This window comes from Kitasatospora cinereorecta, assembly GCF_024172095.1.
Classification (GTDB): Bacteria; Actinomycetota; Actinomycetes; order Streptomycetales; family Streptomycetaceae; genus Kitasatospora; species Kitasatospora cinereorecta.
In genome coordinates this window covers 1-54,962 of record NZ_JAMZDX010000006.1, presented here as the reverse complement: position 1 = coordinate 54,962, position 54,962 = coordinate 1, and the positions used below count along the sequence as shown (strand labels likewise).

General features: G+C 71.5%; 53 protein-coding genes, 2 tRNA genes and 4 pseudogenes (1 of these 59 running past the window's edge). 32 read left to right on the top strand and 27 right to left on the bottom strand.

Annotation, left to right across the window (positions count from 1 at the left end; genetic code table 11):
* From FHR36_RS29520 to FHR36_RS29510, 3 genes are all read left to right on the top strand, one after another.
* Positions 1–2,915, top strand: partial view of a DEAD/DEAH box helicase gene (locus tag FHR36_RS29520; RefSeq protein WP_253802105.1) — the 3' portion only. It extends 274 nt beyond the left edge of the window; only the last 2,915 of its 3,189 coding nucleotides appear in the window; its start codon lies beyond the left edge, outside the window; its stop codon occupies positions 2,913–2,915.
* Positions 2,916–2,920: 5 nt separating this feature from the next.
* Positions 2,921–3,133: a hypothetical protein gene (locus tag FHR36_RS29515; protein ID WP_253802103.1), complete on the top strand. Its 213-nt coding sequence runs from the start codon at positions 2,921–2,923 to the stop codon at positions 3,131–3,133.
* Positions 3,134–3,217: 84 nt separating this feature from the next.
* Complete coding sequence (locus tag FHR36_RS29510; RefSeq protein WP_253802101.1) at positions 3,218–3,772, top strand: carboxymuconolactone decarboxylase family protein; 555 nt, start codon at positions 3,218–3,220, stop codon at positions 3,770–3,772.
* 21 nt (positions 3,773–3,793) lie between these two features.
* On the opposite strand, the gene FHR36_RS29505 is transcribed toward FHR36_RS29510, so the two are convergent.
* Both FHR36_RS29505 and FHR36_RS29500 read right to left on the bottom strand, forming a co-directional pair.
* A complete protein-coding gene (locus tag FHR36_RS29505; RefSeq protein WP_253802099.1) occupies positions 3,794–4,402 on the bottom strand; it encodes an HAD-IA family hydrolase in 609 nt (202 codons plus the stop codon).
* A 76-nt stretch (positions 4,403–4,478) separates the two neighbouring features.
* Positions 4,479–5,126 (bottom strand): class I SAM-dependent DNA methyltransferase, encoded by a 648-nt coding sequence (locus FHR36_RS29500; protein ID WP_253802097.1) that lies wholly within the window; start codon positions 5,124–5,126, stop codon positions 4,479–4,481.
* A gap of 125 nt (positions 5,127–5,251) precedes the next feature.
* Between FHR36_RS29500 and FHR36_RS29495 the strand changes: the two genes are divergently transcribed.
* Positions 5,252–5,848 (top strand): dihydrofolate reductase family protein, encoded by a 597-nt coding sequence (locus FHR36_RS29495; RefSeq protein ID WP_253802095.1) that lies wholly within the window; start codon positions 5,252–5,254, stop codon positions 5,846–5,848.
* Positions 5,849–5,861: 13 nt separating this feature from the next.
* On the opposite strand, the gene FHR36_RS29490 is transcribed toward FHR36_RS29495, so the two are convergent.
* Both FHR36_RS29490 and FHR36_RS29485 read right to left on the bottom strand, forming a co-directional pair.
* Entirely contained in the window at positions 5,862–6,341 is a 480-nt protein-coding gene (locus FHR36_RS29490; RefSeq protein ID WP_253802093.1) for a GNAT family N-acetyltransferase, read from the bottom strand.
* Positions 6,335–7,063 (bottom strand): TetR/AcrR family transcriptional regulator, encoded by a 729-nt coding sequence (locus FHR36_RS29485; RefSeq protein ID WP_253802092.1) that lies wholly within the window; start codon positions 7,061–7,063, stop codon positions 6,335–6,337. Before FHR36_RS29485 ends, FHR36_RS29490 begins: the two co-directional genes overlap by 7 nt.
* Before the next feature lie 172 nt (positions 7,064–7,235).
* On the opposite strand from FHR36_RS29485, the gene FHR36_RS29480 reads away from it, so the two are divergent.
* The gene (locus FHR36_RS29480) at positions 7,236–7,964 is read left to right on the top strand and encodes a DUF4386 domain-containing protein (RefSeq protein ID WP_253802091.1); all 729 of its coding nucleotides are present in this window, start codon (positions 7,236–7,238) and stop codon (positions 7,962–7,964) included.
* 7 nt (positions 7,965–7,971) lie between these two features.
* Here the strand turns inward: FHR36_RS29480 and FHR36_RS29475 are convergent, their stop codons facing one another.
* Positions 7,972–9,267, bottom strand: a complete 1,296-nt coding sequence (locus FHR36_RS29475) for an RNA polymerase sigma factor (RefSeq protein ID WP_253803189.1) — start codon at positions 9,265–9,267, stop codon at positions 7,972–7,974.
* Positions 9,255–9,602: a YciI family protein gene (locus FHR36_RS29470; protein ID WP_253803188.1), complete on the bottom strand. Its 348-nt coding sequence runs from the start codon at positions 9,600–9,602 to the stop codon at positions 9,255–9,257. Before FHR36_RS29470 ends, FHR36_RS29475 begins: the two co-directional genes overlap by 13 nt.
* 191 nt (positions 9,603–9,793) lie before the next feature.
* On the opposite strand from FHR36_RS29470, the gene FHR36_RS29465 reads away from it, so the two are divergent.
* The 3 genes from FHR36_RS29465 to FHR36_RS29455 all read left to right on the top strand — a co-directional run bounded on the left by FHR36_RS29465 (position 9,794) and on the right by FHR36_RS29455 (position 11,296).
* The gene (locus FHR36_RS29465) at positions 9,794–10,204 is read left to right on the top strand and encodes a helix-turn-helix domain-containing protein (protein ID WP_253802090.1); all 411 of its coding nucleotides are present in this window, start codon (positions 9,794–9,796) and stop codon (positions 10,202–10,204) included.
* 66 nt (positions 10,205–10,270) lie between these two features.
* The gene (locus tag FHR36_RS29460) at positions 10,271–10,825 is read left to right on the top strand and encodes a hypothetical protein (protein WP_253802089.1); all 555 of its coding nucleotides are present in this window, start codon (positions 10,271–10,273) and stop codon (positions 10,823–10,825) included.
* A 135-nt stretch (positions 10,826–10,960) separates the two neighbouring features.
* Positions 10,961–11,296 carry a DUF2516 family protein gene (locus FHR36_RS29455; RefSeq protein ID WP_253803186.1) on the top strand — a complete coding sequence of 112 codons (336 nt, stop codon included), beginning with the start codon at positions 10,961–10,963 and terminating at the stop codon, positions 11,294–11,296.
* 85 nt (positions 11,297–11,381) lie between these two features.
* On the opposite strand, the gene FHR36_RS29450 is transcribed toward FHR36_RS29455, so the two are convergent.
* Entirely contained in the window at positions 11,382–13,121 is a 1,740-nt protein-coding gene (locus tag FHR36_RS29450; protein WP_253802088.1) for a SpoIIE family protein phosphatase, read from the bottom strand.
* Positions 13,122–13,335: 214 nt separating this feature from the next.
* Here FHR36_RS29450 and FHR36_RS29445 point away from each other — a divergent pair, with 214 nt between their 5' ends.
* Complete coding sequence (locus FHR36_RS29445; RefSeq protein ID WP_253802087.1) at positions 13,336–13,881, top strand: O-acetyl-ADP-ribose deacetylase; 546 nt, start codon at positions 13,336–13,338, stop codon at positions 13,879–13,881.
* 158 nt (positions 13,882–14,039) lie between these two features.
* On the opposite strand, the gene FHR36_RS29440 is transcribed toward FHR36_RS29445, so the two are convergent.
* Positions 14,040–14,867 (bottom strand): class I SAM-dependent methyltransferase, encoded by an 828-nt coding sequence (locus tag FHR36_RS29440; protein ID WP_253802086.1) that lies wholly within the window; start codon positions 14,865–14,867, stop codon positions 14,040–14,042.
* 202 nt (positions 14,868–15,069) lie between these two features.
* Here FHR36_RS29440 and mshA point away from each other — a divergent pair, with 202 nt between their 5' ends.
* The 3 genes from mshA to FHR36_RS29425 all read left to right on the top strand — a co-directional run bounded on the left by mshA (position 15,070) and on the right by FHR36_RS29425 (position 17,631).
* Complete coding sequence (gene mshA / locus FHR36_RS29435; RefSeq protein WP_253802085.1) at positions 15,070–16,425, top strand: D-inositol-3-phosphate glycosyltransferase; 1,356 nt, start codon at positions 15,070–15,072, stop codon at positions 16,423–16,425.
* Positions 16,426–16,494: 69 nt separating this feature from the next.
* Positions 16,495–17,055, top strand: coding sequence for a type III secretion system chaperone family protein (locus tag FHR36_RS29430; protein WP_253802084.1), 561 nt, complete (start codon positions 16,495–16,497; stop codon positions 17,053–17,055).
* A 105-nt stretch (positions 17,056–17,160) separates the two neighbouring features.
* On the top strand, positions 17,161–17,631 hold the full coding sequence (locus tag FHR36_RS29425) for an SLATT domain-containing protein (protein ID WP_253802082.1): 471 nt from the start codon (positions 17,161–17,163) through the stop codon (positions 17,629–17,631).
* Between the two features lie 30 nt (positions 17,632–17,661).
* Here the strand turns inward: FHR36_RS29425 and FHR36_RS29420 are convergent, their stop codons facing one another.
* Positions 17,662–18,954: an MDR family MFS transporter gene (locus FHR36_RS29420; protein WP_253802080.1), complete on the bottom strand. Its 1,293-nt coding sequence runs from the start codon at positions 18,952–18,954 to the stop codon at positions 17,662–17,664.
* Positions 18,955–19,099: 145 nt separating this feature from the next.
* Between FHR36_RS29420 and FHR36_RS29415 the strand changes: the two genes are divergently transcribed.
* Complete coding sequence (locus tag FHR36_RS29415) at positions 19,100–19,858, top strand: phosphoglyceromutase (protein ID WP_253802078.1); 759 nt, start codon at positions 19,100–19,102, stop codon at positions 19,856–19,858.
* Positions 19,859–19,939: 81 nt separating this feature from the next.
* On the opposite strand, the gene FHR36_RS29410 is transcribed toward FHR36_RS29415, so the two are convergent.
* From FHR36_RS29410 to FHR36_RS29390, 5 genes are all read right to left on the bottom strand, one after another.
* Positions 19,940–21,178: a tyrosine-type recombinase/integrase gene (locus tag FHR36_RS29410; RefSeq protein WP_253802076.1), complete on the bottom strand. Its 1,239-nt coding sequence runs from the start codon at positions 21,176–21,178 to the stop codon at positions 19,940–19,942.
* A 2-nt stretch (positions 21,179–21,180) separates the two neighbouring features.
* On the bottom strand, positions 21,181–21,432 hold the full coding sequence (locus FHR36_RS29405; RefSeq protein WP_253802074.1) for a helix-turn-helix domain-containing protein: 252 nt from the start codon (positions 21,430–21,432) through the stop codon (positions 21,181–21,183).
* Between the two features lie 986 nt (positions 21,433–22,418).
* Complete coding sequence (locus FHR36_RS40080; RefSeq protein ID WP_253802072.1) at positions 22,419–23,744, bottom strand: DUF3987 domain-containing protein; 1,326 nt, start codon at positions 23,742–23,744, stop codon at positions 22,419–22,421.
* Positions 23,745–24,358: 614 nt separating this feature from the next.
* The gene (locus FHR36_RS29395) at positions 24,359–24,622 is read right to left on the bottom strand and encodes a helix-turn-helix domain-containing protein (RefSeq protein ID WP_253802070.1); all 264 of its coding nucleotides are present in this window, start codon (positions 24,620–24,622) and stop codon (positions 24,359–24,361) included.
* Complete coding sequence (locus FHR36_RS29390; protein WP_253802068.1) at positions 24,619–25,524, bottom strand: hypothetical protein; 906 nt, start codon at positions 25,522–25,524, stop codon at positions 24,619–24,621. The genes FHR36_RS29395 and FHR36_RS29390 overlap by 4 nt, the downstream gene beginning before the upstream one ends.
* A gap of 170 nt (positions 25,525–25,694) precedes the next feature.
* On the opposite strand from FHR36_RS29390, the gene FHR36_RS29385 reads away from it, so the two are divergent.
* Positions 25,695–26,075, top strand: a complete 381-nt coding sequence (locus FHR36_RS29385) for a GntR family transcriptional regulator (protein WP_253802066.1) — start codon at positions 25,695–25,697, stop codon at positions 26,073–26,075.
* A gap of 147 nt (positions 26,076–26,222) precedes the next feature.
* Entirely contained in the window at positions 26,223–27,461 is a 1,239-nt protein-coding gene (locus FHR36_RS29380) for an NsdA family TPR-like regulatory protein (RefSeq protein ID WP_253802063.1), read from the top strand.
* A gap of 225 nt (positions 27,462–27,686) precedes the next feature.
* Here FHR36_RS29380 and FHR36_RS29375 read toward each other — a convergent pair whose 3' ends face one another.
* Positions 27,687–27,866, bottom strand: a complete 180-nt coding sequence (locus FHR36_RS29375; protein WP_253802061.1) for a hypothetical protein — start codon at positions 27,864–27,866, stop codon at positions 27,687–27,689.
* Positions 27,867–28,052: 186 nt separating this feature from the next.
* The gene (gene phoU / locus FHR36_RS29370; protein ID WP_253802059.1) at positions 28,053–28,736 is read right to left on the bottom strand and encodes a phosphate signaling complex protein PhoU; all 684 of its coding nucleotides are present in this window, start codon (positions 28,734–28,736) and stop codon (positions 28,053–28,055) included.
* A 278-nt stretch (positions 28,737–29,014) separates the two neighbouring features.
* Here phoU and FHR36_RS29365 point away from each other — a divergent pair, with 278 nt between their 5' ends.
* The gene (locus FHR36_RS29365) at positions 29,015–30,289 is read left to right on the top strand and encodes a two-component system sensor histidine kinase PhoR (protein ID WP_253802058.1); all 1,275 of its coding nucleotides are present in this window, start codon (positions 29,015–29,017) and stop codon (positions 30,287–30,289) included.
* Positions 30,286–30,978, top strand: a complete 693-nt coding sequence (locus FHR36_RS29360) for a two-component system response regulator PhoP (RefSeq protein WP_253802056.1) — start codon at positions 30,286–30,288, stop codon at positions 30,976–30,978. The genes FHR36_RS29365 and FHR36_RS29360 overlap by 4 nt, the downstream gene beginning before the upstream one ends.
* Before the next feature lie 98 nt (positions 30,979–31,076).
* Here the strand turns inward: FHR36_RS29360 and FHR36_RS29355 are convergent, their stop codons facing one another.
* Positions 31,077–31,751 (bottom strand): DUF461 domain-containing protein, encoded by a 675-nt coding sequence (locus tag FHR36_RS29355; RefSeq protein ID WP_253802054.1) that lies wholly within the window; start codon positions 31,749–31,751, stop codon positions 31,077–31,079.
* Between the two features lie 355 nt (positions 31,752–32,106).
* Here FHR36_RS29355 and FHR36_RS29350 point away from each other — a divergent pair, with 355 nt between their 5' ends.
* The 7 genes from FHR36_RS29350 to FHR36_RS29320 all read left to right on the top strand — a co-directional run bounded on the left by FHR36_RS29350 (position 32,107) and on the right by FHR36_RS29320 (position 38,817).
* Positions 32,107–32,589: a CarD family transcriptional regulator gene (locus FHR36_RS29350; protein ID WP_014136563.1), complete on the top strand. Its 483-nt coding sequence runs from the start codon at positions 32,107–32,109 to the stop codon at positions 32,587–32,589.
* A 204-nt stretch (positions 32,590–32,793) separates the two neighbouring features.
* Positions 32,794–33,552 carry a 2-C-methyl-D-erythritol 4-phosphate cytidylyltransferase gene (gene ispD, locus FHR36_RS29345; protein ID WP_253803185.1) on the top strand — a complete coding sequence of 253 codons (759 nt, stop codon included), beginning with the start codon at positions 32,794–32,796 and terminating at the stop codon, positions 33,550–33,552.
* Complete coding sequence (gene ispF / locus FHR36_RS29340) at positions 33,542–34,066, top strand: 2-C-methyl-D-erythritol 2,4-cyclodiphosphate synthase (protein ID WP_253802053.1); 525 nt, start codon at positions 33,542–33,544, stop codon at positions 34,064–34,066. Before ispD ends, ispF begins: the two co-directional genes overlap by 11 nt.
* Positions 34,067–34,104: 38 nt before the next feature.
* Entirely contained in the window at positions 34,105–34,500 is a 396-nt protein-coding gene (locus tag FHR36_RS29335) for a PPOX class F420-dependent oxidoreductase (RefSeq protein ID WP_253802050.1), read from the top strand.
* A 105-nt stretch (positions 34,501–34,605) separates the two neighbouring features.
* Positions 34,606–35,997: a cysteine--tRNA ligase gene (gene cysS, locus FHR36_RS29330; protein WP_253802048.1), complete on the top strand. Its 1,392-nt coding sequence runs from the start codon at positions 34,606–34,608 to the stop codon at positions 35,995–35,997.
* An 84-nt stretch (positions 35,998–36,081) separates the two neighbouring features.
* Positions 36,082–37,077 carry a 23S rRNA (guanosine(2251)-2'-O)-methyltransferase RlmB gene (rlmB, locus tag FHR36_RS29325; RefSeq protein WP_253802046.1) on the top strand — a complete coding sequence of 332 codons (996 nt, stop codon included), beginning with the start codon at positions 36,082–36,084 and terminating at the stop codon, positions 37,075–37,077.
* A 246-nt stretch (positions 37,078–37,323) separates the two neighbouring features.
* Positions 37,324–38,817: a DoxX family membrane protein gene (locus FHR36_RS29320; protein WP_253802044.1), complete on the top strand. Its 1,494-nt coding sequence runs from the start codon at positions 37,324–37,326 to the stop codon at positions 38,815–38,817.
* A 94-nt stretch (positions 38,818–38,911) separates the two neighbouring features.
* Here the strand turns inward: FHR36_RS29320 and FHR36_RS29315 are convergent, their stop codons facing one another.
* The 3 genes from FHR36_RS29315 to FHR36_RS29305 form a co-directional block, all read right to left on the bottom strand.
* The gene (locus FHR36_RS29315; RefSeq protein WP_253802042.1) at positions 38,912–39,670 is read right to left on the bottom strand and encodes a nucleotidyltransferase family protein; all 759 of its coding nucleotides are present in this window, start codon (positions 39,668–39,670) and stop codon (positions 38,912–38,914) included.
* 122 nt (positions 39,671–39,792) lie between these two features.
* Positions 39,793–40,230, bottom strand: a complete 438-nt coding sequence (locus tag FHR36_RS29310) for a hypothetical protein (protein WP_253802040.1) — start codon at positions 40,228–40,230, stop codon at positions 39,793–39,795.
* Positions 40,231–40,403: 173 nt separating this feature from the next.
* Complete coding sequence (locus FHR36_RS29305) at positions 40,404–41,495, bottom strand: ABC transporter ATP-binding protein (RefSeq protein WP_253802038.1); 1,092 nt, start codon at positions 41,493–41,495, stop codon at positions 40,404–40,406.
* A 314-nt stretch (positions 41,496–41,809) separates the two neighbouring features.
* Here FHR36_RS29305 and FHR36_RS29300 point away from each other — a divergent pair.
* Positions 41,810–41,883: transfer RNA gene (locus FHR36_RS29300), tRNA-Thr, on the top strand.
* A gap of 88 nt (positions 41,884–41,971) precedes the next feature.
* Here FHR36_RS29300 and FHR36_RS29295 read toward each other — a convergent pair.
* The 3 genes and pseudogenes from FHR36_RS29295 to FHR36_RS29285 form a co-directional block, all read right to left on the bottom strand.
* Positions 41,972–42,358: pseudogene (locus FHR36_RS29295) on the bottom strand (tyrosine-type recombinase/integrase); the annotation flags it as partial.
* A gap of 266 nt (positions 42,359–42,624) precedes the next feature.
* Positions 42,625–42,717, bottom strand: a pseudogene (locus tag FHR36_RS40075) (tyrosine-type recombinase/integrase); the annotation flags it as partial.
* A gap of 450 nt (positions 42,718–43,167) precedes the next feature.
* Positions 43,168–44,886, bottom strand: a complete 1,719-nt coding sequence (locus tag FHR36_RS29285) for a hypothetical protein (protein ID WP_253802036.1) — start codon at positions 44,884–44,886, stop codon at positions 43,168–43,170.
* Between the two features lie 674 nt (positions 44,887–45,560).
* Here FHR36_RS29285 and FHR36_RS29280 point away from each other — a divergent pair.
* The 4 genes and pseudogenes from FHR36_RS29280 (at position 45,561) to FHR36_RS29270 (ending at position 48,494) form a co-directional block, all read left to right on the top strand.
* Positions 45,561–46,357 (top strand): IS5 family transposase gene (locus tag FHR36_RS29280; protein ID WP_253803183.1). Its coding sequence is split into 2 segments (ribosomal slippage): positions 45,561–45,897 and positions 45,897–46,357, totalling 798 coding nucleotides; the frame shifts between segments, so codons are not numbered across the junction.
* Between the two features lie 153 nt (positions 46,358–46,510).
* Positions 46,511–46,578 (top strand) — tRNA-Tyr (locus FHR36_RS29275).
* Between the two features lie 273 nt (positions 46,579–46,851).
* Positions 46,852–46,953 (top strand): annotated as a pseudogene (locus FHR36_RS40525) (helix-turn-helix domain-containing protein); the annotation flags it as partial.
* Positions 46,954–47,247: 294 nt separating this feature from the next.
* Positions 47,248–48,494: pseudogene (locus tag FHR36_RS29270) on the top strand (IS3 family transposase).
* A 147-nt stretch (positions 48,495–48,641) separates the two neighbouring features.
* On the opposite strand, the gene FHR36_RS29265 reads toward FHR36_RS29270, so the two are convergent.
* Genes FHR36_RS29265 through FHR36_RS29255 form a run of 3 tightly spaced genes read right to left on the bottom strand, consistent with a single transcriptional unit; the run spans position 48,642 to position 51,970 of the window.
* Positions 48,642–49,565, bottom strand: coding sequence for a hypothetical protein (locus FHR36_RS29265; protein ID WP_253802033.1), 924 nt, complete (start codon positions 49,563–49,565; stop codon positions 48,642–48,644).
* Positions 49,566–49,617: 52 nt separating this feature from the next.
* Entirely contained in the window at positions 49,618–50,757 is a 1,140-nt protein-coding gene (locus tag FHR36_RS29260) for a DUF3696 domain-containing protein (protein ID WP_253802031.1), read from the bottom strand.
* A complete protein-coding gene (locus FHR36_RS29255) occupies positions 50,750–51,970 on the bottom strand; it encodes a DUF262 domain-containing protein (RefSeq protein ID WP_253802029.1) in 1,221 nt (406 codons plus the stop codon). Before FHR36_RS29255 ends, FHR36_RS29260 begins: the two co-directional genes overlap by 8 nt.
* A gap of 673 nt (positions 51,971–52,643) precedes the next feature.
* Between FHR36_RS29255 and FHR36_RS39575 the strand changes: the two genes are divergently transcribed.
* The 3 genes from FHR36_RS39575 to FHR36_RS29240 all read left to right on the top strand — a co-directional run bounded on the left by FHR36_RS39575 (position 52,644) and on the right by FHR36_RS29240 (position 54,426).
* Positions 52,644–53,327, top strand: coding sequence for a hypothetical protein (locus tag FHR36_RS39575; RefSeq protein WP_301330876.1), 684 nt, complete (start codon positions 52,644–52,646; stop codon positions 53,325–53,327).
* 251 nt (positions 53,328–53,578) lie between these two features.
* Entirely contained in the window at positions 53,579–53,815 is a 237-nt protein-coding gene (locus FHR36_RS29245; protein ID WP_253802027.1) for a hypothetical protein, read from the top strand.
* A gap of 56 nt (positions 53,816–53,871) precedes the next feature.
* Positions 53,872–54,426, top strand: coding sequence for a methylated-DNA--[protein]-cysteine S-methyltransferase (locus FHR36_RS29240; protein WP_253802024.1), 555 nt, complete (start codon positions 53,872–53,874; stop codon positions 54,424–54,426).
* 35 nt (positions 54,427–54,461) lie between these two features.
* On the opposite strand, the gene FHR36_RS29235 is transcribed toward FHR36_RS29240, so the two are convergent.
* Positions 54,462–54,962, bottom strand: a 501-nt coding sequence (locus FHR36_RS29235) for an ATP-grasp domain-containing protein (protein WP_253802022.1), incomplete at its 5' end; no start/stop codon positions are given.

Genomic DNA, 54,962 nt, shown 5'->3' with positions numbered 1-54,962 from the left:
TCCCGATCGGCGCCACCGCCCGGGGCCGCACCCTCGACCCCTGGCGGGTCCCCGGCCTGCTCTTCGAGCCCGCCGAGGCCGCCCAGCTCCTCGGCGCCCTCCACGACCCGCACTGGCCCGGCGCCACCGCCGAACTCCCCGACGGCACCAGCACCGAGATCGCGTACGGCGCCTCGCTGCGCTGGCTGACCGCCGTCCACGACCTCGCCTGGCGGCTGGTCGGGCGCGGCCGCCTGCTGCCCGCCCTCGAGCAGGAGGGCGACACCTGGTACGCCCGCTGGCAACCCGCCCTCGACGGCCCCGCCCGCACCGAGGCCGCCGCCCTGGCCGCCGGCTGCCCGCCGGTCTGTCGCGCCGAGTACGGCCCCGCCGAACCCACCGGCGCCCGGCTGCTGGACCGCGTCCTGACCACGCTCGTCGACCGCGAGGCGCGCACCGCCCTCGCCGCCCCGGCCGACCTGGACGCTCCCGCGCGGCCGACCGAGCCCGCCGGCACGTCCGCATCACCACCGCCCTCCTCGACCGCCCGACGAGCCGCCGCGTCGTCCGGCGCCGACTGGTCCGCCGCGCTGTCCGGCGCCGACGGGCGGCTGGCCGAGCCGCCGCCGGAAGGGGTGGCCGAGCGGCTGGCGGGGTGGCGGGCGAGCCGGCCGGAGCCGGGACCGGTACGGCTGGACTTCCGGCTGTCCGAGCCGCTCGGGGCCGCCGCCGACGACCCCGAGGGCACGGCGCCCGCCGAGGTGTGGCGGCTCGACCTGCTGGTCCGCGCGGCCGACCGGCCCTCGCTGGTGGTGCCCGCCGCAGAGCTGTGGACCGGCGGCCCCGGCCGCGACGCGCTCGCCCACGCCGTCACCGGCCCGCCCACCGACCCCGCCGACCGCACGGATCCCACCGAGGCCTTCCTCGCCGAGCTCGACCGCGCCACCCGGCTGCGCCCGGAACTCCGCGTCGCCCTGCACCGCACCCGCCCCAGCGGCCTCGACCTGGACCGCGCCGGCGCCCTCGCCTTCCTCCGCGAGGCCGCGCCCGCGCTCGCCGCCGCCGGCTTCGGCGTCCTGCTGCCCGCCTGGTGGCAGCGCCGCCCCCGGCTCGGCCTCGCGCTGACCGCCCGTACCGTCCCCGCGCCCGGTGCGGTGAAGCGCACCGCCCAGGTGGACCGGGACGCCGTGCTGGCGTTCGACTGGCAGGTCTCGCTCGGCGAGCTGACCCTCACCCGGCAGGAGCTGGACGACCTCGCGGGCGCCCAGCAGGGCCTGGTCCGGCTGCGCGGCCGGTGGGTCGAGGTGGACGCCGAGCAGATCGCCGCCGCCGTCCGCTTCCTCGCCCGCCGGGGCAGCGCCGACCTCGGGCCGGCCGACCTGCTCCGCCTCGCCCTCGACGACTCGGTCTCGGTGGACGGCTTCCTGGTCACCGCCGTCCACGCCGACGGCCCGCTCGGCGACCTGCTCGCCGGCCGTACCGGGACCGCCCCCGACCGCCCCGAGCCGCCCAGGGACTTCACCGGCACTCTCCGCCCGTACCAGCAGCGCGGACTCGCCTGGCTGGACGCGCTCGGCCGGCTCGGCCTCGGCGCCGTCCTCGCCGACGACATGGGACTCGGCAAGACCGTCCAGACCCTCGCCCTGCTCGCCCTGGAGAAGTCGCGCGGCGCGAGCGGGCCGGTGCTGCTGGTCTGTCCGATGTCCCTGGTCGGCAACTGGCAGCGCGAGGCGGAGCGCTTCGCGCCGGGACTGCGGGTCCAGGTCCACCACGGCGCCGACCGGACCGCGCCCGACCCCGCCGCCGACCTGGTGATCACCACCTACGGCCTGGTCCAGCGGGATGTGGCCCAGCTGCGCCGGATCCGCTGGCGCCGGATCGTCGCCGACGAGGCCCAGCACATCAAGAACCATGGCGCCCGCCAGTCCCGGGCGGTCCGCTCGCTGCGCTCGGGCCCGCGGATCGCGCTCACCGGCACCCCGGTGGAGAACCGGCTGGCCGAGCTGCACGCCGTCCTCGACTTCGCCAACCCCGGCCTGTTCGGCAGCCCCGAGTCGTTCAAGGAGCGCTTCGCCGTCCCGATCGAGCAGTCCGGCAACACCGAGGTCGCCGCCCGGCTGCGCCGGCTCACCGCGCCGTTCGTGCTCCGCCGCGCCAAGACCGACCCGGCCGTCATCGACGACCTGCCCGCCAAGCAGGAGTTCACCGTCCGCTGCAACCTCACCGCCGAACAGGCCGGGCTCTACCAGGCGGTGGTCGCCGACCTGCTGCAGCGGCTGGGGGGCATCCGGGGCGTCGAGCGCCGAGGCGCCGTGCTGGCCGCCATCGGCCGGCTCAAGCAGGTGTGCAACCACCCCGCCCAACTCCTGCACGACGGCTCGCCGTTGGGGCAGCGCTCGGGCAAGGTGGAGCGGCTGGAGGCGCTGCTGCGCGAGGCGCTCGACGAGGGGGACCGGACGCTGGTCTTCACCCAGTACGCGGAGTTCGGCGAGCTGCTCCACCCCTACCTGCGCGGCCGGCTCGGCGAGGAGGTGCTGTACCTGCACGGCGGCGTGCCCAAGGCCCGCCGGGACGAGCTGGTGGCCCGCTTCCAGGCCGCCGACGGCCCCCGGGTCTTCCTGCTCTCGCTCAAGGCGGGCGGCACCGGACTCAACCTCAGCGCCGCCAACCAGGTGATCCACCTGGACCGTTGGTGGAACCCCGCGGTTGAGGACCAGGCCACCGATCGGGCGCACCGGATCGGCCAGCGCCGCGAGGTGCAGGTCCGCCGACTGGTCTGCGTCGGCACCGTGGAGGAGCGGATCGCCGAACTCCTGGACGCCAAGCGGGCGGTGGCCGACGCCGTGATCGCGCCCGGCGAGCAGTGGCTCACCGAACTGCCCACCGAGCGGCTGCGCGAGCTGCTCACCCTGTCCGCCGACGCGATGGGGGAGTGACCGCCGTGACCGCACCCATGACCACTCCTGCGGACCGTCCGCTCCAGGACTGCCTCGACGACTTCTGGCAGGGGCGCCTCCCGCTGCTCGCGGACCGCCCCGAGGAGCCGCCGGCCCCCGCCCCCGACGAGCTCGGCCCCTCCGGCGTTACCGTCGCCGGCCGCGAGCTGACCGCCGTCCTGGCCCCCGCGTACCGGCGCTTCACCGGCGCCGACTGACCGCTGTCACACTTCGCCGGGCTGCGTCGTCCCCTTCCCGGACGGCGCCCGGACGGCGGGCGCCACCGGACCGGAGGAACGGTCATGCCGCGCATCTCGCTCACCCCGCCGCAGACCCTGCTCAACCGCATCGGTGCCTGGTACTCCCGCCGCACCTACGGCAAGGTCCTCGACCCCGGCCTCGCCGTCGGCCACAACTCCCGGGTGCTGATCGCCTACGTCAAGCTGGAACGCGGCGCGGCCCGCTGGAACCGGCTCGACCCGGCCCTCAAGCACCTCGCCGTGATGGCCAGTGCGGCCAGGATCAACTGCTCCTGGTGCATGGACTTCGGCCAGTGGACCGCCGGACCGCTCGGCCTCCCGCTCGACAAGGTCGCCCAGGTCCCGCAGTGGCGCGACCACCCGGACGCCTTCACCGAACTCGAACGCCGGGTGATGGCGTACGCCGAGGCGATGAGCGAGACCGAACCGGCCGTCGACGACGAGTCGTTCGCCGCCCTGGTCGACCGGCTCGGCGAGCCGGCCGTGGTCGAACTCACCGCGGTGGTGGCGCTGGAGAACTTCCGCTCCCGGATGAACAGCGCCTTCGGGCTGACCAGCCAGGGCTTCTCGGACGCCTGCGCGGTCCCGGCCCGTTGACCGCCCGTGCGCGGAGCTGCGTCAGCCGGTCAGCAGGGCGCGCAGCCCGGCCGGGTCGCGGTAGTGGTGGCCGGTCATGCCGACGGCCCGGGCGGCCACCACGTTGGCGGGGGTGTCGTCGACGAACAGACACCGCTGCGGCGGGACGCCCGCCCGCTCGGCCGCGATCCGGTAGACCCGCTCGTCCGGCTTGGCGACGCCGATCCGGGCGGTGTTCACGACGGCGTCCACGGCGGTGTCCAGGCCGAGCGCGGCGAGGTCCCGCTCCAGCCGGGTGGTCGCGTTCGACACCAGCACCACCGGCATCCGCCGCCGTACGGCGGTCAGCAGGGCCAGCACCTCGTGGTCCACCTCGTTCGCCTGCCGCCCCCACGCGGCCACCAGCTCCGCGGCGCGCCCGGCCGACCCGCACGGCTCGGCCAGATCGCCGGCCACCGCGGACCGCCACTGCTCGTCGGTCACCGCCCCGGTCACCGCCGGGAGCAGCCGCTCGGCGCGGAACGCGGCGGCGGCCAGCGAGCCCTCCGGCAGCCCGTACTGCCGGTCGAGGCCGGTCATCCCGTCCGGGTCCCACAGTCGCAGCACCCCGTCCAGGTCGCACAGCACCGCCTCGAAGGTCTCCCCGCCCATGCCCTCTCCCGTCCTCCGTCGTGGTGGCGCCATCCTGCCACCGGCTGCCTGACCTGCGGCTTCGCGCTGGGAGTGGCTACCGCTGCGGCTTGTGGGCGAGCAGGAAGGCCTGCGGGCCCTGGCGCGGGCGCTCCTGCTCGTCGGGTTCGCGGACCAGCCGGGCGTCGACCACCAGCCCGGCCTCGCCGAGCAGGTCGGCGACCCGGTCGGGGGACATCCAGTACACGTCCAGCGAGAGGTCGTGGCCGTACGCGTGGTCCAGGTGCCGGAGCCGGTCGCCGGCCTTGAACGCGAGCAGCAGCCGGCCGCCGGGGGCCAGCACCCGGTGGACCTCGGTGAAGACCGCCGGCAGCACCTCCGGCGGCGTGTGGACCGTCGAGTACCAGGCGACCGCCCCGCCGAGGCCGCCGTCCGGCAGGTCGAGGGCGGTCATCGAGCCGACCTCGAAGCGCAGGTCGGGGTAGGTCGTGCGGGCGACCGCGACCATCCCGGGGGAGAGGTCCACCCCGAACGCGGCCACGCCCAGAGTGCGCAGGTGCTCGGTCACCCGCCCGGGACCGCAGCCCAGATCGGCGACAGGCCCGCTGACCACCTCGGCGAACGCCGCCAGCATCGCCCGGTCCAGCGGCTTGGCCGCCAGCTCGTCGCGCAGCAGCCGGGCGTAGTCGGCGGCGACCGCGTCGTAGGCCGTTCGGGTGGCGTGCAGATACCTCGCTTCGCTCATGGGGCAGGACCCTAGGCCATCTCCCGCCCGTCGGGTGACGGATTGTCAGCCGCTGGTGCGACGATCCCCTCGATGGCGTGAGCACCGGCCCGCGCCCTGCGTGGACGTGCGGAAGAGGACCAGCAATGCGGATCGTGATCAGCGAGTTCATCAGCCTGGACGGCGTCGTGCAGGCTCCCGGTGGGGCCGAGGAGGACACCGCCGGCGGGTTCGCCCACGGCGGCTGGTCGCACCCGTTCTTCGACCCCGAGACCGTGGGCGGTGCCTTCGACGACGCGCTGCGCACGGCGGACGCGCTGCTCTTCGGACGCCGCACCTGGCAGACCATGGCCGCCGCCTGGCCCGGCCGCGCGGGTGACCCGTTCGCCGACCGGATGAACGCCATCCCCAAGTACGTGGTCACCGGGACGCTCGGCGACACCGACCTGACCTGGGAGAACACCACCCGGATCGCGGGCGCCGAGGCGGTCGCGCGACTCCGCGAGCTGCACGGGCAGGAGGGCGGCGACCTGCTGGTCATGGGCAGCCCGTCGCTGGCCCGGACGCTGATCGCCGAGGGCCTGGTCGACGAGCTGCGGCTGATGGTCATGCCGGTGCTGCTGGGCGGCGGCAAGAGCATCTTCCCGACGGACGGCGTGAAGCGTCCGCTGGAGCTGGCCGGCACGGTCGTCAGCAAGACCGGCGTGCACGTCGCCACCTACCGCCCGGCGGCGGCCCGGTAGCCGCCCGCTCGGCCTACAGCGCCCGCCGGTAGCGCAGGGCGGGGCGCCCGTTCACGCTGACGCCGCCGACGACGGTGAATCCGTTGCGTCCGAGCACGGTCCTGGACGCTGGGTTGTCCACCGAGGCGACGGCGGTGAGTTCGGCGAGCCCGTACGCCTCGGCGGCGAGCCGGCACACCGCGGCCACCGCCGCCGTCGCGGTCCCGCGGCCCGCCGCGTGCTCGCCGATCCGGTAGCCGAGCTCGGCGGAGCCGTCCTCGGCGTCGATCAGGTTGACCCGGCCGACCAGCTCCCCGGCGGCGTCGAGCACCACGTGGAAGTGGCAGATCCCGGCGTCCTGTTCGGCGAGCAGCATCCGGTACCTGGTGTCGAACTCCGCGAACCAGGCGTCCCCGCGGTCGGGGACGAAGCCAGCGAAGTACGCCCGGTTCGCCCGCTCGAACGCCAGCACGGCGGTTGCGTGCTCGGCCGTGAGCCGCTCCAGCCTCACCATGTCCGCTCCTCCTGGGGTCGGTCCACCGAGGTCCATCCCCGCTGGTGCAGCCGCTCGACCCCGTCCAGCAGCAGATCGAGGGCGAACTCGAACTCGAACGCGTCGTCACACCCCGCGCCGACCACCGAATCGCCGTCGTGCGGCCGGCCGGCGGCGATCTCGGCGATGTGCGGGTAGTGGGCCGCCAGGGCCGCCAGCGCAGCCGCCTGTTCGGAGGTGTCGGAGGTGTCGGCGGCGGTGGCCGGCGGGGCCGGGAACAGCTCCTGCGTGAAGCCCCAGATCCGGCTGCCCAGTGCGTGCATCGCGTGGTGGGTCAGGTCGGCCGAGAGGCCGCCGGCCCGGAACATGCCGATGACGGAGTCCAGGTAGGCGAGGACGCCGGGCGTCGGGCTGGTGCGCGTCTCGATGACCCGGGAGGCCCAGGGGTGGCCCAGCAGGGCCCGGCGCGCCGACAGCACCCGCCGGCGGACCGCGCTCTTCCAGTCCGGGCCGTCGGCCGGCGGGTCGATCTCCCCGACGAGGACGTCGACCATGCCGTCGAGCAGCTGCTCCTTGTTGGCCACGTGCTTGTAGAGCGCCATCGGCACCACGCCCAGGTCCTGGGCGAGTCCGCGCATGCTGAGCGCCTCGATGCCGACCCGGTCGGCGAGGTCCACGGCGGCGCGCAGCACCCGCTCCCGGTTGAGCGGCGTCCGGCGGGCGGCGCCCGTCTCCTGGGCCATGCGTGTCCGATCCCTCCTGCGCCGACCGTTCGCGGACCGGCCCTTCCTTGACAGGTGTACGCGGTACACCATAGCGTCCCGACCTGAAGGTGTACGCCGTACACCTCTTGCTTCGGCGCGCCGCACAGATCATCGGCGTGCCCCTGTGACGACCCAAGGAGTCCCGGTCCCGATGGCCACACCGAGAAGGCTCGCCGTCGCGGCGGGCGTCTGCTACCTCGTCACCCATGTCACCTCGATCGCCGCCCTCGCCCTCTACGGGCCGGTCCTGACCGACCCCGGCTGGATCACCGGCGCCGGACCGGACACCCCGATCCTGCTGGGGGCGCTCCTCGAAGTGCTCCTCGCCATCGCCATCATCGGCACCGCGTGCACGCTCTTCCCGGTGGTCTCGCGCCACGGCCGGGCCTCCGCCGCGGGCTACCTCGGCCTGCGCACCCTGGAAGCGGCCGTCATCACCGTCGGCGTGGTCAGCCTGCTGGCGGTGACCACGCTGCGCCGGCAGCCGCCCGCCGGGGCCGACGACGGCGCGCTCCGTACGGTCGGCCGGGCCCTGGTCGCCGTCCACGACTGGACCTTCCTGCTCGGCCCCGACTTCGTCCTCGGCGCCAACACCTTCGTGCTCGCCTGGATCCTCTACCGCTCGCGCCTGGTGCCGCGCTTCATCGCGGTGCTGGGCATGGTGGGCGGTCCGCTGGTCTTCGCCTCGGCGGTCGCCGTGCTGTTCGGCTGCTACGGGCAGCTCTCCGTCTGGGGAGCGCTCAGCGCGGTGCCGGTGTTCGCCTGGGAGCTGGCGCTGGCCTTCCGGCTGATCGTCCGCGGCTTCAGCACCCCGGCCGACCCAGGCGTCGCGCCCGCCCCGGACGACGCGGACGCGGCGGCGGCGGTGCCCGCGGGCTGACCTCCCCTCAGGCGCCGCCCGTCTCGTCCGTCTCGTCCGTCTCGCGCAGGCGGCGCCGCAGGTAGGCCCGTTCGGGCTCGGAGGCGGCCAGGGCGAGCGCCGCGCGGTAGCCAGCGGCCGCCTCGCCGTCCCGGCCGAGCCGCCGCAGCAGGTCGGCGCGGGCGGCGGGGAGCAGGTGGTAGCCGGCCAGCGCGCCGGAGGACTCCAGCTCCGCGATCAGCTCCAGTCCGACGGCCGGTCCCTCGGCCATCGCCCGGGCCACCGCGAGGTTGAGTTCGACCACGGGGGACGGGGTCAGCTCGCGCAGCCGCCCGTACAGCCGGGCGATCCGGGGCCAGTCGGTGTCGGCGGCGGTCGGGGCGGTGGCGTGGCAGGCCGCGATGGCGGCCTGGAGCCGGTAGAAGCCGGGCCGGTCGGGCGGTCCGGGCGGCCAGAGGACGGCCAGGCCCTCCGCGACGGTGGCGGCGTTCCACCGGCGGCGGTCCTGCTCCTCCAGCGGGACGAGGGCCCCGTCGGCGTCCACCCGGCCCTCCCGGCGGGCGTCGTGGAACAGCATCAGGGCGAGCAGGCCGCGGGCCTCCGGTTCGTCCGGCATCAGTTCGACCAGCAGCCGGGCCAGCCGGATCGCCTCCGCGCACAGGCCGGTGCGGATCAGGTCGGCGCCCTCGCTGGCGCTGTAGCCCTCGTTGAACAGCAGGTAGAGGACCGCCAGCACGCCCGCCGTCCGTTCGGGCAGCAGCGGCGCCGGCGGCACCCGGTACGGGATGTGCGCCTCGCGGATCTTCGCCTTGGCGCGGACCAGCCGCTTGGCCATCGCCTGGTCGCCGACCAGGAAGGCGCGGGCGATCTCGGCGGTGGTGAGCCCGGCGAGGGTGCGCAGGGTGAGCGCGACCCGGGCGTCCAGCGGCAGCGCGGGGTGGCAGCAGGTGAAGATCAGCCGCAGCCGGTCGTCCTCGATGCCGCTCTCGTCGGGCGGCCCATACCGGTCCGGCGGGTCGCCGTAATCGCCGTAGTCGCCGTACGAGGTCGCCGCGATCTCCCGGAGCTTTTCGGCCTCCGTCCGGGCGCGGCGCAGCCGGTCCATGGCGCGATGGCGGGCGGTGGTGGTCAGCCAGGCCCCGGGCCGGTCGGGGACGCCGTCGCGCGGCCACCGGTCGAGTGCCCGCGCGAAGGCGTCCTGGGCGCACTCCTCCGCGAGGTCCCAGTCGCCGGTCACCCGGATCAGGGTGGCGACGATCCGGCCCCACTCGGCGCGGAAGACCGCCGCGACGGCGTCCTCGGCGCGTTCGTCTAGCGCTCCCAGATCGGCCTCACCTCGATCGTCCCGTGCCGTGCCCCGGGAATCCGGGACGCGACCTCGATCGCCTCGTCCAGGTCCTTGCAGTCGACCAGGTAGTAGCCGCCGACCTGCTCCTTGGTCTCGGCGAACGGGCCGTCGGCCACCAGCACCTCGTCCTGGCGGACCCGGACGGTGGTGGCGTCGGAGGTCGGGCGCAGCCGCTCGCCGCCGAGCAGCACGCCCCGGCGTCCCATCTCCTCGCCGAACGCGGTGTAGTCGGCCAGCATGGCCGCGCCCTCCTCGGGGCCGAGCGCGCCGGTGGTGTTCTCGTCCGTGCAGATGATCAGCAGATAGCGCATCGCATCCTCCTCGGTTCGGTCGGACACAAGTACGACGAACGGGAAGGTCGCCGATGGACACCGGCGCCTTTCCATCCTCCGCCGCCCGTCCGCCGGGTGCGCGTCCGTTGTAGCGGTCGCGGCCCGACACGGTGATTGCAGCTGTTAGCACCCTGCTTGCAATTGCAAGCACGGTGGGGCAGGCTGGGGACATGGCCTCACTGAACGTCGGCTCACTGGGCGAGTACATCCGCGAGCAGCGCCGCAACGCGCAGTACTCGTTGCGCCAGCTCGCGGACGCGGCCGGCGTCTCCAACCCGTACCTGAGCCAGATCGAGCGCGGGCTGCGCAAGCCGAGCGCGGAGATCCTCCAGCAGATCGCCAAGGCGCTGCGGATCTCCGCCGAGACGCTGTACGTGCAGGCCGGGATCCTCGAAGAGCGGCAGGAGGAGGGGCCCGGGTTGCGGGCCGCCATCCTGGCGGACCCGCTGATCGGCGAGCGGCAGAAGCAGGCGCTGCTCGCGGTGTACGAGGCCTTTCTCAAGGAGAACCGGGAGAACCCGGAGAGCCGCGACGGCCGGGCGGACGACGCGCCCCCGGCGCCGGACGCCGCCCACGGCTGACCCACGCACCCACACCCGACGGACCCGCGCTGCCGGCCCGTCGACCCCGACCGGGAGGACCTGGACATGGCGATCGCCGACGACATCAAGAAGACCCTGAGCGACCCGACCCCGCTGTACGCGCTGGCCGGCGCAAGCGACCTGGCGTACGAGAAGCTGCGCGAGGTGCCGGGCCGGGTGGAGGCGCTGACCGCCGACCGCCGGGGCACCCAGGAGCGGGCCGCCGCCGCGCTGCAGGAGGCGGGCAGCCGACTGGTGGCGGCGCAGGCGAAGGTGACCGAGTCGGTCGGCGCGCTGCCCACCGACGTGAAGGTGCTGCAGGCGAAGGCGCAGGAGCTCGCCATGCAGCAGGTCGGCCGCGCGCTGGAGTTCGCGGTCAAGGCCAAGGAGGTCTACGACGAGCTGGCCGTCCGCGGCCGGACCGTGGTGGACACCGCCGCGGACAAGGGCCGGGCCGACGAGACCCCGGTCGCCGAGGTCGAGGTGGCCGAGGTGGTCGTGGACCTCACGGGCGAGGACGCGGCGGACGAGTCGGTCGCCCAGGAGCCGGTCGCCGAGGACGCGCCCGCCCCGGCGAAGAAGGCCGGCCGCGCACGGAAGAGCACCGCCCCCAAGGAGTGACCATCCCCCGGCACGGCCGCCCCGGAGCGGCGGGCACCGGACGACCGTCCGGCACGTTCACCCGGGCATGCGCGGCGCGCCGTGCCACGATGGATGGTGAGGTCCGGAAGCCGCAGTGAGGAGAACGCAGTGCAGATCCTGTACTTCGACGTCCTGAATCCGTTCTGGTGGATCGCCACCGCGATCATCGGTTTCAAGGCGTTCGCCTTCGTGGACGCCGCGACGCGCCGCGAGGACGCGTACCGGGCGGCGGACAAGAAGACCAAGCAGTTCTGGCTGATCATCCTCGGCCTGGCGCTCGGCCTGGACCTGCTGTTCGGGGCAAACCCGATCACCGGGTTCATCACGCTGATCGGACTGGTCGCCGCGATCGTCTACGTGGTCGACGTCCGCCCGGCGATCAAGCAGCTGACCGACGGCCGCGGGCGCGGCGACAACAACCGGAACATCGGCCCGTACGGGCCCTGGTGACGCGACGTCACCGATCCGATCGAACGGCCGAGGGCGGCACCCCGCACGGGGGTGCCGCCCTCGACCTGTCGTGCTCGGTCTCCGGTCAGCCCATGATCAGCGGAACCGGGTTGCGCTCCAGCAGCAGCACCGCGACGTCGTCGGCCAGCGCGCCGCCGTTCAACTCCTCGACCTCGGCGATGGCGCTGTCCACCAGCCGGCCCCGGGTCAGGCCGCCGGCCTGGTGGTCGGCGATCAGGTCGATCAGACCGTCCTGACCCAGCCGCCGGGAGCCGGCCCCGACCCGGCCCTCGACCAGCCCGTCGGTGTACAGCATCAGCCGCCAGCCGGGCCGCAGCTCCAGGCGGAGGGCGGGCCAGGCGCCGTGGCTGGCGTCGCACGGGATCAGCCCGAGCGCCGGACCGGCCTGCTCGGCGGGCAGCAGCTGGGGCCGACCCTCGGGACCGAGCAGCAGCGGGGCGGGGTGGCCGGCCAGGTACAGCTCGGCCCGGTCGACGTGCCCGCCGTGCGGCGTGCCCTCCGGAGCGGGCGGGGCCAGCACCAGCATGCACAGCGTGGCGAAGATCTCGTCGCTGCGCCGCTCGTGCTCCAGCACGTGCTGGAGGGTGGTGAGCAGCTCCGGGCCGCTGAGGCCGGCGAAGACCAGCGTCCGCCACGCTATCCGCAGCGCGACCCCGAGCGCGGCCTCGTCCGGGCCGTGGCCGCAGACGTCGCCGATCACCACGTGGACCGTGCCGTCCTTGGTCCGGACCGCGTCGTAGAAGTCGCCGCCGAGCAGCGCCCGGCGGCGGCCGGGGCGGTAGCGCCGGGTGAAGGCCAGCCCGGCGCCGTCGAGCAGCGGGGTGGGCAGCAGGTGGCGCTGGAGGCGGGCGTTCTCCTGGCCGCGCAGCTCGGCCTCGACCAGACGGCGCTGCGACTCGTCGGCGCGCTTGCGCTCGACCGCGTACCGCAGCGCGCGGGCCAGCAGCGGGCCGTCGGTCTCCTGGCGGATCAGGAAGTCCTGGGCGCCCGCCGCGACGGCCGCGGCGCCCAGCTCGGCCCCGGCGGCGTCGGTGAGCACTACGACCGCGGTGTGCGGGGCGCGCCGCAGCAGCTCGCGCAGCCCGTCCAGGCCGTCGGAGCCGGACGGCAGGTCGGCGGGGGTGCCGAGCTCCAGCAGGACGCAGTTCACGTCCAGGTGGTGCGGACCGCGGCGGCCGGTGCCGGGGGCGGGCGGCAGCAGGGAGACGGCGTGGCGGACACCGGCCGCCCGGTGCAGCTCCACCCGGGTGCCGCTCTCGGCCAGCATCGCCTCGTACCGCTCGGCGGCGCCGTCGCCGGCCTCGATCACCAGCAGGCGGTCGGGCGCGCCGACCCCGCCCGCCGGACCGGTCAGGCCGGTCGCGGTGGTCGGAACGGGCGCGCCCGACGGGCCGGGGTGCGGGGGAGCCGGGGTGCGGGTGCTCAGGGTGGAGCGCGGGTGCGGTATGGGCATGGGGGCCTCGGGGCCGGAGCCGGCGCAGCTGGTCGGGCCGCCCGTCCGGCCGGTCCTCGACGTGCGGTTGTTCGATGCGGGGGCGCCGGGGCCACCGGCGCCGGGGTCGGCGGCGATCGGGCCGGCGGCGCTCGCGGTGCCCGGAGCCACCGGAGCGCTCGGAGCGTCCACGGCGCTGATGTCGTGGCCCGGGGCGGTGCCACTGTTCGAGCCGGCGGTCGCGTCGGAACGGGGGTGCGTGCCGGCAGCGCGCTTGGCGCCGTGCACGGCGGTGGCGGCATTTCCGGCGGTGCCGGCGCCGGCCACGGCGGTACCTGCGGCCGCTGCCCGTCCCTCTCCCGTTGCGGGCATTGGTCGGTCCTTCCTTTCCCCGACAGGCCAACGGCTGGTGTCGGCGTGCAGTGCCCGCCTGGCGCTGCTGGTCGGGGAGCTTCTCGCGACCATAACGTGATCTCCGGGGATTTCTCGGACCGAGCGCCGCCTCTGTGGTTATTGCCACGCTCTTGGTCGGTTGTTTGGTGACGTTTGGCAACGCACGGGTCGGTGCTGACAGGAGGTCGGAGCGGTGACGCAGATCACGCTGGTGCAGGGTGACATCACGGATCAGCAGGTGGACGTGGTGGTGAACGCCGCGAATTCGAGCCTGCTCGGCGGCGGAGGGGTGGACGGTGCGATCCACCGGCGCGGCGGTCCGGAGATCCTCGAGGACTGCCGGAAGCTGCGCGCCTCGCACTACGGCAAGGGGCTGCCCACCGGCCGGGCCGTGGCCACCAGGGCGGGCAGGCTGCCGGCCCGGTGGGTGGTGCACACCGTGGGGCCGGTCTACTCGGCGGGCGACTATGCGGAGCGGGCCGGTCTGCTGGCCTCCTGCTATCGGGAGTCGCTGCGGGTGGCAGCGGAACTGGGTGCTCGGACGGTGGCGTTCCCGGCGATCTCGGCCGGGATCTTCGGTTGGCCGTTGGAGGACGCGGCGCGCATCGCCCTCACGACCGTGACCGGCTCTCAGGTGGTGGCCGGGCTGGACGAGGTGCGGTTCGTGCTCTTCGGAGCGGAGGCGTACGGGACGTTCGAACAGGTCTGGCGCGAGGTGCAGCGGCAGCAGCGGAGCTGACGGACGTTCACGTGATGCGTGCGACGGCTCGTGCGACCGTTCCCATGGTGGCGTGACGGGGCGTCAACACGCCAGAGGTATTCGATAACTCGTTCGAGTGAAACGTGCCAACCGCACGCGAAGTCGGAACGAGTGCAGGGACCGGCCCGGCGGAGGCGTCAGCGCGGGGCCAGCGCCGACCAGGCCACCGTGACCTCGCCCTGCCGCCGCCGGCCCCGGGCGTCCACCAGCGGCCAGTCCGCGGCCAGCGCCGCGCAGGCGGCCGCCCAGCGCTGCCGGGCGCCGAACGCCGCGAACGGCGCCGCCGCCGCCCAGGCCCGGTCGAAGTCGGCCAGGAAGCGGTGCACCGGCCGCCCCGGCACGTTGTGGTGGATCAGCGCCTTCGGCAGCCGTTCGGCCAGGTCGGACGGGCGGCCCAGGCTGCCCAGCCGGGCCGCGAAGGTCACCGTGCGCGGACCCTCGGGCCCGAGCGCCACCCAGACGTGCCGCCGCCCGATCTCGTCGCAGGTGCCCTCCACCAGCAGTCCGTCCGGCGCCAGCCGCGCGCACAGCCGCTCCCACACCTCGGCGACCTGCTCCTCGTCGTACTGGCGCAGCACGTTCGCGGCCCGGATCAGCTGGGCCCGGGCGCCGTCCAGCGGTACCTCGAACCCGCCGCGCCGGAAGGTCAGCACCGGCTCCTCGGCGTACGGCAGGGCGGCGGCCACCCGGGCCGGGTCGATCTCGATGCCGACCACCCGGACGTCCGGCCGGACCGTGCGCAGCCGCGCCGACAGCTCCACCGCGGTCCACGGCGCCGCGCCGTAGCCCAGGTCGACCGCGACCGGGGGCCGCTCGGCGGCGCGCAGCGGCCGGGCCAGCGTGTGGGCGATCCAGCGGTCCATCCGGCGGAGCCGGTTGGTGTTGGTGGTGCCGCGGGTGATCGTCCCGACCGGGCGGGTGGCGCGGGCGCGGGCGCGGCTCGGCGGGGTGTCGGGGGCGGCCATGCCGGAAAGGGTACGCAATCCGGCCCTCCCGGTCTCAGGGGCTGAGACGGGAATACGCGGTCGGGAGGTCTCGGTTGGCACACTTGACGTTTGTCCGCCCGCAGCCCCCACGCCGCGGGCGGCGGCACGACCGGCACCACCGGCACCACCCGGGCACCGGCACCGCGCCGCACCGACCGGGAGCAAGAGAGGCTACAACCAGGTGACCCAGCACCTCGTCCGGACGGCCCGCCGTGACCGGCTCGCCGTGCCCCCCACCCGTGGCCGCCTGCACGCCCTCGTCGGCGGCCGGCGCCGCCCGCGCCGGATCGCGATGCTCAGCGTGCACACCTCGCCGCTGCACCAGCCCGGCACGGGCGACGCCGGCGGCATGAACGTGTACATCGTGGAGCTGGCCAAGCGGCTGGCCGCGCTCGACATCGAGGTCGAGGTGTTCACCCGGGCGATCAGCTCGGACGACGCGCCGACCGTGGAGCTGGCCCCCGGCGTGCTGGTCCGGCACGTCACCGCCGGCCCGTTCGAGGGGCTGCTCAAGGAGGACCTGCCGGCCCAGCTGTGCGCCTTCACCCACGCGGTGCTGCGCACCGAGGCCGGCCACCGGCCCGGCCACTACGACCTGGTCCACTCGCACTACTGGCTGTCCGGCCACGTCGGCTGGCTGGCGGCCGAGCGCTGGGGCGTCCCGCTGGTGCACACCATGCACACCATGGCCAAGGTGAAGAACGCCGCCCTGGCCGAGGGCGACACCCCCGAGCCCGCCGCCCGCGTGATCGGCGAGACCCAGGTGGTCGAGGCGGCCGACCGGCTGATCGCCAACACCGCGGAGGAGGCCGCCGAGCTCGCCTTCCACTACGGGGCCAGGCCCGAGCAGCTGGCCGTCGTCCACCCGGGCGTCAACCTGGAGGTCTTCCGGCCCGGCGACCGGGCGGCCGCCCGGGCCCGGCTCGGCCTCCCGCAGGACGCCGCGGTGCTGCTCTTCGCCGGCCGGATACAGCCCCTGAAGGCGCCGGACGTGCTGCTCAAGGCCGTCGCCCGGCTGCTGGAGCGGCGCCCCGAGCTGCGCGAGCGGCTGGTCGTCCCGGTGGTCGGCGGTCCGTCCGGCAGCGGTCTGGCCCGCCCCGAGAGCCTGCACAAGCTGGCCGCCCAGCTCGGCATCGCCGACGTGGTGCGCTTCCACCCGCCGGTCGGCCAGGCCCGGCTCGCCGAGTGGTACCGCGCGGCGACGGCGCTGGTCATGCCCTCGCACAGCGAGTCCTTCGGCCTGGTCGCGCTGGAGGCCCAGGCCTGCGGCACCCCGGTGGTGGCCGCCGCGGTCGGCGGCCTGCCGGTCGCGGTCCAGGGCGGCGTGACCGGCACCCTGGTGGACGGCCACGACCCGGACGCCTGGGCGCACGCGCTGGAGGCGTACGTCACCGACCCGGCCCTGGTCGCCCGGTACGGCGCGGCCGCCGCCCGGCACGCCGCGGCGTTCGGCTGGTCCGCCTCCGCCGCCACCACCGCCGACGTGTACGCCGGTGCGCTCGCCGCCCGCGGCGGCGCCCGGCGCCGCCTGGCCTGACGCGCAGCGGGCACCCCACCCGGGGTGCCCGCTGCCCGCCGGGGGCTACTCGCGCGTAGCGTGTACGCCATGGCTGACAAGGACGCTGCACTCGCCCACCTGCGCGCCGCACTCGACGAGGCCGGCGTGGCCTGGGAGCCGGCCGTCACCGACCCGTACACGCTGGTCGCCACGCTCCCCGGCACCCGGAAGCTGTCGACCACCTGTGCGCTGCGGATCGGCGACCACACCCTCTCCGTGAACGCGTTCGTCATCCGCCGCCCGGACGAGAACCACGAGGGCGTCTACCGCTGGCTGCTGGAGCGCAACACCCGGCTGTACGGCGTCGCGTACGCCGTCGACCGGCTCGGCGACGTCTACCTGGCCGGCCGCCTGCCGCTGGAGGCGCTCACCGCGGAGTCGGTCGACCGGCTGCTCGGCACCGTGCTGCAGAACGCCGACGAGCCGTTCAACACCCTGCTGGAGCTGGGCTTCGCCACCGCGATCCGGCGGGAGTGGGAGTGGCGCACCAAGCGCGGCGAGTCCACCCGCAACCTGGAGGCCTTCGCCCACCTCGCCGCCCCGGCCGAGCCCGCCGCCCCCGACACCGCCCCCGACACCGCCCCCGACACCGTCCCGACCGGGGACTGACCCGGGACTGTCCCGGGACCGATCGGGGACCGGCCGAGCGCTCCGAAACCGTCGCGCCCCCGCCCCGGCTCTGCTTGGATGGCGCGGAGCCAGGGGAGGGCGGAGATGGACGAGGCGGCGGGACAGGCGACCGGGGAACGCCAGTTGGACCACGTGGAACAGGTGGTCGCCGACGAGTTGGCCGACCGCAAGCGCCGCCGCGACTGGGACCGGCGGCGGGCGTTCGGCCTGCAGATGGCCACGGTCACGCTCTCGGCGATGATCACCGTGCTGCTCGGCCTCAGGGCCGACGGGCCGGTCGCCTCCTGGCTGGCCGACGTCGCGCTGGCGCTCGGCGCCCTGGTCACCGTGCTGGCGGCCTGGGGCGCGTTCTTCTCCCACCGCACGCTCTGGATCCAGCGCTCCGACACCGTCCACCGGCTGACCGTCCTTCAGCGGACCATCGCCTACCACCGTGCCCGGCTCGGCGGGGTGGCACCGGATCCGGCCGAGGTCGACGGGCTGTACGCCGAGTTCGAGGAGATCGTCCAGCTCGACCACGATGCCTGGATCCGGGTCCGCCAGAGCGACGTCTGACGGACCGGACCCGCTGAGCCACGCGTCGCGCTACGGGGTGACCGCCGCCGCGTCCGCCGGGCGGGCGACGGCTGTGGAATCGGCCGGGGCGTCGGCCGGGCTGTCGGTGGGGGAGCCGGCAGCGGCGCGGCGGCGGCCGATCAGCGGGAAGACCGCGGCGGCGAGCGTACCGGCGACCGCGCAGGAGCCCCAGGTCACCGCACTGCCCGCGTACTGGAGCAGCAGGCCGCCGGCGGCCGGGCCGAAGAAGGACGCCAGCGACCAGGAGAGCGAGTAGACGCCCTGGTAGCGGCCGCGCGCCTGGGCCGGGGAGAGCTCCGCGACCAGGCCCATCATGGTCGGCGCGTTGATGATCTCGCCGACCGTCCAGACCGCGACGGTGACCGCGTAGAGCGCGGCCGAGCTGCCGGCCACCGCGGTCAGGCCGAAGCCCCACCCGATCAGCAGCGCGCTCGCGACCAGCAGCGCACTGCGGCTGCGGCCCTCGGTCAGCCGGGTGAGCGGGATCTGCAGCAGGACGATCATCAGCCCGTTGAGGCTCGCCACCAGGCCGAACATGGTGGTCGAGATTCCGTGCCGGCCCATGTCGACGGCGAGCGTGGTGGACCCCTGCTGGAAGACCAGGGCGAGCAGCAGGTTGACGCCGACCACGGCCATGAACGGGCCGTCCCGGAAGACCGTGCCCAGCCCGACCCGCGGCTCGGACCCGGTGGCGGCGGTCCGCTCCGGCCGGGTCTCCGGGATCTTGACGAACACCAGCACCGCGCAGAGCACGGTGGAGAGCGCGTCCAGCAGGAAGAGCGTGAGGTAGCCGTGGGTGGCGATCAGTCCGGCCGCCGCGGCGGAGACACCGAAGCCCAGGTTGATCGCCCAGTAGTTGAGCGAGAAGGCGCGCACCCGGTCGGCGGCCGGCACCAGGTCCGCGATGATCGCCGAGATGGCGGGCCGGGAGGCGTTGTTCGCCAGACCGGTCAGGAACGCCACCACCGCGATGGCCACCGGCCCGTCGGTGAAGCCCAGCACCGCGGTGCAGACCGCCGTCGCCAGCTGGGCCGCCAGCAGGGTGGGCCGGCGTCCGAGCCGGTCGGTGAGCACGCCCGCGCCCACCGCGGAGATCGCCGCGCCCAGACCGAAGAGCGCCGCGACCAGACCCGCGTACGCGGGCGAGTAGCCGCGCTCGGCGGTCAGGTAGAGGGAGAGGAAGGTGACGACGAAGCCGCCGAGCCGGTTGACCAGGGTGCTCGCCCACAGCCACCAGAACGCGCGGGGCAGCCCGCCGACGGTCTCCGTGAGGGCGGTTCGGAGGCGGACGGACGCAGGCATGCGCGGCTCCTGGACAGTAACCGCCCGCTGAGCGCGGTGGGCAGGACCGCTCAGCAGGACTGTAAGTGGTGGTGGCGACGCGCACACATTACCCAGCCGCCCTCCGCCCGGCCAGCGCATTTTCGGTGCCATTAAGCTGGGCGCCATGGCTGACACGACCTACCGACTCATCCTGCTCCGCCACGGCGAGAGCCAGTGGAACCAGAAGAACCTCTTCACCGGCTGGGTCGACGTCGACCTCAACGAGAAGGGCGAGAAGGAAGCCGCCCGCGGCGGCGAACTGCTCCTCTCCGAGGGCCTGCTGCCCGATGTGGTGCACACCTCCCTGCTGCGCCGCGCGATCCGCACCTCGCAGATCGCCCTGGACAAGGCCGACCGCCACTGGATCCCGGTCCGCCGCAGCTGGCGCCTGAACGAGCGCCACTACGGTGCGCTCCAGGGCAAGGACAAGGCCCAGACCCTGGCCGAGTTCGGCGAGGAGCAGTTCCAGCTCTGGCGCCGCTCGTACGACACCCCGCCGCCGGTCCTGGCCGACGACAACGAGTACTCGCAGGCCGGCGACCCGCGCTACGGCGAGATCCCGTCCGAGATGCGGCCGCGCACCGAGTGCCTCAAGGACGTCGTCGAGCGCATGCTGCCGTACTGGTACGACGCGATCGTCCCGGACCTGGCCGCCGGCAACACCGTCCTGGTCACCGCGCACGGCAACAGCCTCCGCGCCCTGGTGAAGCACCTCGACGGCATCTCCGACGCCGACATCGCGGGCCTCAACATCCCGACCGGCATCCCGCTCGTCTACGAGCTCGACGCCGACTTCAAGCCGGTCAACCCGGGTGGCCGCTACCTCGACCCGGAGGCCGCCGCCGCCGCCATCGAGGCGGTCAAGAACCAGGGCAAGAAGTAACCGCTTCGGCGAAACGGCCCCTCACCTGCGCACACAGCGCGGATGAGGGGCCGTCGTGGTTCCGGGGCCGTCTGTGGGCCGTCAGCCCTTGTGATCTTGAGCCTTGAAGACCTCTTCCATCGCCTTCCGGGCCCGGTGCCTGCTGTCCGGCATCAGGTGGGCGTAGACCCGCAGCGTCAGCCCCGGGTCGGCATGGCCCAGGTACTCGCTGACCGCCTTGATGCTCTCTCCGGCGTCCAGCAGGACCGAGGCGAAGAAGTGCCGGAGCGCGTGCATCCCGTGCTCCCGGGCGGATGCGTAGGACTCACCCTTGGCCCGGGGCGGGATGACTCCAGCGGCAGCCAGCGCGGGCTTCCAGTGGTCCTCGTTGAGCATGCCGCGCCAGACGATCGAGTCGGACGTGCTGGTGAAGAGCAGGCGCTTGGTGATGGGCGGTCCGCCGAGCTTCATCCACGGCAGCGTGATCTCCACCGGCGGGAACCGCTCCATGTGGGCCTGGAGCGCGTCGGCCACCGGTCGAGGGAGTGGCACGCTCCGCAGCGTCCCGCCCTTCGGCGGCGCGAACACGGGCTTGCTCCGGCTGAGCTTGAGCTGCTGCGTGACATGCATCGTGCTGGCGTCGAAGTCGAGCGCGTCCACGGCCAGGCCCAGGATCTCGCCCTGCCGCAGCCCGCAGCCAGCGCCCACGTCGACCGTCGTCCGGTACCGCTCGGTCATGGCTTCCCGGACTGCAAAGACCCGATCGGGTTCCCACGGCACGACCCGCCTGGAGCCGACCACCGGCGGGCGCACGGTCTGCGCGGCGCACGGGTTCCGGGGCAGGAAGCCGTCGTCCACGGCCGCGCTCAGCACGGCCCGCACATTGGAGAAGATGACCCGGGCGTACGAGCCGGAGAGACCCGAGGTCTCCAGCTGGCCGACGAACTCCCGAATGTGGCCAGGCTGGAACGACCCGAGCGGACGGGGCCCGATCTTCGGGAAGGCGTGCCGCCGCAGCTGCGACTGCATGGACGCCTGCGTGTTGGGGTCGCTGGTCTGGCTCTCCAGCCACTTCTCCGCGTACTCCTGGAACGTGGTCTTCGCCGCCGCCGGGTCGAGGTACTGGCCTCGCGACATGTCCGCCTCGATCCTGGCCAGCCACTCCTCCGCCAACCGTTTCTGGCGGTCCGGGAAGGACTTGCTGCGCTCGCTTCCGTCCGGCGCGATGTACCGGGCCCGGTAGCGCATGCCGACGCCGTGGCGGTCGGTCTTCACCCTGCGCGGCTTGCCGTCGGCGCTGGCCTCGGTCTTGTACCAGCGGTCCTGGATGTGTCCTGCCATGGTCAGGCCGCCTCTCCGGTCTGGTCTGCTACCCACTGGGCGACGGCGTTGGGGTCGAAGCGCAGGTGCCGGCCGACGCGGAAGCCGGGCGGGCCGGTGCGCTTGCGTCGCCACTGGTAGACGGTCTCCAGGGGGACGCCGAAGAGCGCGGCGACGTCTTCCGGGCTGAGGTAGCGCTGCGGCAGGGCGAGCGCAGCCGGGGGCTGGCCCGGCTCGATCAGTCGGGCGGTGCTGGGCCGCTGGCGGCTGGTCATGGGGTGGGGCTCTCCTCACTTCGAGGGACGGGGAGCGGCCGTCTTTCTTGGCGGATTGGGTGCCGCTCCGGGGTCTAGCTCTAGCGACCGGCGTGGTGTGCGACGGGCACTGAGAGCGGTTTTGGGGTGGTGCGTGGTGCTGGCCTGAGATCGCTAGTTGGCTGGTCAGGGCGGGTTTTGCTCGCTAGCGACCTCGCTAGGTCTAGCGAGGGCCCCGCTAGGCGTTGGGCGTCACGGATGGTGGTCGTACTGGGTACTGGGTACTGGGGATTCCCCAGTAGGAGAGGCCGTTTCGGGCCCCTGGAGGGGCCTCTACTGGGTAGTGGGGTGCCCCCCAGTACCCAGTACTGGTAGCTGTCGGTAATGGGCCACGCTGACGGCTGGCGGGGTGTCAGGGCCCGGCTGGCGGCGCGTGAAGAGCAAGAGGAGCACCCCGCTGCCCCTGGTGCTCTTCTTGTTCTTCGGGCGGAGCGCCGTGCCGTCGGGGGGTGCCGGCGCCAGCGCGGCCGGCCGGGCTAGCGGCTTTGCTGGGCGTCGAAAATCCGGGGTTGGGGCCGTTTCCGGGGTTTCGCGGGGGAAGGGTGCTATCTGCTAACGGCCTGGTCAGCGGCCCTATTGGGTGCTATCGGGGGTGCTATCGATAGCAGGGGGTGCCGCTAGCGTTAGCGGCTGCTCGGTGGTGGGGAGCGGGCCCGGGGCGTGGTCGCCGGTCGGGTGCTGGTGTCCGGTTCGCCGGGTGGGCGGGGCGGGTTCGGGGTGCTGGTCATGGGGTGGTCTCCGTTCTGGGGTGGTCCGGAAAGGTCGGAAAGGTCGTAAAGCCCTGTGACCTGGGGTTTTGGGTGGCGGAAAGTGGTCCGGGATGGTCTGGAAAGGGGTCCGCGAAGGGTGGGGCCGGGGGCTTTCCGGACCATCGCGGAACACTTTCCGCCGCGCGTTTTGCCTGGTCAGGTGGCTTTGCGACCTTTCCGGGCTTTCCGGACCGCCGGTCAGTCGGCCGGGGCGTAGAGGTAGACGGTCTGGGGGCGGCCGTCGCCGGGGAGTTGGACGGCGGCGTAGCCGGGCATGCGGCACAGTCGGGCGGTCAGTTCGGAGCGCTGGGTGGCGTTCTGGCGCTTGAACATGACCTGCACCTGGGACTGGGTGAGGCCGCCCGCTCCGGCGTTGCGCACGGCGGCGGCGAGCTTGTCCAGGTTCGGGTCTCCGGTGCCGGTGGCGGCCGGGCCGAGGATGTGCGCGGCGGACGCGCGGGCGTAGCGGATGAGGGCCCATGCGGCGCGCAGGTGGTCCTCGGCGATGGTGTCCTTGTGGTCGAGCAGGGCGTAGACCATGGCGGTGCGCTTGGCGTAGGGGGCGGCGCGGGCGGTGAACTCGGCAAGCGGGCCGTCGTCGTCCTCGCCGCCGGACAGCGCCGGGTAGACCTCGCTCCGCCACAGTTCGGCGGCTTCCGCGCTGAGCTTGACCTCGCCGATGCGGCGGGCCTCGGTGAAGACCGTGCGCCACGCTCCGGCGAGGTTGCCCACCAGTTCTTCGGAGGCTCCGGCGGCGTCGGGCAGCAGCAGGTTGCGGTGCACGAAGACCGGCAGGAACCGGTTGTAGGTGCCTCCGGCCAGCTCGCTGTCCTGCATCTTGGCGCGCAGCTCCCGGGGGGAGATGTGGCCGATCAGGGCGATGTGCGGGGCCGTGGCGTGCATGGCGGCGCGGTTCATCACGCCGAGGTCTTCGCCGTTCCATGCCTGCCGCAGCACGCCGCCGAGACTGGAGCCTTCACGGCGGGCGCGGGCCATGGTGATGCCGTACTCCGACTCCACCACCCACAGGCGCTTGTCGGTGACGCCCTCGCTGGTCTTGCCGGTCTTCGGGTCGGTGTCGCCGTCGCGCACGGCCTCGATCAGGCCCTCGCCGGACGACAGCCCGGACGGGGTGTTCTCCGACACGAAGTCCGGCACGGCGGCCTTGAGCAGGCGGCGCACGGTGTTGCTGGCCGCGCCCTTGCGTCCGGCGGCGGTGGCGCCGACGGTCAGGGCCCAGATGAGTGCGGGGTGGCGGTCGTTGCCGATCCACAGGAACGGGCCGGGCCCGATGACTGCCCCGCCGGCCGACAGCAGGTTCACCAGCACGCCCACGGGGTCGGCCTCGGTGGTCGGGTCGAGGGCGCGGACGGTCTCCCCGACCCATCCGCAGAACACCTCGGGGTCCGGCACGGGGCCGGGCCGCACGGGGCGCTCAAGCCCGTCGGTGGGGTCGTAGAGCGGGTTCGCCGCCCGGGTTGGTCGGGTCTCGGTCGGGGTAATCACGTCGAGTTCTGCGGTCACGGATCGGGTCTCCAGTCGGCAGATCGGTCGGGCCCCTGCAAGGAGGAGTCGGCTTTCTCCTTGCGGCGGTCCCGGGGCGGGTCGGTCGGGTACCTGACGGGTCGTGGGTCGGGTGGTGGGTCGCGCATGGCGGGCCTTGTTGGTCGGGTGCGGCGGCCGGGTGGTCGGGGTGGTGAACTGCGCTTCTCCGTGCAGGCTTCGCCCGGGGCTGGTCGGGAACGTTCCGGGAACGCTTCCGGGCCTTTACCGCCACCGGGGAACGGCCGATCGGGGCAGCTCAGAGGGCGACCGTCCACGGGGCCGTGCGAAGTCGGAGAAGCGCCCTTTGCCGTGAGGGGAGTCGGCCGGGCGGTCGGTCGACCACGCGCCGCCACCGTCCCGTCTGCGGATCGGCCAGCGGGTGGGTCAGTCGGTGCGCGGGGCGGGTGCGGCCGGGTGCGGGGCGGGGGCGGAGTAAGCGGCTTTCTCCGCCCCCGCCCCGGCCGATCGGGTCGGATGAGCGACGGCCTGCGGACGGTGAGCGCCCCGTGAGCATCGGTGAGCACCCGTGAGTGCCCGACCCGACCGCGTGAGTGCGCCGTGAGCGTCCGACCGGGCGGCGTGAGCAGGGTCGGTCAGCCGGTGAGAGCGGCCAGCGCGACCGGGATGCCCTGCGCCTTGAGGTAGGCCCGGAAGCCGTCGCGCGGGATGCGGATCGTGCCGCGCCCGGTGCCGACCCGGTAGGACGGCAGTCGGCCGGACGCCACCTCGCGGTAGGCGGTCTCGTTCGAGACACCGAGCGCCTTGGCCACGTCCTTGACCCTCAACGGTTCGTCCGAGCCGTACCCGGCCAGCTTCGACAGAAGCTGCGCGGGTGACAGAAGCTGGGGAGCGCTCATACCCGCATCCCTCCCTGCCCGATCTGGGCCTCGCTGGCGAGGGTGGCGTGCTTCTGCCGGGCCTCGCGGTGGGCGCGACCGGCGGCGTAGACGGCGGCCTGCCGGATGTGCATCTCCGGGCAGTCCGGCACGGTCGCGCCGAGGAACCGCTCACCGCTGTCGGAGTGGACCACCAACGGCGTGGACAGCTCGAACATCCGGTGGTGGATGTCGGCGACGTGGTGGCAGAACCGGCGCCGGTTGTAGTCCGGCAGAGCGCCCTTCAACGCTGCCCGCCGGGCCCGCTCCTCCCCGGTGGCCGGGCGGTCGATGAACGGGTTCTGCTCGCGCTCCAGCTCCTCCGCCAGATCCTCCAGCTCGGCGACCGGTACCAGCGAGGCGCCGTGAGCGACCAGCGCCGACAGCTCGGCGGCCGGAGTCTTGGCGGCGTAGTAGTCGGCCAGCAGGCGGCGCGGCAGCAGGTCCTCACCGGCCAGGTGCAGCGCCACCGCGCGCTCCCAGCGAGTCATCAGCCGGGACTCGGCGTTGGTGTACCAGAACGAGGTCACCAGGGTGTGGGCGTGGAGCCAGGCCATCGCCACGTCCAGGTTGTGGTCCTCCGCCACCGACAGGTGGAGCATGTCCCGGGCGGCGCTGTTCAGGCCGTCCAGGCCGTACGCCTCCACCGCCCAGTCCAGCACCGAGGACAAGTGCGCCACCGACGGCTTGTAGCCGATGTGGTCGCTCAGTTCGAGCATGGCGGTGGCGACCTGGAGCCGGTTCAGCTCCAGCCCCCGTACCGCGACACGCGGGTACCGCTGGCCGGGGCGACGCCGGTCCACGACCGACAGCGCGCCGGCGGGGGCCTCGAACGCCGAGGACGGCGCGATGGCGACTCGTGTCGAGATGACCGTTCCGTGCATGATGGAACTCCCTTCGAGGGGCAGGGAGCGGCGGTCTTTCTTGGCGGATTGGGCGCCGCTCCCGAGCTGCTGGGGCTTCCTTGCTGCACCTAGAGTGCTCTAGATGGATCTAGGGTGTCAAGCCACTTCACCTAGGTGTGTTAGAGCGGTTTGGGGGATACCCTGGCGGCATGACTCTTGTGCATGACGAGCGCGCGCCGTACGTGCAAGTGGCCGACACCATTCGGGCGGAGATCGCGTCCGGCGAGCACCAGCCGGGGGCGAAGCTGCCATCGGTGAAAAGGCTTGCCGAGCGATTCGGCCTCGCAGAGATGACCGTGCACAGCGGCCTGCGGATTCTCCGTGAGGAAGGTCTGATCGTGGCGACCCCGGGTCGCGGCACGTTCGTGCGAAGTGACGCCAACGTGGCGGCGCTTGGCTCCGGTGCACCTGCGCCGTCCGCAGCCGACGTTCAGGGCCAGGTGGAACATCTCACCTCCGTTGTAGACCAGCTATCGGCCCGGGTGGCTGAGCTGGAGAAGCTGGTGGGACTGTCGTCCGTTCCTGACTAACCATCGGGTAGCTACGCGTGTTCGACCAGTGACACACGGGGTGGCTCGCTGGTGACATCACCGGTGTCACTGGCCTGTCACCCCCTCCTGTCCAGGCGTTTTGCAGTGCCAGACTCAGATGACGCACCACCCCATAGGGAGGGCACCATGAGCACGGACAGGCCTGCATGGGCGCGGCGGATGACGGCTGAGCGTGATGCGCGGGGTTGGAGTCAGCCGGACGCGGTGAAGGCCCTGCGGGCCCACTCGCCGAAGGAGCTTCCGGCGGACGCGAGCATGCTCCGGCAGTGGAAGCGCTGGGAGTCGGGCGAGATCGTGCCGAGCGACTTCTATCAGCCGCTCATCGCGGCTACGTTCGGCACCGTCACGCACGCGCTGTTCCCGGTGGCTGGCCGGCGGGACGGGAACGCCGAGATCGCGGCAGCAAGCGGCATGGAGACGCTCGACATTCTCAGCCGCCTCCAGGCATCCGACGTGGACAACGCCACGATGGACGCGCTGCGCATCACCACGGACCGGCTGTGCTCGGAGTACGCCCTGCTGCCGAGCGGCCAACTGGCAATAGAGGGGCGGCAGTGGCTCAAGCGGGTCGTCGGGCTCCAGTCGCAGCGACTCACCCTCGCTCAGCACCGCGAGGTACTGACGCTGGCGGGCTGGCTCGCGCTCCTGGTGGGCTGCGTCGAGTACGACATGGGGGACCGGCGAGCGGCCGAGTCCACGCGGAGGGCGGCGCTGTCGCTCGGGGCTGAGGCCGAGCACGCGGCCATCCAGGGATGGGCTCACGAGATGCGGGCCTGGTTCGCCATCACAACGGGCGATTACCGCGGCGTGCTCGCCGCCGCGAAGGCAGGTGAGGAGACCGCCGCCCACCAGGGCGTGGCCGTCCAGCTCGCCGCGCAGGAGGCCAAGGCATGGGCCAGGCTTGGTGACCGGCGACAGGCCGAGGTCTCCCTCGACCGAGGCCGCCGGTTGCTTGAAGGCATGCCCTACCCGGAGAACCTGGACAACCACTTCGTGGTGGATCCGGCGAAGTACGACTTCTACGCGATGGACTGCTACCGGATGCTCGGTGAGAACCGACTCGCCCGGACCCTAGCCGAGGAGGTCATCCGGGCTGGCACCGACTACGACGGCACCGAGCGGTCCCCGATGCGCATTGCCGAGGCACGGCTCACCCTGGGTGTGGTCGCCGCCCGCGAGGGCGACTTGGAGGGAGCCGTGAACTATGGGGAGTGGGCCCTCCGGGGCGAGCGGCAGTCGCTTCCGTCCCTGCTCGCGGTGAGTCGAGAGCTGGCGACCGTGGTTAACCGGGACTATGCCGGCGAGCCTGCGACGCAGGCGTACCTGGAGCACCTGAACGCGCTCAGCCGCCCTGGTGGCGTGTAGGGCCGGGGGCCGATCTCGGGCCGTCTGTGGGCCGTCCAGCGGCGGCCAATGGTGGCCAAGGATGACAGGCGTCGACGACTCGATGCCTGGTCAGAGCCCTGTGAGCACTGCCGGAAAATCGATAGTTCAGACCCAGGGCAAGAAGTAACCGCTTCGGCGAAACGGCCCCTCACCTGCGCACACAGCGCGGATGAGGGGCCGTCGTGGTTCCGGGGGCGGGCCGGATCAGTGGCCGCCGCAGCAGTCGCCGGTGGCGCCGCCGCACTGGCAGGGCGCGCCCGACTGGCAGCCGCAGCCGCAGCCGGGGCCGCAGCCGCAGCCCGCGGCGAGGATCGGGAGCCGGGTCGCGGCGGGCGGGGTGTCGGTGCGGGCGGAGGGGGTGCTGGGCGTGGTGATTGCCTTCATGGCGCTGGAGCCTCCTCGTTCTGGCACACCGAAGGTGCGCCTACGACACGAGTGAAGCCGCGGCGTGACGGGGCGTCAACGGGCGCGCGGGGGCCGCGCGGGGGCGGGGCGCCCGCCAGCGCGTGCGCCCCCACCGGCCCCGACCGGCACGTCCCGCCGGTCCCCGCCGTTCCCCGGCCTGCGCCGCTACTCCGCGACCGCGGCGGGCTCGCTGCCCGCCACGAAGTCGTTCACGTGCTCGCCGGTCACCAGGTAGACCACGCGCTTGGCCACCGACACCGCGTGGTCCGCGAAGCGCTCGTAGTAGCGGCCGACCAGGGTGACGTCCACCGCGGTCTCGATGCCGTGCTGCCAGCGGTCGTCCAGCAGGTGCGAGAAGAGCTCGCGGTGCAGCGTGTCGATGGCGTCGTCGTCGCGCTCCATCTCCAGCGCCTTGTCCACGTCCTTGGTGGCGATGACCAGGCCGGCCTTGGCCACCAGGCGCTGGGCGAGCTGGCCCATCTCCAGGACGATCGGGTGCAGGTCGTTGGGCACCGCGGTCTCGGGGTACCGCATCCGCGCCACCTTGGCGACGTGCCGGGCGAGGTCGCCGCAGCGCTCCAGGTCGGCGCTCATCCGCAGCGAGGTGACCACGATGCGCAGGTCGGTGGCGACCGGCTGCTGGCGGGCCAGCAGGTCGATGGCCCGGTTCTCCAGCTCGTGGTGCATGTCGTTGATCTTGTTGTCCGCCGCGATGACGCCCTCGGCCAGCGCGAGGTCGGCGTCGAGCAGCGCGGTGGTGGCACGGCCCATCGCCGAGCCGACCAGCCGGGCCATCTCGATCAGGCCGTCGCTGATCGAGTCGAGTTCCTCGTGGTACGCGTCGCGCATGCGTTCATTCCTTCCAGGACCTGTGTCGGTGGCGGTGCCGACCGGTTCGCCCCTCCACCGGACGTGCCGGGCAGGGGACGGCCGCTGCTGGTGGCGCGAATGGTAGCCGCGTCACCGCCCACACGGGCTTGCACGGCCAAGACTGATCCGTTCGGGCGACCACGCACGGCCCCCGTGGTGAACCGACAGCAGCCTGAAGGTGAATTCTCGGCAACGTCCGGCCGATGCCTTGATCGCACCCTTACGGAGCGCTCCCGTCGACCGCTTACGCTGACCGTATGGACGTGAACGTGGCCGCCGCCGCTGCCTGCGCCATAGCCGGGCTCGGCGTCGGCCTCACGGCCGCCATCGCCTTCCGCTGGAGTGAGCGCGAGCAGGCACGCGGCAGCGGCAGTGGCAGCAGCAAGACCGGACCGGGCCCCGCCCCGGCCCAGGAGCCTGCCCTCCCACCCGGCGTGGACACCGTGCTCTCGGTGCTGCGCTCCTGCGCGATCGTGCTGGGCGAGGGCGACGAGGTGGTGAAGGCCAGCTCCGCCGCGTACGCGATGGGGCTGGTGCGCGGTGGCGCGATGGCCGTCGAGCAGATGCTGTCGCTCGCCCGGGCGACCCGGCGGGACGGCGAGATCCGCCAGGTCGACCTGGAGCTGCCCCGCCCCGGCGGAGCCGCCCGGACCGCCGAGCCGCTCGCCGTCTCGGTCCGGGTCGCGCCGCTGGGCTCCCGCCTGGTCCTCGTCCTGGTCGAGGACCTGACCGAGCGCCGCCGGATCGAGGCGATCCGCCGCGACTTCGTGGCCAACGTCTCGCACGAGCTGAAGACCCCGGTCGGCGCGCTGTCGCTGCTCTCCGAGGCCGTCGCGGACGCCTCCGACGACCCGGAGGCGGTCCAGCGCTTCGCCGGCCGGATGCAGGTCGAGGCGACCCGGCTGGCCAGCCTGGTCCAGGAGATCATCGACCTGTCCCGGGTCCAGGACGACCAGCTCAAGGTCGACCCGGAGCCGGTCCCCGTGGACGAGCTGATCGCCGAGGCGATCGACCGCTGCCGGCAGACCGCCGCGGCCAAGCAGATCCACATCGCCGCCGGCGGCGTCGGCGGCCTGTACCTCAACGGCAACCGCGGCCAGCTGGCCGCGGCCCTCGGCAACCTGGTGGAGAACGCGGTGAACTACAGTCCGCCGCGTACCCGGGTCGCCATCGCCACCCGCCGGATCTCCAGCGCGGCCGCGCTGGGCGAGGCGGACGGCGAACTGATCGAGATCTCGGTGACCGACCAGGGCATCGGCATCTCGGAGAAGGACCGCGAGCGGATCTTCGAACGCTTCTACCGCGTCGACCCCGCCCGCTCCCGCGCCACCGGCGGAACCGGTCTCGGCCTCTCCATCGTCAAGCACGTCGCCGCGTCCCACCGCGGCACCGTGTCGGTGTGGAGCGTCGAGGGCCAGGGTTCCACCTTCACCCTGCGGCTCCCGGCCGGACAGCCTCCGGTCGAGCGCCGCCGCCTGACCAACGAACCAGAAGCAACAACCCCCCTTCCTGCACCGGAGGCCCGATCGTGACCCGTGTACTGGTGGTCGAGGACGAGGAGTCGTTCAGCGACGCCCTCTCGTACATGCTCCGCAAGGAGGGCTTCGAGGTGGCGGTCGCCGCCACCGGCCCCGACGCGCTGGAGCAGTTCGAGCGCAACGGCGCCGACCTGGTCCTGCTCGACCTGATGCTGCCGGGCCTGCCCGGCACCGAGGTCTGCCGCCAGCTGCGGGTCCGCTCCAACGTCCCGGTGATCATGGTCACCGCGAAGGACAGCGAGATCGACAAGGTCGTCGGCCTGGAGATAGGAGCGGACGACTACGTCACCAAGCCCTACTCCACCCGCGAGCTGGTCGCCCGGATCCGCGCGGTGCTGCGCCGCCGCGGCGAGGACGGCAACGGCGACGGCGTCGCCGCCCCGGGCGCGCTGGAGGCCGGCCCGGTCCGGATGGACGTCGACCGCCACGTGGTGACGGTGGACGGCGCCAAGGTCGACCTGCCGCTCAAGGAGTTCGACCTGCTGGAGATGCTGCTGCGCAACGCCGGCCGGGTGCTCACCCGGATGCAGCTGATCGACCGGGTCTGGGGCGCCGACTACGTGGGCGACACCAAGACCCTGGACGTCCACGTGAAGCGGCTGCGCGCCAAGATCGAGCCCGACCCGGGCGCGCCGCGCTACCTGGTGACCGTCCGCGGCCTGGGCTACAAGTTCGAGCCGTAAACCGTCAGCCGTGAACCGTCGGCTCTGAGCCGTACCGCCGCCCGCGGGCGGCAGCGCGAAGGGGGCCCCTGCTCGGCAGGGGCCCCCTTCGCGTCGGATCAGTGCGCGCTCGGGCTCGGCGAGCCGGAGGCGGTGCCGGCACCGGCCGTGGCGGACGCCGAGGTCGAGGCGGTCGCGGACGCCGAGGGGGAGCCGCTCGCGGCCGGCGAGCCGGAGGCGGCCGGGGCGGAGGCGGACGGCTTCGGCGACGGGGCGGCCTCGGCCTTAGGACCGTAGTCGGCGTAGTAGGCGACGGCCGGCTGGACGTTGACCGGGGCGGTCACGTTGCCCGCCTGGCCGAAGGTGAAGGCAGTGTCGACCAGACCGCCGACGGTCACCTTGGCCGAGGAGACCTTGGCGACCGGCCGGCCGTTGCCGCCCAGCAGCACCGAGCCGCCGGCCGGGATGACGATCTCGGAGATCGAGCCGCCCTGGGCGTCGGCGAAGGTCGCGGCGGCGCCACCCACGGTGATCGACTTCAGCGACTCCGGGGCAGTGCCGGTGTTGCTGATGTTGACGGTCACGTTGGCCGGGCCGGTGTACTCGGCCTGGGCCGAGGCCGGCGTCACGACGACGATGTTGTTGAGCTTGATGTCGCTGCCGATCGAGGTCGCCGCGCTGTCGGGGGTGACCTGCATGGTCGCCGGGGAGCTGCCGGCCGAGCAGGCGGCCAGCGGGACGATCGCGGCGATGACGAGGGCGGCGATGGCGCCGCGTCGAAGGCTCCGGCTCACGGCGGCGACTTCTCCTTGGTGTGGATCAACGGTCGGGGTCAGGGCTCAGACTACCGACCTCACATATCCGGCTCTCACGGGGTGGCCCCGTGTCGCGATCGGATCACGAACGGTCCATCGGTGCGGACACGGGCCAAAAACTCAAGATCCAATCATGGTTGCGGGACTGTTGACCAGAGGTTTCGCCGAGCAGTCACACCGCCTCCGACCTGCGGGAAGCCCTCCTCGAACACCGGTCGCAGCATGTCATGGGGGTGGTTGTCAAGCCCTGAGACCCGCCCTGACCTGCGAAAACGCCCTTCGGGTGCGCCGCGAACCGTGTTATTCTGGAAAGCCACGGAAGGGGTCCTGTCACATGACGTTCAAGGTTGGCGACACGGTGGTCTACCCCCATCACGGGGCAGCGCTGATCGAGGCCATCGAAACTCGCCAGATCAAAGGTGTGGACAAGACCTACCTGGTGCTCAAGGTGCAGCAGGGAGATCTGACTCTGCGCGTACCCGCAGAGAACGCGGAGTTCGTCGGCGTGCGCGACGTGGTCGGCCAGGAGGGTCTCGACCGGGTGTTCGAGGTGCTGCGCGCACCGTACACCGAAGAGCCCACCAACTGGTCCCGCCGCTACAAGGCGAACCTGGAGAAGCTCGCGTCGGGTGACGTGATCAAGGTCGCCGAGGTCGTCCGCGACCTGTGGCGTCGCGAGCGCGAGCGCGGTCTGTCGGCCGGCGAGAAGCGGATGCTCGCCAAGGCGCGCCAGATCCTGGTCAGCGAGCTGGCACTCGCCGAAAACACCAACGAGGACAAGGCGGAGACGCTGCTCGACGAGGTTCTCGCCTCCTGAGGCCTCGCCAGGCCTGCTGAGCAACGGCTCTCCTGCACGACGCTGTACGACGCGGCGCCCGCGGTGCACCTGCACCCCGGGCGCCGCGGCATGCCCGAGGCCTGTCGATGGCGACGCTGAACTTCCACCGGCGGAACTTCCACTAACGTGCAGTTCGGAAGGGGGCCTTGCCGCACGTTCGAGGTGTTCGGCAGGGCCATACCCATCGCGACCGAGGAGCGAAACCTGAACGCCACAGCACAACTGGCCGCGGCCGTGGTTCCGGCCGCCGGGCGGGGCGAGCGGCTCGGCCCCGGAGCGCCCAAGGCGCTGCGCGAACTCGGCGGAGTGCCGCTGCTGGTGCACGCCGTCCGGGCGCTGGCCCGCAGCCGCGCGGTCGGGCTGGTCGTGGTCTGCGCCCCGCCGGACGGCGTCGCCGAGGTGGTTGGACTGCTGGACAGCCACGGCCTGGAGGGCGACGACGTCCGGGTGGTGGCCGGCGGGGCGACCCGGCAGGAGTCGGTGCGCCTCGGCCTCGCCGCGATCCCCGCGGACATCCGGGTGGTGCTGGTGCACGACGCCGCCCGCCCGCTGGTCCCGGTCGAGGTGGTGGACGCGGTGGCCGCCGCCGTCCGCTCCGGTCACCCGGCCGTGGTGCCCGCCGTCCCGCTGGCCGACACCGTGAAGCGGGTCGAACCGCAGCTGGCCGGCGCGCCCGAGCCGGTGCTGGACACCCCCGACCGCTCCACCCTGCGCGCCGTCCAGACGCCGCAGGGCTTCGACCGCGCCGCGCTGCACGAGGTGCACCTGAAGGCGCTCACCGAGGAGACCTCGGTCACCGACGACGCCGGGCTGATCGAGCACTTCGGCGGCCGGGTGGTGGTCGTCCCCGGCCACGAGGAGGCCTTCAAGGTCACCCGCCCGCTGGACCTCGTGCTCGCCGAGGCCGTACTCGCCCGCAGGAGGGCCACCGATGGCTACTGATCAGACCGGGACGACTTCGCAGGCCGCGCCGATCCTCCCCCGGGTGGGGATCGGCACCGACGTGCACGCCTTCGAGGCCGGCCGCCCGCTGCGGGTCGCCGGGCTGGAGTGGCCGGACTCCGAGTACGGCCTGGCCGGGCACTCGGACGCCGACGTGGCCGCGCACGCCGCCTGCGACGCGCTGTTCTCCGCCGCCGGCCTGGGCGACCTCGGCGCGCACTTCGGCACCGACCGGCCCGAGTGGTCGGGCGCCGCCGGGGTCACCCTGCTGGCCGAGGCGGCCCGGATCGTCCGGGCGGCCGGCTTCGAGATCGGCAACGTGGCGATCCAGGTGATCGGCGTCCGCCCGAAGATCGGCAAGCGCCGGGAGGAGGCCCAGCGGGCCCTGTCGGAGGCGGTCGGCGCCCCGGTGGCGGTCTCCGGCACCACCACCGACGGACTCGGCCTGACCGGCCGCGCCGAGGGACTCGCCGCGATCGCGACGGCGCTGGTGTACGCCAACCCCGCGGCATAGCCTGCTTCTGACCGCTGATCAGAAGCAGGAGGCTCAGGGTGACCCAGCAGCTTTCCGACCGCGCCAAGGAACTGCTCGACGGCAAGAGCTTCGCCGTGGTGGCGACGATCCAGCCGGACGGCAGTCCGCAGGCGTCCGTCGTCTGGGTGAAGCGCGACGGCGAGGACATCCTCTTCTCCACCTTGGAGGGGCGCCGCAAGCACCTCAACATGGTCCGTGACCCGCGGATCAGCTTCGTGATCAACCCGCCCGACCACCCGTACCACTACGTGGAGGTCCGCGGCGAGGTCACCATGGGCCGGGAGGGCGGGCGCGAGCTGATCGACGAGCTCTCCCGCAAGTACCGGCACGGCAAGGACTACGACGCCGACGGCCCCGGCGACGTCCGGGTGGTCTGCCGGCTTACCCCGCGCAAGATCGTCGGCAACGTCTGAGCGGACGCCGCCGCCCCGCCGATCGGGGCAGCCACGAGCTGCGGGGCAGCCCCGCCACCGGGAAAGGTGGCGGGGCACCCCCCGTCGCCCACTACGCTTGACGCTGTGAGCCTTCGTCTGTACGACACCAAGACCCGCCAGGTACGCGACTTCGTCCCGCTCGTGCCGGGCTGTGTCTCGATCTACCTGTGCGGTGCGACCGTGCAGGCGCCTCCGCACATCGGGCACATCCGGTCCGGCCTCAACTTCGACGTGATGCGCCGCTGGTTCGGCTACCGCGGCTACGACGTCACCTTCGTGCGCAACGTCACCGACATCGACGACAAGGTGATCTGGAAGGGCCAGCAGACCGGCACCCCCTGGTACGAGATCGCCTACGCCAACGAGCGGGCCTTCAACGAGGGCTACGACGCGCTCGGCTGCCTGCCGCCCTCGGTGGAGCCGCGGGCCACCGGCCACGTGCCCGAGATGATCGAGATGATGCGCGGCCTGATCGAGCGCGGCCACGCCTACGAGTCCGACGGCAACGTCTACTTCGCGGTCACCACCTTCCCCGAGTACCTGGAGCTCTCCAACCAGAAGCTGGAGAACCTGCTCCAGCCCGAGGGCGAGGGCGAGACCGGCAAGCGCGACCAGCGCGACTTCGCCATGTGGAAGGCGGCCAAGCCGGGCGAGCCCAGCTGGGAGACCCCGTGGGGCCGCGGCCGGCCGGGCTGGCACCTGGAGTGCTCGGCGATGGCCCACAAGTACCTGGGCGACGCCTTCGACGTGCACGGCGGCGGGCTCGACCTGATCTTCCCGCACCACGAGAACGAGATCGCCCAGTCCCGCGCCTTCGGCGACGACTTCGCCAACTTCTGGGTGCACAACGCCTGGGTCACCATGAGCGGCGAGAAGATGTCCAAGTCGCTCGGCAACTCGGTGCTGGTCTCCGAGATGGTGCAGCGCTGGCGGCCGATCGTGCTCCGCTACTACCTGGCCTCCCCGCACTACCGCTCGATGATCGAGTACAGCGAGGACGCGCTGCGCGAGGCGGAGACCTCCTTCGCCCGGATCGAGGGCTTCATCGAGCGCGCGATCGAGCGCTGCGGCCTGGTGGACGCGGCGCCCGAGGTGCCGCTGGCCTTCGCCGAGGCGATGGACGACGACCTGGGCGTACCGCAGGCGCTCGCCGTCCTGCACACCGCCGTCCGCCAGGGCAACAGCGCCCTGACCGCGGACGACAAGGAGAGCGCGGTGGCGCGACTCGCCGAGGTCCGTGCGATGCTCGGAGTGCTGGGTCTCGACCCGCTCGACGAGATGTGGGCCGGCACCGAGCGCGGCGACGACCTGCACGGCGTGGTCGACTCGCTGGTCCGGCTGGTGCTGGAGCAGCGCCAGGCGGCCCGGGCCCGCAAGGACTTCGCTACCGCGGACGCCATCCGCGACCAGCTCGGCGAGGCCGGGCTGGCGATCGAGGACACCCCGTCCGGCCCGCGCTGGACGATCAACAAGTAGCCCTCCGGGGCGCGGGTGGGCCGTACCCCGACGGGTACGGCCCACGCGCACGATGCAGACGACGTATAGACAGGAAGTACAGCCATGGCCGGCAACAGCCAGCGCAGGAACCGCCGCAACCCCGGATCGAAGAAGGGCGCGAGTGTCGGTACCGGCGGCCACAGCCGGAAGGCGCTCCAGGGCAAGGGCCCGACCCCGCCCGGCGAGGCCCGCAAGGGTCACCCCAAGCAGCGCGCCGCCAACGCGGCGGTCAAGCGCGAGCGCGACGCCAAGTCCCGGGCCGGCATGCGCCGGGCCGGTGCCGGCGCGCGCGGCGGCCGCGGCGGCGCCGGTGCCGCCGAGCTGGTGGTGGGCCGCAACTCGGTCGTCGAGGCGCTGCAGGGCGGCGTGCCGGCCACCGCGCTGTACGTGATGCAGTTCATCGACACCGACGACCGCGTCCGGGAGGCCTTCCAGGCCGCCAACGACCGCGGCATCCCGCTGATGGAGGCCCCGCGCCCGCAGCTGGACCAGATGACCGGCGGCCTCAACCACCAGGGCCTGGTGCTCCAGGTCCCGCCGTACGAGTACGCCCACCCCGACGACCTGCTGGCGGAGGCCTCCGACGCCGGGCAGGACGCGCTGATCGTCGCCCTGGACGGGGTCACCGACTCCCGCAACCTCGGCGCCGTGGTCCGCTCCGCCGCCGCCTTCGGCGCGCACGGCGTGGTCATCCCCGAGCGCCGTGCGGCCGGCATGACCGCCGGTGCCTGGAAGACCTCCTCCGGCGCCGCCGCCCGCCTCTCCGTCGCCCGGGCCACCAACCTGACCCGCGCCCTGGAGGCGTACCAGAAGGCCGGCCTGATGGTGGTCGGCCTGGCCGCCGACGGCGAGGCCGAGATCGGCGACCTCGACCTGCTGACCGGTCCGGTGGTCATCGTGGCCGGCTCCGAGGGCAAGGGCCTGTCCCGCCTGGTCGCGGAGACCTGCGACCTGCGGGTGCGGATCCCGATGCCGGGTCAGACCGAGTCGCTGAACGCCGGTGTGGCCACCGGCATCGTGCTGTACGAGGCCGCCCGGATGCGCGCCAAGCGCAGCTGACCGTTTCTGCGCACCGGTTTTGCGCTGACCGTTTCTGCGCACCGGCGCGGAGTGAACCGATCGGGTCCAGTCGGGCCCGGTCGGTTTTCTCATGATCACTTCAAATCGCCGCCCGATATCCACCCGGGAGAGTGTCCTAAGGGCCCGTCACCCGGTTAGAGGGGTGTGGACACCAGAACACCTCGGCGCCCGGGGCAGGGCGGCCTCGCGGGGATAGACGACGGCCCCGGCCTCAACACTGTGAAGGTGCCGTCCGACCCGGCGAAGCTCAGCAGCACCCAGGCCAGCTTCCGGATCCGGCTCGCCGCCCCCGTGGCCCCGCTGATCGACCCACCGGCGGGTGCCGCCTTCGGTGACCCGTACGGCATCCGCACCGCCGGCGGGCGGACCCTGGTCACCCCGCAGGTGGTCGTGCCGGCCACCGCCGTCCCCGCCCTCGCCGGCGTCGGCGGCGGCCGCGGCGGCGCCCCGCGCCGGAAGGCCCGGGTGGTCACCTGGAGCGGCCAGGCCGCGCCCGGGGACCTCGCCGCGACCAGCCTGCTGGAGGCCGTCCGGCTGAACACCGTGCCGGCCCCCGCCACGCCGGTCTCCGACGACACCCAGCCGCTCCAGGCCGTACCCCGGCAGTCCGGGCCGCCCACGGCCGTCGAGTCGCCGGTGGTCGGCGTCCCCGGACTGCTCGACGACGCCGTCCGGATGGGCGCGGGGCGCAGCTGGGAACCCGAGGGCGAGCTGCCCGAGGTCTCGTCCATGACCGGCGACTCCTCCAAGCACGCCTGGTACCCCGGCCGCCGGGTCGACCTCGGCCTGGTGCTGCTGCCGCTGCGCGTCCTGCTCGGCTCGCTCTCCGTCTACGCCGGCTTCAGCAAGCTCTGCGACCCGGTGTACTTCGACGGCGGCGACCGCGGCTCGATGATGCGCTGGCTCGCCTCGCTGCACCCGTGGAAGGTCGCGCAGCCGCTGCTCGACTTCGCGATGGCCCACCCGGTCGGCTCCGGCCTGGCGGTGGCGTTCATCGAGATCGTGGTCGGCGTGCTGTCGATCCTCGGCCTCTGGCAGCGCCTCGCCGCCGGCGCGGCGATGCTGCTCTCTGCGGCCCTGCTCTTCACCGTCAGCTGGAAGGCCGTGCCGGTCTACGACACGCCCGACCTGATCTTCCTGGCGGCCTGGAGCCCGCTGCTGATCGCCGGAGCGCCGTTCGGCTCGCTGGACGGCCGGATCGCCCTGGAGGCCTGGCGCCGGTACGGGGCGACCGCCCCCGCCGCCGTCCGGCGCCGGGTGGTCCGGCGGCGGACCGTGGTCACCGCCGTGGTCGTCGGCGTCACCCTGCTGACCGGCTCCATGCTCGGCGCCGCCGTCCGCACCGGCCGCACCCAGGCCCCGGCGCACCCGCCGACCGACTTCGGCTCGCCGATGTGGCCCGCCAACGGCCCGTCCTCGCCCGCCCCGTCCCCGACCCCGTCCAAGGCCCCCACCACCCCCTCGCCCTCCGCGACCCCCTCGGGCAGCAAGAGCGGGTCCGCCAAGCCCAGGACCAGCGGCAGCCCCAGCAGCACCCCGAGCCACGCCCCCAGCGGAGGCACCGGAGGCGGCACCACCGGCGGCCACACCGGCGGCGGCTCCACCTCCAGCCCGCGCTCCACCCCGACCAGCGGCAGCCCGATCGGCGGACTGCTCGGCAGCGGCCCGCCGCTGCTCGGCCTCGGCATGGCGGCCCCCGGCGGCGAGGTGACGGCCTGACGGACCGGCGTTCCACCGCATTTGAGCCTCCTCCCGGACTTTCCGGGAGGAGGCTCAATGCTGTTGCAGATGGTCTCTGCTCTTCCGGGCGGTCTCAGTCGGAGGTGCGGGCGGCGGCCAGTTCCTTCGCGGCCTCGGTGAGGTCCTTGGCGGTGTCGATCGCCCGCCAGTAGCAGCCCTGGGGCAGCTGGTAGCCCGCCAGCTGCCGGTTGCGGGCCAGCTGGGGGAAGGTGGTGCGCTCGTGGTCGCCGACGTCCGGGAGCAGCTCCCGGAAGCCCGGGGCGAAGACGTACAGGCCGGCGTTGATCAGGAACGGCGAGGGCGGTGCCTCGATGAAGTCCAGCACGTTGCCGAACCGGTCGGTCTCCACCGCCCCCCACGGGATCCGCGGCCGGGCCAGGGCCAGCGTCGCCACGGCGGCGCGCTCGTGGTGGAAGGCGGCCATCTCGCGCAGGCTGAAGCGGGTCCAGATGTCCCCGTTGGTGGCGTACCAGGGCTCGTCCGGGCGGGGCAGCGCCTTCGAGGCGAACTTGAGCCCGCCGCCGCGGCCGAGCGGCTCGCTCTCCACCACCGTGCGCACCTCCAGCGGGAGGTCGGCGCCGTCCAGCCACTCCTGCAGCACCTCGGCCAGGTGCCCGCAGGAGATCACCACGTCGGTCACGCCCTCGGACGCCAGCCACGCCAGCTGGTGGCCCAGGATCGGCGTCCCCGTCCCGGGGATCTCCACCAGCGGCTTCGGACGGTCATCGGTGTACGGGCGGAGCCGGGAGCCCTGCCCGCCGGCCAGGATCACCGCCTGGGTGACGGCGGAACGCTCGGCGACGGGGGCGGAGCGCGGGAAGTCAGCGGTCATAGCGAAACAATAGGGTCCGCGTCGCCGCGGACCCCACTGCCGGCCGCCGGGTGTCAGCCCCTCGGCCCTCTTCTTTGTCTTTGCCGTTCGGCGTCAGCCGGTGTGTCGTGTGTCGGCAGGTGTCAGTTGACGACGCCCGCGGCGAACGACCCGTCGCAGACCGGGCGGGCGAAGGACCGGGCCCGCTGCACGTCGCCCTGGTACTTGTGCACCGCGGCCCGGCCGAGCTCGGACGCGAGCTGGCTGCAGTACGGCGTCAGCGACGGCTTCTCGCGCATCGTCCGCTCCAGCAGGTCGAGCGCGGTGCCCGGGTTGTGGTTCTTCAGCTCCTCCATCAGGTCGACCCGCAGCGCGTCCTGTGGGGCCAGGCCCTGGGTGGTGGGCGTGGTGGAGGTGCGGCCGATGCTGCCGTCGCCGCTGGAGGCCGCGACCACCTGCTGGTCGAGCCCGGTCGGCGGGGCCCACGGAACGCGGGTGACGGCGAGCGTCCCGGTGGTCACCAGGATCACCGGGAGCGTGAGGGCAACGGTCTGGCCGATACGGCGCAAGAGCTGTTTCACGCTCAGGAGAGTAGCGGTGGGTGGCGGTCGATGAGCACTCCGTTACACCATCGAGTGAGCCGTGTCCGGTTTTGTTCCGCCATCGTGTTGACGCAGCCCCGCCCGGAGGGCGTACGGAACGGCGGCGCCCCCGCCGGACCGGAGTCCGACGGGGGCGCACCCACTGCACGTCGTCAGTTGCTGAGACGCTCACCGGTGGTGGTGGAGAACACGTGCGGCTCGCCGCCGGTCGGGACCACGTGGATGGTCTCGCCCTTCTGCGGGATCTGCCGGCCGTGCACGCGCACGACGATGTCCTTGTCCTCGCCGCTGACCTTGGTGGTGCCGTAGACGAAGCCGTCGGCGCCGAGCTCCTCGACCACGTTCACGGTCACCGCGACGCCGTCGATGCCGCCCGCCGGGACGATCTCGAAGTGCTCCGGGCGGATGCCGACGGTGACCGACTTGTCGGTGTCGGCCTTGGCCAGGTCCTCACGGGAGATGTTGATGACCGAGCCGCCGAACTTCACGCCGCCGTCGACCAGCGGCACGTCCACCAGGTTCATCGCCGGCGAGCCGATGAAGCCCGCGACGAAGAGGTTGGCCGGGCGGTCGTACATGTTGCGCGGGGTGTCGACCTGCTGCAGCAGACCGTCCTTGAGCACCGCGACGCGGTCGCCCATGGTCATGGCCTCGGTCTGGTCGTGGGTGACGTAGACCGTGGTGATGCCCAGGCGGCGCTGCAGGCCGGCGATCTGGGTACGGGTGGAGACGCGGAGCTTGGCGTCCAGGTTGGACAGCGGCTCGTCCATCAGGAAGACCTGCGGCTCGCGGACGATCGCGCGGCCCATCGCGACACGCTGGCGCTGACCGCCGGAGAGCGCCTTCGGCTTGCGGTCCAGGTACTGGGTGAGGTCGAGGATCTTCGCGGCCTCTTCGACCTTGGTGCGGATCTCGGCCTTGTTCACGCCGGCGATCTTGAGCGCGAAGCCCATGTTCTCCGCGACGGTCATGTGCGGGTAGAGCGCGTAGTTCTGGAACACCATCGCGATGTCCCGGTCCTTCGGCGGCAGGTGGGTCACATCGCGGTCGCCGATGCGGATCGCGCCGCCGTTGACGTCCTCGAGGCCGGCCAGCATGCGGAGGCTGGTGGACTTGCCGCAGCCCGAGGGGCCGACCAGGACGAGGAACTCGCCGTCCGCCACCTCCAGCTCGAGCGCGTCGACGGCGGGCTTGTTGCTACCCGGGTACAGCCGGGTCGCCTTGTCGAACGTGACAGAGGCCATGGTGATTCGCTCCTTCACCGGCAGGAACGTGCCGGACGATCCGAGTAAAGGGGTTGGATTGTTTCGCTCCGCCGGCCGCTGCCCGTGATGGTCTGAACCTCTGGAACAGCCGACTTCCTCGCGACGGTACCCGTACGTTCATCCGTTTGTCAGCCCTCACCGGTGGCTGAATTCGCTATCGATCCGATCGCAATCAGGACAGACCGCCCCGAACCACCCGAACCACCCTGCACCGATTAACCACCGCCATCCCCCCGCCCCCGCCCGGTACACTGCCCCTGGTGCCGCCGTGGCTCGCCGCGGACGGTCACCGTGCCTCCTTAGCTCAGCTGGCCAGAGCACCGCTCTTGTAAAGCGGGGGTCGTCGGTTCGAACCCGACAGGGGGCTCATTCGTTTGCGCACGTCAACGTGCCACAGACGCAGAAAGGCCCCGAACCGATGACGGTCCGGGGCCTTTCGACATCTCAAGCTGACATCAGCGGGCCGGTCGGCGGCGCTTCAGCAGCCGGTCCATGTGGCTCATCGCCTCCCGCTGGTTGTCCTGCACCACATGGGCGTAGATCTCCATCGTGACCGCGATCTGGCTGTGCCCGAGGATCGCCATCAGGTCCCGAGGCTGCACGCCAGCCGCCGCCAGCAGCGTCGCGCAGCCGTGTCGGGTGTCGTGCAGCCGGACCGGCGGCAGCGCCTCGGTCGCCGAGATCCGGGTGAACGACCGGCTGAGATTGCGCGGCTCGACCGGCCGGCCGGTACCCGTCGTGAACACGAAGTCGGACGGGTGCCAGTCCTGATCGGCGGCCACACGCTGGCGGCGCTGCTCGGCTTGTCGCATCCGCTGCCAGCGCAGCGGAGCCACGCACATCCTGTGGTCCCGACAGTGATGTCGGAGCCCTGCTGACTGGACGGAAATCCAGGCCAGCGGGGCTTTTGCCGTTTCTGCGACCGCTTCAGCGAACGAGCCGTAGTCGGCGTCCGGGGGAGTCCGGCGGGACCACCTCGGGATCGGGGGCTCTGCGGGGGCCGCTCAGATGCGCGCTCAGAGCCTCGCTGGCCAGCTCGATCGCGCCTGTCCGGGTGCAGGTAGCGCTGGGCCGTCGTGAGCGATCCGTACACCGCGAGCTTCCGCAAGACGTGCAGTGGCACGCCCGCATTCGCCAGCCACGTCAGCCCGGTGTGCCGGAGATCGTGGCGGCTGAGGTGTTCGTAGCCGAGGCTGACCACCACGTCGTCCCAGTGGGTTGCGTCCCGCAGGACCGCACAGGCCCCATATCCAGGTGTCGGGGTCGACGTCCGTGGAACGCCAGCGGCGGTGAGGACGTCGCGGAGCGGTGCGATGAAGCGCGAGTTGAGGGGAGCGGCTGTTACGGTTTCGCTACTCCGTCAAGCCACCTCGCTCCGTTCGGCGGGGAGGCGGAGCAGGGACCATGGGAAGGCAACATCTAGGCGGATCGAGATCCGGCGTGGACTCCCGGCCTTCTGGACTGCTGGAATGGGAGCCTCACTGTTTGTTCGGGATTCCGCGCAAGAGCGCGGGCGGCGCCGGCCTTCCTCCGGCACGCGCCCCGCCCCCTGTCTTCGCCCCGCTCCAACTTCCCACCCGCACAGGCGGAGGGTACACCGGCCAAAACCACTCCACCACCCGCGGCTCAACAGCGCAGGGAAGCAATAGCCCTAGGTTTCACCGTCTGGCGAATTGGTGAAATCCTCCCGCACCGTTAGAGGACTCTTAACGAGATCGTAAAGCCTAATTGCAAAAGCCCGCCGCTCCCCCGGCCTCATGCGCCAGACGACCTCTCCGTCCAACTCGGCAGACCCTTCGGTTCGAATCTGCAGAATGGCGTTCACGAAGCCGGAGTCGATAGCGCTTCGCTTCACTGCCTCGATAGAGCGGTCGACGTCAGATTGCCCAAGCTGATCGCACGAGAATGCCGCAACCAGCGTTGTTTTTAGCGTTTCAATTCTAACCTCTTGCGGAAGGATCCGCTTCATTGCCGCCTGACCCACCGGATAGTCACGCTCGTCAATGGTTCGCGAGATCTCGTCGGCCACATGCGCAAAGTTGGTAGCATCATTGGCGTCGAGGACACAGGCAAAGGAATACGCCTCTAGAGCGTCGACATACCGTCTAGTATTGTGCAACTCATTACCAAACCAAATTGCACTGGTATCGTCCGGATTCGCACACCAAATAGACCGCTGATACCACTCTACAGGGTCTTCACCCGCCTTCTCTAGTGCCCGGGCATGGTTTCGTGCGAGCGCGCTACTACTGGGGAGCTTCTCAATCAGGGCGCTTGTGATTTCAAGTGCTTCTTTATCCATATTGTCAGCGTGGTAGGCATCCAACATGATGCCTAGCAAAGAGGCCGTCTCCCCGTCCAGGCGAGCAGGGACAATGATCCTGCCATCCTGGGATCTGATCCCTATCTCGGCTTGCAGTGCGCCGCGGGCTTTGCGCCGCTCCGATGGGTCATAGGAATGGGCCAACTGAGACAGCTGAGCCCGCTTCAAGCTCTTGTCTGCAGGGTGGGCAATTGTGCCAGCCTGCAGAACCATCGCCTGAGCCTCTGGCAGGCTGAGCTGCAAGGCATCCATCGCCAGAATGACATATTCACGCTCAGAGAGCCGAAGTTCCGATCCCTGGATCCTGTATAGCGCCTCCAAATACCCAGTCTTGTCTTGGCGCTCTGCAGCTTCATGCGCGGCCTTGACCAAATCTGGCCCAAGGGCGCCATCGCGCGCCTGCTGCAAAAGCGTGAATACTTGATGTGTGACGTCCTCGTCTCCGGAGCTTCCGCTTTCAGGCTCACCGTAGCGCTGTTTATAACCCTGGAGCTGCTTATTCAACTCGGCCAGGCTTTGACGCAGTCGACCTTCCTCGGAACCCACGGCGGTAGACAACGCATTGACAGGCAATGAGGGAAGCCAGTTGTGAACTGGATTATCCCTCTCTTCGCTGTCCGGCGACTTCGCCCCCAACTCCTCCAGATAGCGGGCGAGGCCATGCCGCAACTTGCTAATGCCCTGCAGGTCTGATTTGAACTTTATGACGCGATATGCGCTTAAGTCGAAGGGAATATCAGGCGTTCGCCCTTCATCCAAGATCATGATCGTCCCGCGACCCTTTAGGCTATGCCTGACGCCAAGCTCGTAATATACATTCGGGTTAAGGTCCGTCAGATCGGCAACCACCAGGTCTGCCGTGGCTAGCCTCTGGACTATATCCTGAGTAATTGCCCCAGATTTCTGAACGTCATCAGCCCGGATAACCTTGTCAAAACCGCTTTGAATAACCGTGGGCTTGACATAATCGTCATAAATTGTGCGGAAGTGGAAGAACTCTTCAGATCCGTCTCTGCGGATCGGCATAATCACAAAACACTCGGACATTTCCTCCTCCGAGTTTCGAATTGAAGCATGTCGAAATCTGGCGAGGCTTGTGGAGTAGTGACGGAAAGTAGCCTATCTGCCCTACGGGCCCCTCTAGCTTGCAGAATCGTCCTACTTCAAGGATCTGCCTCGTGTAGACATAGCGCACCTGGAGGCACGGTCAAGTCGACCAGACCATCTTCGAGCTGCCTTCGACTCACGGGTGGTCGGTCGCACGCCCTGATGTCGTACAGGACTATCACGCTCCATGGCCATTTCCTTGAGCACGCGGCGGCGAGCGGCGCGTGCGGTTGTGCGCTGCGCGGGGGCCTTCGTCTGCCGTGAGTCACTGTGCCCACTCCATGCCCCTTGCGTGCCCGTTGGACCAGAAACCAGCGGGAAACGACGGCGAGGCACCCGTTCCCCCCGCAGGTCAGCGAGTCGCCGGCTCAGCGACGGTCCGGTGTTGTCGTCTAGCTTGAGGACCGGGCTGTGCCACAGTCGTGCCAGATCGAGCGGCACACCACGGTCAGTCAGGGTCGCCAGCGGCTGATTCGAGGCTCCGGGCCAAGGCCGCTTCCGTGCAGGTCACCCAGTGTCAACACCTCCCGCCCTCCAGAGGTGGGTGTCCGGTCATCGGCGGCTTGACGCTTAAGAAGCTATCTCATTTGGGCTTGTAGGCTGCTCTCGTGACGATCGTGGAGCGGCTGGTACCGGACGAGTTGTGGGAGCTGTTCCAGCGGGTGGTGCCAGCGGCACCGACGCGCCCGCAGGGCGGTGGCCGACGCCGGCACGGGGACCGCGAAGTGCTTGCGGCGATCGTGTTCGTGGCGACATCGGGGTGCACGTGGGCCCAGTTGCCGCCGTGTTTCGGCCCGTCCGGGCCGACGGCCCACCGGCGCTTCACCGAGTGGACCGCGGCCCGGGTGTGGGCCAAGCTCTATCGTCTGGTCCTGGACGAGCTCGGCTCGCAGGGTGAGCTGGACTGGTCGAGGTGCGCGGTCGACTCCGTGAACATGCGGGCCACGAAAAAGGGGACCTGACGGGTCCGAATCCTGTCGATCGGGGCAAGTTCGGGTCAAAGATCCACTTGCTCACCGAACGCACCGGTTTACCCCTGTCGCTGGCGATCTCCGGCGCAAACCTGCACGACAGCCAGGCCCTGATTCCGCTCGTCGAGGCGATCCCACCGATCCGCTCCCGCCGCGGCCCCCGGCGCCGCCGGCCCGGCAGGCTCCACGGCGACAAAGCCAACGACCACCGCTTCATCCGCTCCTACCTGCGACGACGACAGATCACGACCCGCATCGCACGCCGCGGCATCGAGTCCTCCAGCCGCCTCGGCCGGCACCGCTGGGTGATCGAGCGGACCGTCGCATGGCTGGGCGGCTTCCGTCGGCTCCACCGCCGCTACGAACGCAAAGCCGACCACTTCGCAGCCTTCGCCACCATCGCCGCGGCACTCATCTGCCATCGCCGGCTGGCCAAATGAGATGGCTTCTAACTGGGCGCTCGGCCAGTGCTTGCAGCTACTCATGTGGCGACCGTCGCCGACATCAGACCCCGACATCAACAGCGGCGAACAGCGCCGGACCGCCGCAGGCGCTACGAAATCACCGACAGCGAACTCCGCCTAGCTCAAGCAGCTCGCGCGGTAGGCGGGGCTAGCTTGTAAAGCGGGGGTCGTCGGTTTGAACCCGACAGGGGGCTCCACGTGCCACCAAGCGCAAGCTTCTTTGGAGGGGGATCTGGCGTTCGGTGGGGACACGGTGGGGACATGGCGTCAGTGTGTCTGTGCCCGATCCCGGCATGCCTCCACATCGATGAACCCGACCGATCGCATAAGCAAGGCCTGCCACCGCAGCACGATGAGCCTGTTCGATCTGAGGGTGAGCTTGCGGAGGGCCTCCGAACATCTGAACTTGATTGAGTAATGTCGGAGCCGTTCGCCTGACGGTGCGGGTTGGCTCCGGTAGGTCTGGATTCGTGAGGTGCGCGAAAGGCGGCGGGCTGACCCACGCCGAGAGGGCCGCGCGGGAGCGGATCCGGGTGCAGGCCGTGGAACGCTTCGAGGGCGGGGAGAAGAACCTTCAGTAGCGCGGTCCCAGCATCTCACTCGGCCGCAGGCCGATGCGACGTGTCCCAATCGTGCCCGACGGCGTGGGAAGCAGCGGGGAATTGCAGCCGAGCTCGGAGGATTGGGCAGAGCAGCTACAGCAGTGCGGAAGGCGGTGACTGCGTCGAGGTGGCTCTGGGGGCGCCGCTGTTCACGTCCGCGACTCGAAGGATTCGGCTCGGTCCGGCCCTCCTGGGCCTTCGCCCTGAAGGGTGGACACGCTGATACTGGATCTGCTTGATCCGGAGGAAGCGAGAACACCGCCGATGGCGATGAAGGACTACTCGGACGAGTTCAAGGCCGATGCCGTGGCCTTGTACGAGTCCACGCCCGGGGCGACCTACAAGGACATCGCCGCTGACCTGGGTATCAACAGGGCGACGCTGCGCGAGTGAGTGCTGCGGGAGCGCGAACGCCGCGGTGTCGCCCCCACCGGGCCGCGGGCCGGCGGCACTACCACGGCCAGGGCATTGCAGCCGGCCGCGTCCGACGATCCGAACGAGCGGATCCGGCAGTTGGAGGCCCGGGTGGCCGAGCTTGAGGCGAGCGAGCGGAAGCTGGCCACCGAGCGGGACATCCTGCGCAAGGCGGCCAAGTATTTCGCCGGCGAGACGAACTGGTGAGCCGCTTCCAGTTCGTCCACGACCACCGGGACGCCTACGAGGTGAAGCGGCTGTGCCAGGTCCTGGACCTCAACCGGTCCAGCTACTACAAGTGGCTCGGCGGGGCCGGCGCCAGGGCCGTCCGCCAGCGCGAGGACCAGGTCCTGGCCGAACAGATCCGCCGGATCCACGTCGTCTCCGGCGGGACCTACGGCTCGCCGAGGGTGACCGCGGAACTGCGAGAGACCGGAGCCAGGATCAACCACAAGCGGGTCGCCCGGCTGATGCGCACGCACGACATCGCCGGCGTCCGTCTGCGAAGAAGGGTCCGCACCACCCTCCCCGACCCGGCCGCGCAGCTGGTCCCGGACCTGTTCCGGCGGGACTTCACCGCCGCCGAACCGGGACGCAAGTACATGGGCGACATCACGTGTCTGCCGCTGGCGGACGGGGAGTTCCTCTATCTGGCCACCGTGCTGGACTGCTTCAGCCGCAAGGTCGTGGGCTGGTCCATCGCCGACAACATGCGCACCGGCCTGGTCGCCGACGCGCTGCGGATGGCCGCCGCGACCCGCGGCGGTCTGGACAGGGCGGTGTTCCACACCGATCACGGGGCGCAATACGCGTCCAGGGCCTTCGCCGGCCTGTGCTCAGACCTGGGAGTTACCCGCTCGATGGGCGCGGTCGGCAGCAGCGCGGACAACGCGGCCTGCGAGAGCTTTCACGCCTCCCTCAAACGCGAGACGCTCCAGGGCGCCCGCGACTACGGCGACCCCGCCACCTGCAGGAGGACCGTCTTCGCCTGGCTGACCCGTTACAACACCCGCCGCCGCCACTCCGCCAACGGCCACCTCAGCCCCAACGAATACGAACGCCGACACCACACCGCTAAGCTCACGCTCGCCGCGTGACAACCAACCGCGTGTCCACCTTCGCGGGCGAAGGCCCCCTTGTCGAGCCGGCCGGTTGTGTGCTGTTCGACCGGTTCGCTTCCGCGAGTCAGGCCTGGCCCTGAGTAGACGGCGCTGTCCCGGGATCGCACCAGGGACTACCGCCTCTCAGGACTGCGCGTCGCTACCGAGCTTGTCACCGACATGTCCGAGCCGGAACGCGGGCTCCTCCGGAACGAGGCGGAAGTGCAGCCGCCCCGCTCCCGGGGTGAACCGGCCGTGCCAGGAGAAGCAGCGGTCTTCGCCGTCGAGATCGGTGAAGGTGCAAAGCTGCTGACGGCTCTGTGATTCCGGAGTGATGTGCGGGTGCTGCCACTGGGGCTCGGGCGAGGTCGCCGGATCCCAGTTGGCGGCGGTCGCTTCCAGATCGATCAGCAGCTTGCGGACCGGCCGGTGCCACTTCACGTCGAGGCGGCGGAGGCCGCGCTCGAAGCGGGGGATCTTCTGGAGGTGCGGGAAGAACTCGTCCCAGGCGTCGAGGATTTCCGCGAGGGTGATGAGCGAGGATGAAGCCGTGTCCTGCGCCCAGGCCCTGTGCTCGTCGGCCTCATTCGGGCTGGAGCAATGCCGCGCGCGGTCGCGGCTGCTCTCGATGCCGTCTTCGGTGAGGTGCTGGATATCGATGTCCAGCCATGAGGTTGCCCACTTCGCCGACACCGGAAGACTGACGGCAAGCCCGTCGGTGAGGTGCGCGAACGCGATTCCCTCCACGGTGCGGTTGTCGTGCCGGTACTCGACCTCGTCCGGGTCGAGCGTCAACTGGACGGCGTCCCGGAAGGGCGAACGACTGCGCAGCGCGAGGAGGTAGCGGTGCCGATCGCGGTTCTGCTCGCTCGAGTTCACCCACTGCTGGTACAGGTACCCGCGCGCCAGCTCGGACGTCGGGAGGGGGCTCCTGGTGACTAACGCGATGCTCTGCCAGCTCTTGAGGTGGCGTAGCGTATCGACGAAGCCGGCCATCGCGGTGTCCACCTCCCTGCGGCCGGATTCGGACTCGCAGGACAGCTCGTTGAGAAACAGTGTCAGCGACACTCCCACCCCTAGGTTTCTTTCAGGATCGACTGTTGGAGCGCGGCGCGGGACGTCAGTCGAGAAGCTTCTCCAGGGAGTTCTCCCACTCGTCGAAGAACCCTGTCGGCCACTCGGAAAGCATGCCATCGTCACCCATGACAGGGCTGATCACCTCGGCGGTCTGCTCGTGGCGTCGGAAGAAGTGGACGGCCGTGGACGAAGCAGGGATGCGCCTGTCCTTCACGGCGATGCGCAACCCGTTGAGGACGTGGTCGGAGTGGGTCTCGAGGAGAACCTGAGCCCCGGCGGCGACTGCGGCCACGGCGAGGTACGCGAGCCAGGTCTGCCCCTGCGGGTGGAGGTGAGCCTCCGGGTTCTCCAGGAGGATCAGGGAACCCGGCTGGGCCGACAGGCAGGCGACGACGATTGGCAGGGCATAGGTCAGCCCGAAGCCGACGTTGGTTGGACGGTAGCGGTTAGAGGCGGAGATACCGGAGCCGAAGCCGTAGCTGAGCCGTACGGTGTCAGTTCCGTCGATGCCCACAGCCTGGAGGTTGACGCCCGGGCAGAGCCGCTGCATCCACACCTCGGTCTGGGAGAGGAGGGACGCGGAGTGGTTGTCGTCGAGTCGGAGGGGGCCAGCCGCGACGGGGTCGTCCTGGTGAGCCCGCAGGAAGTTGACGGTGTGCTCGCCCCGAGAGCCGAGGAATCCGCGTCCCACGGCTGCTTGGTGGGAGCGCGGATAGCTGACGGCCGGGACGATGCGGTCGGCTTTGAGGTACTGGAATCCGGGCTGGAAGAGCGAGCACTCGTCCGTGTCCTGGGCGTCCGGGCCCGTCGGACAACTGGTCATCCTCAGCAGGTCGTCCTCACGGCCGTAGGCGGCACTCCACTCGTAGCGGGTTCCATCCGACGTTACGGCGAGCGCAATGGTGCGGTCGTCCGCGACGTTCGACTCGTGCCGTACGTACGTGTCGTGTCGGACGTCCTGACCGGTACCGAGCTCGACGAGTTCGCCGTTGAGGAGGAACCCGCCACCGTCGTCGTAGAGGTGGAGGAGCCCGGCCTCGTAGGACTGGCGGAGGAGTGCGAGGGACTGCAGAACGGTGCTCTTGCCGGAGGAATTCAGCCCGGTGAGGAGCGTGAACGGGGCCAGAATGATGTCCTGGCGGGCGAATGCCTTGAAGTTGGTAATGCCGAGGTGCTCAAGCATCGAGCGTCTCCTGGAAGATTCGGTTCATTTCGCGGAAGCGAAGCCTGACTTTTCCGACATCGCCGGTGCCGGCCGACACCGCGCCGACAAAGGCGGGGTCGTCCATCAGCTCCATGAACTTCTTCTCCACGACGGGCTGGCGGGCAGCGAGCATGTCGATCTCGGCGAGGGTCCGGTTGGCCAGGCATGCCGACTCGGTTTCGAACAGCGCCTTGTTGACCGGAGAACGGCGGTTGTATCCCTGGAATCGCTTCCGGAAGGCGTGAATGCCGAAGATCCGTTCGGCCGCATCCATGGCATGGAGGAAACGTCCCTCCAAATCGGAAAGCTCGTTCGGGGACAACGTGTTGATGGTGTGCATGGCAGAACGGAGAAATCCGTCGAAATCCTGAGAGGCGTACGAATCTGGTGAGTTGAGACTGAATGCCAGAAATCGGAGGCACATCTCGCGGTCCGACATCCGTTCGGGGGAGACGCTGTAGGACGTCGCGCTGAGGAACGGACTGGTGTTGGCGAGCTCGTAGAGGAAGGTGCGGGCCCGGCCCGGAATGAGCGCATGCCGCAGCTCCTGACGGGTCAGCGGACGGCCGCCTGTGTTGATGCGGGCGAAGATGTTGAACTTCACCTCCTCCGGTGTTCCGCGACGGATGAGGAGGACCACGAGTTCGGTCTCCTCGATCCGGGTTTGAAGGCGGCCTGGCAGGTCGGCGAAGGAGTACCCGTTGAATTCGATCAGGTACTCCAGGCCGGTGAGGACGAGCGGTTCGGCATCGACGGCGGCGGGGTCAACGAAGCGCGCGATGGTGGTGAGGCGTTGGACGCCGTCAACGATCGCCCATGACTCCTCGTCCACCTCGGCGGCGTAGAGTGTCGGAAGGGTGATCCGAAGCAGAAGCGACTCGATGAGCCTGCTCTGCGCCTTCGCCGTCCAGATGCCGGCACGGCGCTGGAAGTCCGGGGCGAGGTCCATGGTGTCGCGCCGGATGCGGTTGAGGAGGAGCGAGACCGTGGGGGTGCGAGTCTGAACTTCGATCTTGCTGGGATCGAAGGGGCTGGCGATCTGCTCACCGATGTCCTCGGACTCGACGCCGGAACTCTTGCCGCCATCGTCGAACTCGACGGGGAGCTGAGTCCCCGGCTCGTCGAGCGCGAAGAGGGCGTCCGGTGCGGGGTACTGGGACTTCCCGCTCGGGGAGCCGTTGCTGTCGGTCATGATCCATCCTCGTTGGAACTCAGTGGTGCTCAGTAACGCGCTGCCACCAGGCGCGACCCCCGGAGTCGTTCCACGTAATCTAGCCCGACCGCGTGCCATAGCCGTGCCAAATCGAGCGGCACGTGGCGGCGACTCGGGGTCGTGAGGGGGCGAGGTGTTGGTGAACACCCAGGCTGGGCTATCCGTAGTTGACCGGCCTCACTCTTGACCATCGACAGAGCCTGGTCGTCGGTTAGGCCCCGACCTTGGAGTCGGGCCCTCGGATTTTCCGGTATCAGGCCCAGCTGGGCGATCGTGCCAGTGGAACTGGAAAGCGCCTCCGCGCGACGAGCGGGTGAGGACGTGGTGGGGACACACGGACCGTGAAGCCTCGTGAGAGCAAGTGACCACCCGATCAGGCATACGCCATCTGGCCTGCGGAGGAGAGGGGACACAGGGACGCAGGAAGGCGAACCGTGAGACGTCTCGAGCCTCTTGTAAAGCGGGGGTCGTCGGTTCGAACCCGACAGGGGGCTCAGTTCGACAGACGCGTCAAGGGCCAGCTCCCGAGGATCGACCTCGGAGACTGGCCCTTCGTCGTTCCGTGGTGCCGGAGAGATTTCTGTCCGACGGTGGGTCAGAAGCCGGACGGGGCAGTCGACGGACTGTGACACGGGTCTGGGAAGCTTGGGTCATGACACTCGGGGGAAGCAAGCGTCGCGTCCTGATCACCGGTACGGTCGCGGGCCTGGTGGCCGGCGGTCTGTGGTGGGGCTACGCCTGGGCGGTGCCCGGGATGGCCGGGCCTTCGACGACGGCTGCGGCGGACGCGGCGAGCGGGAAGGCGCACACGGCGGCCCGGCAGCGCTTGGACGAGACGATGGCGGCGCTGCCCGCCGGGTGGCGGCCGCTGGGCGGGGCGGAGGCGGACCGGTGCCTGCGGGACGGGCCGTTCGAGGGTGCGGGGCCGGGCCTGCTGCAGTGCCAGTGGGAGCTGGCGCAGTACGTGGTCGTGGACGGCGCCGACCTCGGGGCGACCGGGAAGGCGTGGTCGGCCGCGGTGACGGGCCACGGTTGGAACGACGCCTGGCGGGGCGCCCCCGCCGGCTGGACCCCGCCCGCCGGCCGCTACGAGTTCGACGATCCGCAGACCCGCCAGCACCTCGTCGTGCGGCTGATCGGCAGTCAAGCCGACCTGGGATCCCTTCAGGACACCCGCAACTTCGAGGGTGTCCAGTCGTACGAACGGGACCGCCGGGGCTTCACCGGGCGGGCCGCGGCCGCCCAGGCGCTCGCCGAGGGCCGCACCGTGGCCCAGGTGTCGCTGACCGACTCGTACTACCGCGAGGACGGCGGCGACCCGGTCCCCGTGAACTGAGGCGTCCGGACCGGGTGTGGGCGAGCGAACCGCCTGCCCCGCCGGCCCTGCTTCACCGGGACGGGAGAGGCGGCCGGTGCGGGGGCCGGGGAGCGACAGGAAGACCGGGCCACCGCGCATGCTGCCCAGTGCGTGCGGAGGGTCGTCCTTCCGCCCCTTTGCGTGGCGGCGAGGGCGGCCGGGCCGGCTGAGCTGCGCCGATCGGGGGAGCGGTCGTACCGTGGACTGGGGGCCACCGAAGGGAGGCCGCGATGCCCGGTTCGACGACCATCCACACCGACGCGCTCGTGATGCTCAGCCACGCGGATGCGGAGCGGCTCGCCACGATGCTCCGGGAGATGTCCCGGATGTCGGCAGGCGCGACAGGCTCGGGGGCCGAGGCCCTGTCCGACGGCCAGCTGGCCGCGCTGTGCCGGGGGAAGATGGACCGCGGCGAGTTCGCCGAGTGGTCCGGGAAGCTGTCCGAGTACCTGAAGGGCCACCTCTGACCGCCCGCTCTCCGATCCCTCCGTCGGCCCGCTCGCGGCAGGGGTAGGTTGCGGGTATGGACCTCTCCTGGGTGACCGTCGCGACCCCGCTGCCCAGCGGGCCGATGCGCTTCGCGGTGACCCCGACCGGGGTCGCCGCGAGCTCGTTCACCGGCGAGTCGTTCGCGGGACTGCCGGCCGGGGAGCCGCGCTGCACCGACGAGCGGAAGACGGCGCTGGTCACCGCCCGGGTGAGCGAGTACTTCACTGGCCGGCGCCGGGAGCTGGACCTCCCGATGGACTGGCGCTACGCCACCGGCCCGCACCGCACGGTGCTGCAGTGCCTGCTCTCCGAGGTCGGGTACGGCGCCACCATCACGTACGGGGAGCTGGCCGCCCGCAGCGGGGTGTTCGCCGAGCTCACCGAGCCGGGGGCGGCGGCCAGGACGGTCGGGCAGATGATGGGTGCCAATCCGCTGGCGCTGCTGGTGCCGTGCCACCGGGTGGTGGCGGCCGACGGGCTGGGCGGCTTCGGGGGCGGCTGGCGCGTCGGCGCGGAGGTCAAGCGCTGGCTGCTGACCCTGGAGGGCGTGCTGCCGCCCACGCTGGACTGGGACGGCCCGGCCGGCTGAGCGTACGCCCGGGGCCGGTCGGGCCGTCGTGGGCCTCAGGCGGGTTCGAGTGCCGCGACCTCCCGCTCCACGCCGGCGACCGGTACGGGGACAGGCAGGGCGGCCGGCGTGGTCCGTTCCACGATCGGGGCGGTCCGTTCCAGGATCGGGTCGATCCGTTCCAGGGCGGGGGCGACGGCTTGGCGGGGGAGCAGCGGCTGGGCGCTGGAGACCAGGGTGTAGTCGCGGAGCACGAGTTCGGCGGTGGGCAGCAGGCGGGGCGTGCCGCCGAGGGCGAGTTCGACGGCGGCCCAGGGCAGGTTGAGCCCGCACAGCCGCAGCTGGTGGAGGCCGCCGGACGGGCGGGTGTTGACGTCGAGGATCACCGGTCGGCCGTCGCGGTCGTGCCGGAACTGGACGTTGGAGAGGTAGCCGACGCCGAACTCCTCGACCAGCCGGCGGGCCGGCTCCAGGTAGGCGGGGTCGGCGGTGAAGCCGCGGCGGCGGCCCCGCTTGGTGCGGCCGAGGGCGGCCAGCAGCGGGCCTTCGGGCGAGGT

Coding starts and splice junctions, on each gene's coding strand:
- FHR36_RS29510 (WP_253802101.1), top strand. CDS start 3,218: ATGCCGCGCATCTCGCTCACCCCGCCGCAGACCCTGCTCAACCGCATC.
- FHR36_RS29505 (WP_253802099.1), bottom strand. CDS start 4,402: ATGGGCGGGGAGACCTTCGAGGCGGTGCTGTGCGACCTGGACGGGGTG.
- FHR36_RS29500 (WP_253802097.1), bottom strand. CDS start 5,126: ATGAGCGAAGCGAGGTATCTGCACGCCACCCGAACGGCCTACGACGCG.
- FHR36_RS29495 (WP_253802095.1), top strand. CDS start 5,252: ATGCGGATCGTGATCAGCGAGTTCATCAGCCTGGACGGCGTCGTGCAG.
- FHR36_RS29490 (WP_253802093.1), bottom strand. CDS start 6,341: ATGGTGAGGCTGGAGCGGCTCACGGCCGAGCACGCAACCGCCGTGCTG.
- FHR36_RS29485 (WP_253802092.1), bottom strand. CDS start 7,063: ATGGCCCAGGAGACGGGCGCCGCCCGCCGGACGCCGCTCAACCGGGAG.
- FHR36_RS29480 (WP_253802091.1), top strand. CDS start 7,236: ATGGCCACACCGAGAAGGCTCGCCGTCGCGGCGGGCGTCTGCTACCTC.
- FHR36_RS29470 (WP_253803188.1), bottom strand. CDS start 9,602: ATGCGCTATCTGCTGATCATCTGCACGGACGAGAACACCACCGGCGCG.
- FHR36_RS29465 (WP_253802090.1), top strand. CDS start 9,794: ATGGCCTCACTGAACGTCGGCTCACTGGGCGAGTACATCCGCGAGCAG.
- FHR36_RS29460 (WP_253802089.1), top strand. CDS start 10,271: ATGGCGATCGCCGACGACATCAAGAAGACCCTGAGCGACCCGACCCCG.
- FHR36_RS29450 (WP_253802088.1), bottom strand. CDS start 13,121: ATGCCCGCAACGGGAGAGGGACGGGCAGCGGCCGCAGGTACCGCCGTG.
- FHR36_RS29440 (WP_253802086.1), bottom strand. CDS start 14,867: ATGGCCGCCCCCGACACCCCGCCGAGCCGCGCCCGCGCCCGCGCCACC.
- FHR36_RS29430 (WP_253802084.1), top strand. CDS start 16,495: ATGGCTGACAAGGACGCTGCACTCGCCCACCTGCGCGCCGCACTCGAC.
- FHR36_RS29425 (WP_253802082.1), top strand. CDS start 17,161: ATGGACGAGGCGGCGGGACAGGCGACCGGGGAACGCCAGTTGGACCAC.
- FHR36_RS29420 (WP_253802080.1), bottom strand. CDS start 18,954: ATGCCTGCGTCCGTCCGCCTCCGAACCGCCCTCACGGAGACCGTCGGC.
- FHR36_RS29415 (WP_253802078.1), top strand. CDS start 19,100: ATGGCTGACACGACCTACCGACTCATCCTGCTCCGCCACGGCGAGAGC.
- FHR36_RS29410 (WP_253802076.1), bottom strand. CDS start 21,178: ATGGCAGGACACATCCAGGACCGCTGGTACAAGACCGAGGCCAGCGCC.
- FHR36_RS29405 (WP_253802074.1), bottom strand. CDS start 21,432: ATGACCAGCCGCCAGCGGCCCAGCACCGCCCGACTGATCGAGCCGGGC.
- FHR36_RS29395 (WP_253802070.1), bottom strand. CDS start 24,622: ATGAGCGCTCCCCAGCTTCTGTCACCCGCGCAGCTTCTGTCGAAGCTG.
- FHR36_RS29390 (WP_253802068.1), bottom strand. CDS start 25,524: ATGCACGGAACGGTCATCTCGACACGAGTCGCCATCGCGCCGTCCTCG.
- FHR36_RS29385 (WP_253802066.1), top strand. CDS start 25,695: ATGACTCTTGTGCATGACGAGCGCGCGCCGTACGTGCAAGTGGCCGAC.
- FHR36_RS29380 (WP_253802063.1), top strand. CDS start 26,223: ATGAGCACGGACAGGCCTGCATGGGCGCGGCGGATGACGGCTGAGCGT.
- FHR36_RS29375 (WP_253802061.1), bottom strand. CDS start 27,866: ATGAAGGCAATCACCACGCCCAGCACCCCCTCCGCCCGCACCGACACC.
- phoU (WP_253802059.1), bottom strand. CDS start 28,736: ATGCGCGACGCGTACCACGAGGAACTCGACTCGATCAGCGACGGCCTG.
- FHR36_RS29365 (WP_253802058.1), top strand. CDS start 29,015: ATGGACGTGAACGTGGCCGCCGCCGCTGCCTGCGCCATAGCCGGGCTC.
- FHR36_RS29350 (WP_014136563.1), top strand. CDS start 32,107: ATGACGTTCAAGGTTGGCGACACGGTGGTCTACCCCCATCACGGGGCA.
- ispF (WP_253802053.1), top strand. CDS start 33,542: ATGGCTACTGATCAGACCGGGACGACTTCGCAGGCCGCGCCGATCCTC.
- rlmB (WP_253802046.1), top strand. CDS start 36,082: ATGGCCGGCAACAGCCAGCGCAGGAACCGCCGCAACCCCGGATCGAAG.
- FHR36_RS29315 (WP_253802042.1), bottom strand. CDS start 39,670: ATGACCGCTGACTTCCCGCGCTCCGCCCCCGTCGCCGAGCGTTCCGCC.
- FHR36_RS29305 (WP_253802038.1), bottom strand. CDS start 41,495: ATGGCCTCTGTCACGTTCGACAAGGCGACCCGGCTGTACCCGGGTAGC.
- FHR36_RS29285 (WP_253802036.1), bottom strand. CDS start 44,886: ATGTCCGAGTGTTTTGTGATTATGCCGATCCGCAGAGACGGATCTGAA.
- FHR36_RS29260 (WP_253802031.1), bottom strand. CDS start 50,757: ATGCTTGAGCACCTCGGCATTACCAACTTCAAGGCATTCGCCCGCCAG.
- FHR36_RS29255 (WP_253802029.1), bottom strand. CDS start 51,970: ATGACCGACAGCAACGGCTCCCCGAGCGGGAAGTCCCAGTACCCCGCA.
- FHR36_RS39575 (WP_301330876.1), top strand. CDS start 52,644: ATGACACTCGGGGGAAGCAAGCGTCGCGTCCTGATCACCGGTACGGTC.
- FHR36_RS29245 (WP_253802027.1), top strand. CDS start 53,579: ATGCCCGGTTCGACGACCATCCACACCGACGCGCTCGTGATGCTCAGC.
- FHR36_RS29240 (WP_253802024.1), top strand. CDS start 53,872: ATGGACCTCTCCTGGGTGACCGTCGCGACCCCGCTGCCCAGCGGGCCG.